The 50,030-nt window shown below is 71.3% G+C and carries 42 protein-coding genes and 1 tRNA gene (1 of these 43 only partly in view); 11 read left to right on the forward strand and 32 right to left on the reverse strand.

The annotated features are described in order from the left end of the window. Positions 1-3,114, reverse strand: partial view of a GH92 family glycosyl hydrolase gene (locus tag RKE38_RS15185; RefSeq protein ID WP_316008304.1) — the 5' portion only. It extends 1,947 nt beyond the left edge of the window; 3,114 of the gene's 5,061 nt are visible here — the first part of the coding sequence; it begins with the start codon at positions 3,112-3,114; the stop codon falls past the left edge of the window. A gap of 225 nt (positions 3,115-3,339) precedes the next feature. On the opposite strand from RKE38_RS15185, the gene RKE38_RS15190 reads away from it, so the two are divergent. After that, complete coding sequence (locus tag RKE38_RS15190; RefSeq protein WP_316008305.1) at positions 3,340-4,383, forward strand: LacI family DNA-binding transcriptional regulator; 1,044 nt, start codon at positions 3,340-3,342, stop codon at positions 4,381-4,383. Between the two features lie 189 nt (positions 4,384-4,572). Here RKE38_RS15190 and RKE38_RS15195 read toward each other — a convergent pair whose 3' ends face one another. The 6 genes from RKE38_RS15195 to RKE38_RS15220 form a co-directional block, all read right to left on the reverse strand. Continuing rightward, complete coding sequence (locus RKE38_RS15195) at positions 4,573-5,538, reverse strand: acetylxylan esterase (RefSeq protein ID WP_316008306.1); 966 nt, start codon at positions 5,536-5,538, stop codon at positions 4,573-4,575. A gap of 4 nt (positions 5,539-5,542) precedes the next feature. Continuing rightward, positions 5,543-6,451, reverse strand: coding sequence for a carbohydrate ABC transporter permease (locus RKE38_RS15200; protein WP_316008307.1), 909 nt, complete (start codon positions 6,449-6,451; stop codon positions 5,543-5,545). After that, positions 6,441-7,295: a sugar ABC transporter permease gene (locus tag RKE38_RS15205; protein ID WP_316008308.1), complete on the reverse strand. Its 855-nt coding sequence runs from the start codon at positions 7,293-7,295 to the stop codon at positions 6,441-6,443. Before RKE38_RS15205 ends, RKE38_RS15200 begins: the two co-directional genes overlap by 11 nt. 125 nt (positions 7,296-7,420) lie before the next feature. Further along, positions 7,421-8,728, reverse strand: coding sequence for a sugar ABC transporter substrate-binding protein (locus RKE38_RS15210; RefSeq protein ID WP_316008309.1), 1,308 nt, complete (start codon positions 8,726-8,728; stop codon positions 7,421-7,423). Between the two features lie 47 nt (positions 8,729-8,775). After that, positions 8,776-10,383: an FAD-dependent oxidoreductase gene (locus tag RKE38_RS15215; RefSeq protein WP_316008310.1), complete on the reverse strand. Its 1,608-nt coding sequence runs from the start codon at positions 10,381-10,383 to the stop codon at positions 8,776-8,778. Positions 10,384-10,487: 104 nt separating this feature from the next. After that, the gene (locus tag RKE38_RS15220; protein ID WP_316008311.1) at positions 10,488-11,528 is read right to left on the reverse strand and encodes a LacI family DNA-binding transcriptional regulator; all 1,041 of its coding nucleotides are present in this window, start codon (positions 11,526-11,528) and stop codon (positions 10,488-10,490) included. A 342-nt stretch (positions 11,529-11,870) separates the two neighbouring features. On the opposite strand from RKE38_RS15220, the gene RKE38_RS15225 reads away from it, so the two are divergent. The 3 genes from RKE38_RS15225 (at position 11,871) to RKE38_RS15235 (ending at position 16,468) form a co-directional block, all read left to right on the forward strand. Next, a complete protein-coding gene (locus tag RKE38_RS15225) occupies positions 11,871-14,312 on the forward strand; it encodes a polysaccharide lyase 8 family protein (RefSeq protein WP_316008312.1) in 2,442 nt (813 codons plus the stop codon). A 313-nt stretch (positions 14,313-14,625) separates the two neighbouring features. Then, positions 14,626-15,753, forward strand: coding sequence for an L-talarate/galactarate dehydratase (locus RKE38_RS15230; RefSeq protein ID WP_316008313.1), 1,128 nt, complete (start codon positions 14,626-14,628; stop codon positions 15,751-15,753). Between the two features lies 1 nt (position 15,754). Next, positions 15,755-16,468, forward strand: coding sequence for a FadR/GntR family transcriptional regulator (locus RKE38_RS15235; protein ID WP_316008314.1), 714 nt, complete (start codon positions 15,755-15,757; stop codon positions 16,466-16,468). Between the two features lie 3 nt (positions 16,469-16,471). Here the strand turns inward: RKE38_RS15235 and RKE38_RS15240 are convergent, their stop codons facing one another. The 5 genes from RKE38_RS15240 to RKE38_RS15260 all read right to left on the reverse strand — a co-directional run bounded on the left by RKE38_RS15240 (position 16,472) and on the right by RKE38_RS15260 (position 21,358). After that, on the reverse strand, positions 16,472-17,737 hold the full coding sequence (locus tag RKE38_RS15240; RefSeq protein ID WP_316008315.1) for an enolase C-terminal domain-like protein: 1,266 nt from the start codon (positions 17,735-17,737) through the stop codon (positions 16,472-16,474). Next, on the reverse strand, positions 17,734-18,129 hold the full coding sequence (locus RKE38_RS15245; protein ID WP_316008316.1) for a universal stress protein: 396 nt from the start codon (positions 18,127-18,129) through the stop codon (positions 17,734-17,736). The genes RKE38_RS15240 and RKE38_RS15245 overlap by 4 nt, the downstream gene beginning before the upstream one ends. After that, entirely contained in the window at positions 18,126-19,700 is a 1,575-nt protein-coding gene (locus RKE38_RS15250; RefSeq protein WP_316008317.1) for a tripartite tricarboxylate transporter permease, read from the reverse strand. Before RKE38_RS15250 ends, RKE38_RS15245 begins: the two co-directional genes overlap by 4 nt. A gap of 10 nt (positions 19,701-19,710) precedes the next feature. Then, positions 19,711-20,253, reverse strand: a complete 543-nt coding sequence (locus RKE38_RS15255; protein ID WP_316008318.1) for a tripartite tricarboxylate transporter TctB family protein — start codon at positions 20,251-20,253, stop codon at positions 19,711-19,713. A gap of 85 nt (positions 20,254-20,338) precedes the next feature. Further along, the gene (locus RKE38_RS15260) at positions 20,339-21,358 is read right to left on the reverse strand and encodes a tripartite tricarboxylate transporter substrate binding protein (protein WP_316008319.1); all 1,020 of its coding nucleotides are present in this window, start codon (positions 21,356-21,358) and stop codon (positions 20,339-20,341) included. Between the two features lie 136 nt (positions 21,359-21,494). Between RKE38_RS15260 and RKE38_RS15265 the strand changes: the two genes are divergently transcribed. The 4 genes from RKE38_RS15265 to RKE38_RS15280 all read left to right on the forward strand — a co-directional run bounded on the left by RKE38_RS15265 (position 21,495) and on the right by RKE38_RS15280 (position 26,427). Next, the gene (locus RKE38_RS15265) at positions 21,495-22,433 is read left to right on the forward strand and encodes a LysR family transcriptional regulator (protein ID WP_316008320.1); all 939 of its coding nucleotides are present in this window, start codon (positions 21,495-21,497) and stop codon (positions 22,431-22,433) included. A gap of 139 nt (positions 22,434-22,572) precedes the next feature. Then, positions 22,573-23,484 carry a 5-dehydro-4-deoxyglucarate dehydratase gene (gene kdgD, locus RKE38_RS15270; protein WP_316008321.1) on the forward strand — a complete coding sequence of 304 codons (912 nt, stop codon included), beginning with the start codon at positions 22,573-22,575 and terminating at the stop codon, positions 23,482-23,484. A 14-nt stretch (positions 23,485-23,498) separates the two neighbouring features. Next, entirely contained in the window at positions 23,499-25,091 is a 1,593-nt protein-coding gene (locus RKE38_RS15275; protein ID WP_316008322.1) for an aldehyde dehydrogenase (NADP(+)), read from the forward strand. Positions 25,092-25,104: 13 nt separating this feature from the next. Next, positions 25,105-26,427 (forward strand): enolase C-terminal domain-like protein, encoded by a 1,323-nt coding sequence (locus RKE38_RS15280; RefSeq protein WP_316008323.1) that lies wholly within the window; start codon positions 25,105-25,107, stop codon positions 26,425-26,427. Between the two features lie 219 nt (positions 26,428-26,646). Here RKE38_RS15280 and RKE38_RS15285 read toward each other — a convergent pair. Next, a tRNA-Tyr gene (locus tag RKE38_RS15285) sits at positions 26,647-26,730 on the reverse strand. A 102-nt stretch (positions 26,731-26,832) separates the two neighbouring features. On the opposite strand from RKE38_RS15285, the gene RKE38_RS15290 reads away from it, so the two are divergent. Next, entirely contained in the window at positions 26,833-27,333 is a 501-nt protein-coding gene (locus RKE38_RS15290; RefSeq protein ID WP_310153918.1) for a YajQ family cyclic di-GMP-binding protein, read from the forward strand. A gap of 111 nt (positions 27,334-27,444) precedes the next feature. On the opposite strand, the gene RKE38_RS15295 is transcribed toward RKE38_RS15290, so the two are convergent. The 5 genes from RKE38_RS15295 to pepN form a co-directional block, all read right to left on the reverse strand. Further along, the gene (locus RKE38_RS15295) at positions 27,445-29,604 is read right to left on the reverse strand and encodes a carboxypeptidase regulatory-like domain-containing protein (protein WP_316008324.1); all 2,160 of its coding nucleotides are present in this window, start codon (positions 29,602-29,604) and stop codon (positions 27,445-27,447) included. A gap of 201 nt (positions 29,605-29,805) precedes the next feature. Continuing rightward, on the reverse strand, positions 29,806-32,019 hold the full coding sequence (gene katG / locus RKE38_RS15300; protein ID WP_316008325.1) for a catalase/peroxidase HPI: 2,214 nt from the start codon (positions 32,017-32,019) through the stop codon (positions 29,806-29,808). A gap of 99 nt (positions 32,020-32,118) precedes the next feature. Beyond that, positions 32,119-32,538, reverse strand: a complete 420-nt coding sequence (locus tag RKE38_RS15305) for a Fur family transcriptional regulator (protein WP_316008326.1) — start codon at positions 32,536-32,538, stop codon at positions 32,119-32,121. 126 nt (positions 32,539-32,664) lie between these two features. Beyond that, a complete protein-coding gene (locus tag RKE38_RS15310; RefSeq protein ID WP_316008327.1) occupies positions 32,665-33,873 on the reverse strand; it encodes a serine/threonine-protein kinase in 1,209 nt (402 codons plus the stop codon). Between the two features lie 201 nt (positions 33,874-34,074). Continuing rightward, complete coding sequence (pepN, locus tag RKE38_RS15315) at positions 34,075-36,546, reverse strand: aminopeptidase N (protein WP_316008328.1); 2,472 nt, start codon at positions 36,544-36,546, stop codon at positions 34,075-34,077. A gap of 109 nt (positions 36,547-36,655) precedes the next feature. Between pepN and RKE38_RS15320 the strand changes: the two genes are divergently transcribed. Then, positions 36,656-37,525: an SGNH/GDSL hydrolase family protein gene (locus RKE38_RS15320; protein ID WP_316008329.1), complete on the forward strand. Its 870-nt coding sequence runs from the start codon at positions 36,656-36,658 to the stop codon at positions 37,523-37,525. Between the two features lie 94 nt (positions 37,526-37,619). Here RKE38_RS15320 and RKE38_RS15325 read toward each other — a convergent pair whose 3' ends face one another. From RKE38_RS15325 to RKE38_RS15380, 12 genes are all read right to left on the reverse strand, one after another. Beyond that, positions 37,620-37,823, reverse strand: a complete 204-nt coding sequence (locus RKE38_RS15325) for a cold-shock protein (RefSeq protein WP_316008330.1) — start codon at positions 37,821-37,823, stop codon at positions 37,620-37,622. A gap of 332 nt (positions 37,824-38,155) precedes the next feature. Beyond that, positions 38,156-39,043 (reverse strand): zinc metalloprotease HtpX, encoded by an 888-nt coding sequence (gene htpX / locus RKE38_RS15330; protein WP_316008331.1) that lies wholly within the window; start codon positions 39,041-39,043, stop codon positions 38,156-38,158. A gap of 50 nt (positions 39,044-39,093) precedes the next feature. After that, entirely contained in the window at positions 39,094-40,584 is a 1,491-nt protein-coding gene (locus RKE38_RS15335; protein ID WP_316008332.1) for an NADH-quinone oxidoreductase subunit N, read from the reverse strand. Further along, complete coding sequence (locus RKE38_RS15340; protein WP_316008333.1) at positions 40,581-42,056, reverse strand: NADH-quinone oxidoreductase subunit M; 1,476 nt, start codon at positions 42,054-42,056, stop codon at positions 40,581-40,583. The genes RKE38_RS15335 and RKE38_RS15340 overlap by 4 nt, the downstream gene beginning before the upstream one ends. Further along, the gene (locus RKE38_RS15345) at positions 42,050-43,888 is read right to left on the reverse strand and encodes an NADH-quinone oxidoreductase subunit L (RefSeq protein ID WP_316008334.1); all 1,839 of its coding nucleotides are present in this window, start codon (positions 43,886-43,888) and stop codon (positions 42,050-42,052) included. The genes RKE38_RS15340 and RKE38_RS15345 overlap by 7 nt, the downstream gene beginning before the upstream one ends. Further along, positions 43,885-44,184 (reverse strand): NADH-quinone oxidoreductase subunit NuoK, encoded by a 300-nt coding sequence (nuoK, locus tag RKE38_RS15350; RefSeq protein WP_316008335.1) that lies wholly within the window; start codon positions 44,182-44,184, stop codon positions 43,885-43,887. Before nuoK ends, RKE38_RS15345 begins: the two co-directional genes overlap by 4 nt. Next, a complete protein-coding gene (locus tag RKE38_RS15355; RefSeq protein ID WP_316008336.1) occupies positions 44,181-44,759 on the reverse strand; it encodes an NADH-quinone oxidoreductase subunit J in 579 nt (192 codons plus the stop codon). Before RKE38_RS15355 ends, nuoK begins: the two co-directional genes overlap by 4 nt. After that, entirely contained in the window at positions 44,756-45,451 is a 696-nt protein-coding gene (locus RKE38_RS15360) for an NADH-quinone oxidoreductase subunit I (RefSeq protein WP_316008337.1), read from the reverse strand. Before RKE38_RS15360 ends, RKE38_RS15355 begins: the two co-directional genes overlap by 4 nt. Next, on the reverse strand, positions 45,448-46,404 hold the full coding sequence (locus RKE38_RS15365) for a complex I subunit 1 family protein (protein ID WP_316008338.1): 957 nt from the start codon (positions 46,402-46,404) through the stop codon (positions 45,448-45,450). Before RKE38_RS15365 ends, RKE38_RS15360 begins: the two co-directional genes overlap by 4 nt. Next, the gene (locus RKE38_RS15370) at positions 46,401-46,931 is read right to left on the reverse strand and encodes an NADH-quinone oxidoreductase subunit C (RefSeq protein WP_410055469.1); all 531 of its coding nucleotides are present in this window, start codon (positions 46,929-46,931) and stop codon (positions 46,401-46,403) included. The genes RKE38_RS15365 and RKE38_RS15370 overlap by 4 nt, the downstream gene beginning before the upstream one ends. Then, entirely contained in the window at positions 46,928-47,524 is a 597-nt protein-coding gene (locus RKE38_RS15375; protein ID WP_316008339.1) for an NADH-quinone oxidoreductase subunit B family protein, read from the reverse strand. Before RKE38_RS15375 ends, RKE38_RS15370 begins: the two co-directional genes overlap by 4 nt. Beyond that, on the reverse strand, positions 47,524-47,883 hold the full coding sequence (locus tag RKE38_RS15380; protein WP_316008340.1) for an NADH-quinone oxidoreductase subunit A: 360 nt from the start codon (positions 47,881-47,883) through the stop codon (positions 47,524-47,526). The genes RKE38_RS15375 and RKE38_RS15380 overlap by 1 nt, the downstream gene beginning before the upstream one ends. Positions 47,884-47,949: 66 nt before the next feature. Here RKE38_RS15380 and RKE38_RS15385 point away from each other — a divergent pair, with 66 nt between their 5' ends. Continuing rightward, positions 47,950-48,597 carry an LON peptidase substrate-binding domain-containing protein gene (locus RKE38_RS15385; RefSeq protein WP_316008341.1) on the forward strand — a complete coding sequence of 216 codons (648 nt, stop codon included), beginning with the start codon at positions 47,950-47,952 and terminating at the stop codon, positions 48,595-48,597. A 15-nt stretch (positions 48,598-48,612) separates the two neighbouring features. Here the strand turns inward: RKE38_RS15385 and RKE38_RS15390 are convergent, their stop codons facing one another. Continuing rightward, on the reverse strand, positions 48,613-49,155 hold the full coding sequence (locus RKE38_RS15390; RefSeq protein ID WP_316008342.1) for an N-acetyltransferase: 543 nt from the start codon (positions 49,153-49,155) through the stop codon (positions 48,613-48,615). Between the two features lie 76 nt (positions 49,156-49,231). After that, positions 49,232-50,030 (reverse strand): HNH endonuclease signature motif containing protein (locus tag RKE38_RS15395; protein WP_316008343.1); only part of this gene is annotated, 799 nt, incomplete at its 5' end.

Raw genomic sequence — 50,030 nt, forward strand, 5'->3', positions numbered from 1 at the left:
GCCGATCTCGTCGCCGACGTAGAGCCGACGCAGGATCTCGCGCACCTTCTCGGCCGTCTTCCACTGCTGGCCGGTGAAGTCGTACATGTACGGGATGTGGTGGGAGACCTGGTTGCTCATGCCCAGCTGGCCCATGCGCACGTCCCGCGCCTCGATCATCTCGTGGATCGTGCCCCCGTAGGAGCCCGGCTTGGTCGCGGTCTCCGGCGTCGAGAAGAACGTGTCCAGCTTCTTCGCCAGGGCGGCCTTGCCGCCGAGCAGGTTGGCGAGGCCGTTGCCGTCCTGCGGCGCGTGGAAGGCGAAGTTCCAGCCGTCCGTCTCGGTGTAGTCCCCGCCCCAGACCTCGGGGTCGAAGCTCGAGGCGAAGTCACCGCTGGCGTCGCGGCCCTGGAAGAACCCGGTCCTGGGGTTGAAGAGGTTGACGTATGCCGTGGCGCGCTTGAGGAAGTACTCGGACTCCTCGGAGAGCTGGGCACGGCGGTCGGCGGGGACGCTCGGGTCCTTCGACAGGGCGGCCGCCTGGTTGCCGATGCCGAAGTCGTTGACGAGGCCCTCGAGCCCCCACGAGACGCTCTCACCGGTGCTGGTCGGGGTGTACCCGAGGAACGTCGACGTCGTGAGGCCCTTGCGACCGACCCCGGACGAGGCCGGCAGCACCGTGGCGTTCTTCAGGGCCGCGTCGTAGGTGCCGAGCTTGTCGGGCAGGGACACGCCGTTGAGGTACGCCTCGGCGAACGCGACGTCCGAGCTCGTGCCCGTCATGAGGTCGGCGTACCCCGGCGAGGACCAGCGGGCGACCCAGCCGCCGTCGCGGTACTGCTGCACGAAGCCGTCGACCAGCTCGGCCGCGACGTCCGGGTAGAGCAGCGCGTAGGCCGGCCACACGGTCCGGTAGGTGTCCCAGAACCCGTTGTTGACGTAGATCTTCCCCGGCTTCACGACCGCGTTGGTGGTCGTCGCCGTCGCGGTCCCGGACTTGGGGGTCACCGGGCTGGCGTACTCGTACTTCGGGGAGTCTGCGGTGCCGGTGTTCTCGAACTGGCTGTTGGGGTAGAGGTTCAGCCGGTACAGGTTCGAGTACAGGGTGCGCAGGTCGGAGTCGGATGCCCCCTCGACCGTGACCACGCCGAGGCGCTTCTCCCACGCGGCGCGCGCTGTGTCCTGCACGTCGGTGAAGCTGCGGCCCTGGAGCTCGAGGGCGAGGTTCTTCTTCGCCTGGTCCAGGGAGATGAACGACGTGGAGAGCCGGAGCTCGACGGTGTGGTCGCCCGTGGTGTCGAAGGTGGCGTAGCGGGTGCCGGTGTGCCCGTTCGGCGCGGTGCCGGTCGCTGTCGCGGCACGGTCGAACACGCCATAGACGAACATCCGGCTGCGGCCGACGGACAGGCCGCTGCCGTTGTCGACCCAGCCCGTCATGGTGCCGGTGGCGGGGTCGACGGTGAACGTGCCGTTGTTGTCGATCGTGTCGACCACGAGGCTGCCGGTCGGCGCGGAGTCCGGGAACGTGAACCGGTAGGCGCCGCCGTGGTCCGCAGGCGTGGTCTCGGCCGTGATGCCGCCGTCCAGCTCGACCCGGTAGTACTCGGGGCGCGCGACCTCGGTGGCGTGGTCGAAGGCGAGCCCGCGGCCGGACGCACTGCCCGTCGGGACGCCCTGGGCGACGGACGGCATCACCGACAGCTGGTTGCGGTCCCCCATCCACGGTGACGGCTCGTGCGAGACGCCGAGACCCTGCAGCACCGGTCGGTTGTCCGCGTTGTTGCTGCCCTGGTAGGCGTACTCCCACGACTGGCTGTTCGCGTTGGTGAGGGGCGTGAAGAACGTGAAGCCGTTGGGGACGGCGCTGATCGGCAGGTTGTTGCCCCGCGAGAACGACCCTGAGGCGTTGGTGCCGCGCCGGACGTCGACGAAGTTCGTCGGGCTCGAGTGGTCGGGCGTCGCCGGGGACGGGTCGATCCGGATGTCGTCGACCCAGCCGCCGAACTTCGTGCCGGTCTTGGCGCCCCCGGTGTTGTCGTAGCCGAGCAGGATGGCGTCGACGGTCTTGCCCCGGGCCACGGTGCCGAGGTCGACGCTGACCGCGTTCCACTGCGCGGCATACAGGATCTTGCCCTCGCCCTGCCCGCTCGGCGACGCCTTGGTGTGGTGGCTGTCGGTGGCGGCGAGGTCGGACAGATAGGTGCCGTCGGTGAATCGCAGGTCAACCGCGGCGTAGGTCGACGGGTACGTCAGGTCGCCCTTCACCATGTCGGGGATGATCGTGTAGCTCAGCCGCGAGCTGTCACCGACGGGGATGTCGACGTCGTAGAGCCGGTTCCAGGCGTAGCCGCGGCCGTCTGCGGTGTGCCGGCCCGCGTAGTGCAGGGCACGGATCCCGGTCCAGCCGACCAGCGACTTGATGTTGTAGCCCGAGCGCGGCCCCTGCCCCACCTCGGTGACCATCGGCGAGGCGACGGGGGTGGTCGTCGTCGGGTCCTCGTTCAGGCCCCAGTCGGCGAGCTGCACGATGCTGCCGCCGTGGTTGGCCGTGACGTCGAGCCGGTAGTAGGTGTAGCTGCCGGGCGTCGCGATCGTGAAGGTCTTGGTCTGGAAGCGCTCGGTGAAGTCCAGCCCGGTCCGGCGGTCGACGTCGGTCCAGGTCGACCCGTCGGTCGAGCCCTGGACCGTGACGTCCCTGGGGTCGCGCTCGGGGGCGTCGTTCGCCGAGGTGAGCGAGTAGGTGACGGCCCGCTTGGCGCCGGAGAGCTGGTAGCGCACCCAACCGGTCGCGGCGAAGACCAGCCACTTGGTGTCGGGGTTGTCGTCGGTGAGGTTGGCGGCCACCTCGCCGGGGGCGTTCTCCCCGCTCGCGGTGATGCCGACGACGGCCCCCAGCAGGCTGCCGTCGGCACCTTGGCTGCCGGTGACGTTCGCCTGGCGGGGTCCGTCCGGACCCGCCTCGACCGTGGAGGCCGCGGGTTGCGGCTGGCCCTGCTCGAAGGAGCTGTAGAACGCCCCTCCCGCGCCGCCGGGGGCCGCGGCCCGGGCCGTCGAGCCGCTGGGGGTCGGCGTGGGCGCGGCCGCCGCGCCCGTCGCGGACGCCCAGCCGAGGGCGACGGCGAGGACGCCGGTCATGAGGGTTCTGGAAAGGGCGACGCTCGCGCGCATGGGTCCTCCGGCCACGTCATCGTGTCCGCCACGACACCGTGGCAGTGGGGGCATCCTTTTGCCCGACTTGCGGGGAGGGCAATGGTCCGGGCCGCCCTTGTCCGCACCGGACAGACAACTGGACAAACCATGACGCTTCGCCGGCCTGCACCCTGTTGCCCTGCTGCGGTGGCGTCTGGTGGGATGCGACGGGTGATCGGGTTGTCTGGCCACCGGACGACCGCCGGGCCGACGATGGCCGACGTGGCGGCCGAGGCGCACGTGTCGGTCAAGACCGTCTCGCGGGTGGTCAACCACGAGCCCGGGGTACGGCCGGAGACGCAGGCCCGGGTCAAGGCGGTCATCGACCGCATCGGCTTCGCCCGCCGCGGCGACGCGCGCGTGCTCATGGCGCGCACGCAGACCATCGGCCTGGTCATCGAGGACCTCGCCAACCCCTTCTACTCCCTGCTGAGCGCGGCCGTGGAGCGCGAGGCGCGGATCCACCGCCACCAGCTCATCACGGCCTCGGCCGAGGGGTCGCCGATCCGCCAGCGGGAGGTCCTCGACGGCCTCGTCGCCCGTCGGGTCGACGGCATCGTCCTCGTGCCCGCCGACGAGGACGCCTCGACCGGCCCGGCGCTGCGGCGGGCCGGCATACCGGTCGTCTACGTCGACCGCCCGGTGCGCGACGCGGACGCCGACATCGTCGTGAGCGACAACGCCGGCGGGATCCGCAGCGCCGTCGAGCACCTCGTGGCCCGGGGTCACCGGAACATCGGGTTCCTCGGCGACGTACCGGAGTTCTGGACCGCGCGGCGACGGCGGGACGCGTTCGCCGAGGTCCACGGCGGACTCGACCTCCCCGGCACTCCCCGGGTGGTCATGGGCCCGCACTCCGTGCAGTCCCTGTCGAGGGTCCTCGCCGCCTGGTGTGGCACCCGTGAACCGGTGACGGCCGTCGTCACCGGCAACAACCGCGTCACCGTCACCGTGCTGCACGCGCTCCAGCACTCCGAGCTCTCGCTCGCCCTCGTCGGCTACGACGACTTCGAGCTCGCCGACCTGGTCGTCCCGTCGGTCACCGTGATCCACCAGGACCCGGCTGCCTTGGGACAGAAGGCCGCCCAGCAGCTCTTCGCCCGGCTGCTCGGGGACGAGTCACCACCGGAGACGGTGGTGATGCCCACCCGCCTCATCGTGCGGTCGTCGAGCGCAGTGCCCGGCCGGACCGCCACCGGCGTGCTGCGTCACTGACCGCGTCGTCCACGGAGCCCGACCCTCACCCCACCGCGTCGGGGAAAGCCGTGGGGCGCGGCATCGCGCCGGGCAAACGACTGGGCCCCGACCGGCACACCTCCTGGTCGGGGCCCTCGTCGGCACTGGGGGGAACGAAGGATTCGCATCTTCGATGCCTTCGCGACGGATCCACAGCACCCGTGGGAGTCAGCCCAGGACCTGGTCGAGCCACTCCAGCTGGATCGACTCGTGGTGGGCGCCGCCGCCCTCGTGCTCGTTGAAGGGGTACTCGACGATGCGCTTGTCACCGGCCCAGGCGTTGTAGGCCGCGTAGACGGTGGATGGCGGGCAGGTCTGGTCCATCAGCCCCACCGAGAAGAGGGCGGGCATGTGTGCCCGGGCCGCATGGTGCGCGCCATCGACGTAGGAGAGGGTGCGCAGAACGGAAGCGGAGCGATCTCGGTGCGTGGCGAGGTATCGCACGACTTCGTCATAGGGGGGCCGGACCGCGAGCTGGAGCGCGCGCGGGAAGTCGCAGAGGAACGGGACGTCGACCAGGGCGCCGGCAACCCCGGCGCCGAGGGCGGCCGCGGCGATCGCCAGTCCGCCGCCCTGGCTCATCCCGGCGACGACCACCCGGGAGGCGTCGACTAGGTCGAGCTCCCTGGCGGCGTCGACCGCGCGCACGGCGTCGGCCACGAGTCGACGGTAGTAGTAGCTCGAGAACTCCTCGATCCCGCGCGTCATCACGCCGGCGACGGCCGGTCCAGAGCCGTCGGGGTCCTCGGTGACACCGTGGCTCCACGCCGCGCCCTGCCCCCTCGTGTCCATGAGGAGGTGGGCGTATCCCGCCGTCGACCAGAGCAGGCGCTCGTGGCCCAGCCCCCTGCCACCGCCGTAACCGACGAACTCGACGACGCACGGAAGTGGCCCTGCGTTGCCCCGCGGGGCTCTTAGCCAGGCCCCTATCGGCTGGCCCGCGAAGCCCGGGAACCGCACGTCCCACGTGTCGACCAGGGAAAGGCCCGTCTTGACCGGGTGCATGGTGACCCCGCGGTCGGTCGCCCGCGAGTCGGCAACGGTTGCGGCCCACTGCTCGTCGAAGTCGTCTGGCTCCGTGCTTTGCGTCCTGTGCTCGCGCAGGAGAGCCGGCGGAAGGTCGGTGTAGGCCACGAGCTCAGCCTTTCAGACCGGTCTGGGCCAACCCCTCGACGAACTGTCGTTGCGCGACCACGAACACGATCAGCACTGGGATGACGGTGGTCGCGGAGGCCGCCAGTTGGATGTTCCAGAGCTGGGTGCCATAGGCATCCGTGTACTGCGTCAGGGCAAGAGGGAGCGTGTACTTGTCCTTGCTGGTCAGGTACACGAGGGGCTCGAGGAAGTAGTTCCACGTGTTCATGAAGGTGAAGATCGCCACGGCTGACAGGGCTGGGCGGGCCAGGGGCAGCGCGATCCTTCGAAACACCCCGAACGGCCCGAGACCGTCCAGGCGGCCGGCCTCCTCGAGCTCGTCGGGAAGGGCGAGGAAGAACTGGCGCATGACGAACGCGCCAAGGACGCTGGGTGCCCCGAAGATGGGGATGACGATGAGCGGCCAGTGGGTGTCGATGAGGTGCAGCCGGTCCATCAACTTGAAGAGGGGGATGATGGTCACCTCGCTCGGGACGAGCAGGCCTGTGAGGACGACGAGGAACAGCCAGTTTGCGCCCGGCAGCCTGAGGCGGGCGAAGGCGTAACCACTCAGCGACGCCACGACCATCGTGCCCAGCGTCACCAGGACGGCGATGTAGAGGCTGTTCACGTACTGGTGTGCGAGCGGGTAGTCGACGAAGGCGCGGCGGTAGTTGTCCCACTGAGGGTTCGTGGGGAAGAGCTTGGGCGGGTATGCGAGGACCTCGTTGGCCGGTAGCAGCGAGCTGGTCACCATCCACCAGGTCGGGAACACCAGGGGGACAGCCAGGACGACCATGACGCCGTAGAGCCACCACGCGCGGCGACGCCGGCGCCGGCTGGTGGGCTGTGGCCCTGTCGGGGAATCGGCGTTGGCTCCCGGTCCCGTGCGGGCGATGGTGTCAGCGCTCATGGACAACCCACTTCTTGCGCAGCTGCCACTGCACGGTCGTCAGGACGAGGATGAGGAGGAACAGGATGACGGCAATGGCGCTGCCGTAGCCGAAGTCCCGGTTCTGGAAAGCCTGCTGGTAGAAGTAGTAGACGAGCACGTTCGTGCTGTTGCTGGGTCCACCGCGAGTCAGGATCTGGATCTGGGCGAACACCTGCAGCGAGCCGGCCATGGTGATGATCGCGGCGAGCAGGGTCGTCGGGCTGATCAGCGGAAGGGTGATCGACACGAACCGGCGCGCGGGCCCGGCACCGTCCACCTCGGCCGCTTCGAGGAGCGTTCGAGGCACGCCCTGCAGGGCCGCGAGGAAGAGCACCATGTTCAGGCCCACGTTCTTCAGGACCTGCACCACGATGACAGACAGCATCGCCGTCGTCTCGCCACGCAGCCAGTTCGGTCCCTCCACTCCGACAGCCCGTAGGAGCGAGTTGATCCCGCCGTTGTCCTGCAGGAGGAAGTTCCAGGTGATGGTCCAGGCAACGAGCGAGACCACCACCGGGGAGAAGAAGAGGGTGCGAAAGAGGGTCGTCCCGCGGAGCTGCTGGTTGAGCAGGACCGCCAGCAGGAGTGCCAGCGCCAGGTTGAGGACCACGAGCCCGAGGCTGAAGACGGCGGTCGCGGCGAGCACCCGGCCCGTGACGGGGTCCGAGGCCAGGGCTCGGTAGTTGTCGCCTCCGACGAACTCGGAGGTGCCGGCCAGCAGGTTGTCCTTGCGAAACGACGACCAGACGACGTCTGCCAACGGGTAGAGGACCAGGGCAAGGAACCCGAGCAGCTGTGGCGCCAGGAAGAGGTATCCCGTCACCCGCTCCCTACGGCGCCAGCTCGCCGACGGACGAGGACGCCGCGGCATCTGTGCGTCGTGGTGCCGGCCCGCGGCCGGGGCGTCGGTGCTCCCCCGGCCGCGAACCCGCATGCTGGTTGTCGAGGTCACTTGAGGTCGCTGCCGATGGCCTTGCAGACGCCGCTGAGGACCGTGGGCACGTCTGCGCCGGGCTTCCACATCGGGTCCAGCGCTGACTGGACCTTGCTGGTGATCTTGTTCGAGTCAGTGTGGGAGGGCAAGACCGTCCCGGTCTTGATGCCGTCGATGACGACGTTCTCCAGCTGCTCCTTGGTGAACATCGGGTTCGCCTTCGCCAGCGTGTCTGCGGTCAGCAGGCTCTGCCGCGGCGGGGGGAAGTACGCAGCGAGGTTTGCGGAGTTCTCGCGGTTGGTGAAGAAGGCGAGGAAGTCCGCGGCCTGCTTGGCGTTCTTCCCCTTGCCGATCACTCCGATGCCTGCTTGTCCAATGACCTGGGCGTTGCCGTCAGGGCCGGACGGGAGCGGCACGATGCCCCAGTCGAAGGGATGGTCCTTCAACAGGCTGGCCCGGCTGATCTGGGTGATCGTCATCCCCGACTCGCCGGCGAAGAAGTCAGCCGTGGTGCCGGGAGCCGGAAGCGCCTTGTCCTCGAAGATCGCCTTGTGGAGGAAGGTCATTGCCTGCGTCATCTGCGGACTGTCGAAGCCGCAGCTCTTGCCGTCGTCGGACCAGGCGCGCGCCCCGAACCCTCGGTAGACGCTGGCCAGCACGTTCCAGTTCTTGTAGTCCCAGTCCCGCACCACGAGCCCCTGCTTGCCCGTGGAGGCGGCCACCTTGGCGGCCGTCCGCTCCGCCTGGTCCCAGGTCCACGCGCCCTTGCCCAGCATGTCGTCCGGCATGGAGGTCACGCCGGCCTTCTTGAGCAGGGTCTTGTTGTAGAAGACACCCATCGGTGACGTGGAGAAGGGGTAGGCGTACAGCTTGTCGCCGTTCGTCCACAGCCTGGTCGCCGAGGGCACGAGGTCATTGAGCTGGTAGCCGTCGGTCTTCGACAGGGTGGGCTTGAGATCGGCCAGCGCGCCCGAGGAGACGAAGTCGGGGGCGTCCCGCTCGAGGATCCACGCCAGGTCCGGCGGGTTGCTGCCGGCGATCTGGGTGGTCACTGACGTCGTGTACCCCTCGAAGGGGACAGGGTCGAAGGTGACCTTCTTCACCTGAGGGTGCTTCGCCATGTACTCCTTCGCGATGGAGTCGAAGAGCGCGAGCTGGGTCTTGTCCGCGGTCCAGACCGTCATCCGCAAGGAGACGTCGCCGCCTCCGTTTGCACTGGCGGCGTCACTCCCGCCGGAGCTGCAGCCGCTGGCCAGCGTCGCCAGGGCGAGGACGGCCGCACCAGTCGCAAGGCGCGCCCGACGGCGTTGTGGGGTGCTCATGGTTTCCTCCATGGAATCAGTTGGGTGTCGCCGTGTGAAGAAGTCGTTCAGTAGGGGCCGACCGAGGGCCAGGCACGCTCGACGCCACGCGCGTCCAGCAGCGCCTGGTAACTCGCCAGATGTCCCGCGTCCTCGTGCACCGCGGTGGGCGTCAGGCCAGTTGCCACGCAGTGAGCCGCAAGCGCGCCCACCGCTTCGCCGATGTTCCACTCGATGGGGTGCAAGCGGTACGCGCCGTTCGTGATGTGCGTCGTCCCGATGTTCTTGCCTGCAGGCAGGACGTTGCCTCCGCCGGCCGGGAGGAGCGCCCCCAGTGGGATCTGGAAGGGGCAGGACGGCACGTCGAGGTAGTTGTCGCCACTGGTCGATGGGTGCAGGTCGATGCGGTACATGCCGATGCCCACCGAGTCGGCATAGGTCACCGCTCCATGACCACCTCGCACTGAGTAGGACAGGTCCTGCTCCACCACGGTGGTGACGGCCCGGATGCGGCGGGACTCACGGAAGTACGGCTGCTGGGCGAGCCCGTCGGCGGTGCCGGTGATGTCCGGCCGCAGGCGCAACCCGGGGAAGCCCGTTCCGCCGTCCGGGCGGGGAGCCTCCGTCTGCATCCAGTAGAGGGCCGAGAGCGCCAGGTCGCGCGCGCCCTCCAGGTGCTTTGCCGCGGCATCCTTGCTCACCTCGAAGACCGGACCGTCGAGATAGTCGATCATCGGCCAGTTCACCAATGTCACGTCGCTGTCGAAGGCTCCCGGTTTGAACTGGCCTCGTGCCACGATGCGTCGGAACCGCCACAGGTCGTCGGTGCCCGGCTCCTTGCTCTGGTCTGCCACGACCGCCAGTGGGTCGTCGTCCGGGTTCGGTGCCAGCCACCCGTGGGAGGGCTCCAGCGTGCGGGGGTTGGGCCAGCTGAACCCCAGGAGCGGGCCGGGCCAGAAGTCCGGACGCTGCGCCCTCCAGTAGTCGTAGGTGTCCGGGCGGTCGATGGTGTGGTCTCCGTCGACATGGTCCATGGCGAAGCACCATGAGACGGCCTGCATGTTCAACGGGTCCGCCGTGTCCGGAGCGCTGGGTTCCCCGGTCTCCTCCGTGGACTCGGCGCCGGTGACGTAGGGAACTCGGGCCAGGGGAAGCAGCTCCCCCGTCTCGGTCGCGTCGAGGACGTACGTCGCCTCCACGGACCGGTCGGTCGTTGCGTCGTCTGCCGTGTGCGCGAGGGCGAGCGAGGCGGCTCTTGCACCGTCGCTCTCGACGCCGACCACGACGTACGGAGCAAGGACGTGCAGCCGACCCGCAGCCCGGGCAGGTGCCAGCAGGGCCTCGATCGCGCTCACCGCGACGCGCGGCTCATGGCAGAGGCGGCTGACAAGTCCTGCTCCCGGGTTGAGCTCCCGAGCGAGAAGGGCCTCGCGGGTGAGGGGGTAGTGCCGGCGGTAGTAGCCGCGGATCTCCTCGCGCAAGCGGCGGTACGAGGCGGTGACACCGAACTGCTCGACCCAGGGATGCTCGTCCGGAGGCACGGCCTGGGCCGTGAGCTGACCACCGAGCCACGTCCCGTCGGTCACGAGGGCAACCCGGGCCCCACCATCGGTGGCTGCCAGGGCAGCGGCCACCCCACCGAGGCCACCCCCGACTATCGCAATGTCGACCCGCACACTTTCCTCCTGCCGATAATTCGTATTAGCAGAGGGAATCAGACCGCCTCGGGCATGTCAATGGGTTGCCGCCAAAGAGCGGCCCAGGCCTTTCGAAGTCCTGCTCAGCCGCGCGAGACGTCACCGATCGTCGATCCTTCGACGAGCTCGCACGGGAGGAGCACCTGGGCGGGCGACCGCCTGCCGGTGCTCTCGAGCAGGTCGACCAGCGTCCGCACGGACCGCCGGCCCATCTCTCGGCGCGGGATCCGGAACATCGACCAGTCGCGTTGCTCGGTGGCGGCCGCCGCCTCGGCGAACTGCGCCTGGGACGGGTCCGGGTCGCCGAGGACGCCCAGAGAGATGTCCCCGGGGACAGCGAGACGCCGCGCCGCAGCCCGCACCTCGAGCGCCTGCGCCATGGCTGCAGTCTCGACGAGCACTCCCGTCACCCCCGCTTCGAGCAGCTCGTCGAGGACCTCGTCCGCTTGACGTTCCGCTGCCACCACGATCGGCTGCTTGCGGTGACGTCGTGCGGCTTTGAGGTACCCGGCGAGCCGGTCCGCGGTTCCCTCGAGGTCCCCTGACAGGGCAACGAGCCCGATGCGCCGGTGGCCGTGCGACCACATCCGCTCGAAGAGCTCAGCAGTCGCAGTGACGTAGTCGGCGCTGACGTAGCTCACCTTTCCGGCTTCGGACTCGCGCCTGCCGATGAAGACGAAGGGAAACCTCTCCTCGAGCAGGCGCGCAAGCTCCTCACGGTCGGTGTGCCGTCCCAGCAGGATGGAACCGTCGGCGATGCCGAGCCGGTTCGAGCCATGCTCGTAGACGTGGCGTCTCCCGTCGCGCCGTCCGTTGCTGGTGAACAGGAGCAGGTCGTAGCCCAGCGCCTCGGCCTCGGCCTCGATCCCTCCGAGGAAGGGGAGGTAGAAGTCCCCGGAGCCCGAGGGGAACACCGACTCGTAGGTGAACACACCAAGGATGCGGTTCGCCTTGCCCCGCAGCCGACGCCCGAGAAGGTCGACGGTGTACCCCGTCGCCTTGAGCGCCTCCTCGACACGGCGCCGGGTCTCGGGCGTGACGCGAACCGAGTCCGACCCGTTCACCACCAGCGAGACGATGGCCTGCGACACGCCGGCCAGACGGGCGACCTCCGCCTGCGTCACGCGCCCTGATCCCGACACCACAAGCGCTCACTCTACCCACGGGGAGGCACGGCCCCCGCACAGTGCGCGCGACTTCGGCCTTCGCAGGCCCTTGCGGTAATACGAATTAGCGGCAACACTCCTCCGCATCGCTCGCGCGACGACGCCGGGTCCGTCCGGGGGTCGGCCGTCCGCGCAGGAAGGGAGACCCAGATGACGGACACTCCACGCGCCAGAGGCGGCGCGGCCTTCGCGGCCATGGCACTTCGGAGGCGGCGGCCTGATGCGGCGGCGTCCCCCACGGTGGACGGTCGTGGACGGCCTGAGCTCGCCGACACACAGGTGCCGACCACACGGCAGGCCATGCCCCTCTCCCTCTCGCGCCGGACACTGATGGCCGGCGCGGTCGCCGCCGCGGCCCTCTGCGCGACGGACGCGGTCACGGCGCCGTGGACGGCACCGGCACGTGCCGCCACGACCGACGACTTCGACATGTTCCGCCTGCAGTGGCTGGCCACCATGGTCAGGGACTACGACCCGACGGACGCCGTTCTCGTGAGGTACGTGCAGAACACGGCCGCCGTGGCGAGCGAGTTCTGGCGCGGGGCGAAACCGCTCATCACCTCCAGCACGCGCTCGTACCTGTGGGAGGACCTCTACGACCCCACGGTCAGCCGGCAGTCGGCCCTCATGACGAGCACGATCGTCCGGCTGCGCCAGCTTGCCCTGGGCCTGAAGACACCCGGCTCGTCCTTGGCGGACGACCCCCAGCTCAAGGCCGACCTGCTCTCGGCGATCGACTGGTTCCTGGTCAACAGCTACAACACCGTGAACCGCACCGGCAACTGGTGGGACTGGCAGATCGGCACCCCGCAGGCGCTCAACGACTTCTGCGTGCTGATGTACGACGACCTGTCGACCGAGCAGATCGCCACCGCAATGGCGGCCATCAAGCACTACGAGCCCGATCCCGCGATCACGGGCGGCAGCACCTCCACCGGGGCGAACCGGAACTGGGCCTGCGCTGTCACGATGCTGCGCGGCGCGCTCAGCCGGGACCAGTCGACCATCGACAGCGCACGGCTGAAGCTCGAGACGATCTTCCCCTACGCGACCTCGGGCGATGGCATGTACCCTGACGGCGGTTTCGTCCAGCACGTCTACTACGCGTACACAGCTGGTTACGGTGTGTCGCTGCTGCAGGTACTGAGCTCCATGATGGTGTCCGCCGTCGGCACTCCGTGGGCGTTCTCCACGGCACAGACCGCCGAGGTCTTCGACTGGACCCAGAACAACTTCGCGCCGTGGATCTATGGCGGCGGCTTCATGGACATGCTTCACGGCCGCGGCATCTCGCGCTTCTACGAGACCGATCGCCGGATCGGCCGGCTCACGCTCGGGGTGCTGCTGCAGCTCGCGGGAGCGTTCCCCGCTGACGACGCGCGCCTGCTCCGCTCACAGCTCAAGGGCTGGCTGACCGCCTACAACTCGTACACCTTCGCTGGCCGCACGCCCGGCGAGAGGCAGCCGGACTTCTTCACGTACGACCCGGTTCCCATCCAGCAGGTGGCCCTCCCCTCGGTCGTGCTCGGGCGGCAGCTCGTGCAGGACGACAGCATCCCAGCGGCGCCGGAGTCCACCCGTACGGTGGTCGCGACCTCGATGGCGCGCGCCGTCCACCGCCGCCCTGGGTTCGCGATGGGCTTTGCCATGGAGACCAAGGCGATCCGCCCCTACGAGTCCGCCAACGGCGAGAACCGCATGGGGTGGTACCAAGGTGAGGGTGCCGTCTACCTGTACCTGCCGAACCAGCTCGGACACTGGGCGAACGAGTGGTGGCCCACCGCGAACAAGTGTCGCATTCCGGGCACCACCGTCGTCCAGAAGCAGCCCGTGCTCGGCACGCCTCAGCGTTCGACTGTCACGAACACGTGGGCGGGCGGCGCGCTCCTCGACGGGAACGCAGCGGTCGGTATGGGTCTCCAGTTCAAGACCCAGCCCCTGAGAGCCCGCAAGTCCTGGTTGTGCCTCGAGGACGCCATCGTGTGCCTCGGCGCGGGTGTCACGAGCACCGACGGGAACCGGATCGAGACGATCATCGAGCAGCGCAACATCGGGCCGAACGGCAGGACGGTCCCCGTGCTCGACGGCGCGCAGTTCACGAGGGTCGGCAGCACGCCGACGTCGTTCACGCCCAGCTGGGCGTACATCCCGAACACCAGTGGCTACCTGTTCCCGGTCCCCGGCACCCGGATCCAGGCGATCCGCGAAGACCGCACCGGGCGCTGGACCGACATGGACAATCGCGGGACCTACGAGGACGAGACGGCGTACAGCCGGCGGTTCATCACCTTCTGGTTCGACCACGGCATCGACCCCCAGAACGACAGCTACGCGTACATCCAGCTTCCCGGTGCCACGCAGGAGGAGGTCGAGGTGGCCGCGCAGACGATGGCCGACGTCACCATCGTCGCGAACACCGCCCTCGTGCAAGCGGCAAGCCGCGGCGGCGTCACGATGGCCAACTTCTGGGGCGCGAGTGCGCCCGTCACCAACGGCATCTCCGTCGACGCGCCGGTCTCCGTCGTCGTGAGCCGCAGGGCCGGCGAGCTGGCGATCGCCGTCAGCGACCCGACGCAGCGCCTCACCGGCGACGTGACCGTCACGGTGCAGGGGTCCGCGAACCGCCTGGTCTCGGTCGACCCCGGGGTCAGCGTGCTTCAGACCAAGTCGCGTGTCCGTATACGCGTCGCGGTGAACGGCGCCGCGGGGAAGACCTTCGTGGCGCGCTTCAGCAGATCATGAACGCATCCTCAGGGGCACCACGAGTCCAGACCCCCACCGGGCCCGCTGGGTGACGTCCGGGCCCCCTAGGCGAGAAGGGCCTCCGGCCGGCGTTTACGCTGGCCAGAGGCCCTTCTGTGCACTCGCGGCGGGTGAAGGATTCGAACCTTCGAAGCTTTCGCGACGGATTTACAGCCTGTCGTATGCCGCGCGCTCACCAGCGGGAACGCGGCTCACACACGCCTCGCCGGGAAGGTTTCTTGCGCACACTTGTCGTACAACTAATGTATTCGTAGGATAACTCGCGTCTCGCTTCCTGACGAAGGGCCTGTTCATGACCGCCGACCGAATCCGCCACGTCGCCCTCTCGTCCGTGGTCCTGCAGTTGCCCACGCCCATCAGCGACGCCAAGGTGCTGACTGGACGGCAGAAGCCCATGACCGAGGTGGTCCTGCTGTTCGCCGAGATCGCCACCGAGCAGGGTCACTCCGGCACCGGTTTCAGCTACAGCAAGCGCGCCGGCGGCCCAGCACAGTTCGCGCACGCCAAGGAGGTGGCCGACGGGCTCCTCGGTGAGGACCCCAACGACATCGCCAAGGTCTACGACAAGCTGCTCTGGGCCGGCGCGTCGATCGGGCGCTCCGGCGTTGCCACTCAGGCGCTGGCCGCGATCGACATCGCGCTCTGGGACCTCAAGGCCCGGCGGGCGGACCTGCCCCTCTCCAAGCTCATCGGCTCGCACCGGGACTCCGTGCGCACGTACAACACATCGGGGGGCTTCCTGCACGCGTCCATCGAGGAGGTGAAGGAGCGGGCCTCGCAGTCGGTGGCGGCCGGGATCGGCGGCATCAAGATCAAGGTGGGACAACCGGACACCAGGCGCGACTTGCAGCGCCTCACCGCCGTCCGGGAGCACCTCGGCGACGGCGTGCCGCTCATGGTCGACGCGAACCAGCAGTGGGACCGGGCCACCGCGCTGCGCTTCGGCCGGGCGGTGGAGGACCTCGGACTCGTGTGGATCGAGGAGCCGCTGGACGCATACGACGCCGAGGGCCACGCCCAGCTGGCGGCCGCCCTGGACACCCCGATCGCGACGGGGGAGATGCTATCGAGCGTCGCCGAGCACGTCCGGCTGATCGAGGCCCGTGCTGCCGACATCATCCAGCCGGACGCCCCGCGGGTCGGCGGCATCACGCCGTTCCTGCGCCTTGCCGCCCTGGCCGACCACGCGGGCCTCCAGCTGGCGCCGCACTTCGCCATGGAGATCCACCTGCACCTCGCCGCGTGCTACCCGCGCGAGCCGTGGGTGGAGCACTTCGAGTGGCTCGACCCGCTCTTCAACGAGCGCCTCGAGACCCGTGACGGGCGCATGGTCGTCCCCGACAGGCCGGGACTCGGATTCACCCTGAGCGAGCAGGTGAAGGCCTGGACCATCGACTCCTTCGAGACCGGGAGGTCGTGAGGTGGGCGACCGGCCCATCGACCGCGACGGCGGTCGCGGTCTCGCCCACGAGCTCGTCGAACGGCTCAAGGAGCGGATCCTGGCCGGGGAGATTGAGCCGGGCCAGAAGCTGCCGACCGAGGCGTCGCTGGTGGCCGAGTTCGGCGTGAGCCGCACGGTCGTCCGGGAGGCCATCTCGAGGCTGCAGGCGGCCGGGCTCGTGGAGACGTTCCAGGGCCGCGGCTCCTTCGTGCTGGCCCTGCCCGAGACCGGGCGGTTCGAGGTGGGGGCCGACCGGGTGCGAACCCACCGGGACGTGGTCGACATGATCGACTTCCGGATCGGGGTCGAGGGGGAGGCGGCCGGCCTGGCCGCCGAGCGGCGTACCGACGTGCAGCTCAAGGCCCTCGAGCGCGCCCTGCGCGACCTCGGCCGGGCCGGCGAGCGCGGGAACGGCGCGGTGGAGGCGGACTACGAGTTCCACCTGCGCGTCGCCGCGGCCTCGGGCAACCGCTTCTACCCCGAGCTGCTGGCCTCCCTGGGTCCGATGATGATCATGCTCCCGCGCACCCGCCTGGAGCCCGAGTACACCGTCTCGGACGCGACCCACCTGACCCGGGTCGCACTCGAGCACGAGAACATCTACCTCGCCGTCGCGCGCGGCGATGGCGCAGCCGCGCGGGCGGCGATGCGGCTGCACCTGGCCAACTCGCGTGCACGGCTCCTGCCGGGGTGAGTGTCACCATCGGGCCGTGTTCACCTGGAAACCCGGATGCACCGATTGCATGTATGCCGTGTCCTCACGCCGGCGGATGCCGCACGAGAGGTACTGCTCGTGCAGGCGCCCAAGCGCCTCGTGGTCGAGGTCGACCCCCAGGCCGGGGCCAGTCGGCACTGCCACCGAGCCGTCGACGAAGTCGAGGACGCCTCCCCGGACGACGTCCTCGGTCTTCCAGGGGTAGTGGGTGTCGCAGGCGTACGTGAGGTTGGGCGTGGCAGCGGCGAGATGGGTCATCGCCGCCAGGCTCACGCCCAGATGGCTGTTGGAGTGCATCGACAGGCCCATGCCGAACGTGTCGCAGATCCCTGCGAGCAGCCGCGAGCGGTGCAGCCCGCCCCACAGGTGGTGGTCGGACAGGACAACCCCCACCGCGCCCGCTCGCACCGCAGGCGCGACGTGCTCGAAGGCGATCACGCACATGTTCGTGGCCAGGGGCAGTGCGGTCCTGCCCGCCACGGCAGCCATCCCGTCGATACCGGGCGTGGGGTCCTCGAGGTACTCGAGGAGGTCCGCCAGCTCGGCTGCGACCTTGATCGAGGTGTCGACGGTCCAGGCGCCGTTGGGGTCGATGCGCAGCCTGTGGTCCGGGAACGCCTCGCGCAGCGCTCGCATCGCCTCGACCTCGTCGGCCGGGGGCAGCACCCCGCCCTTGAGCTTGATGGCCTCGAACCCGTAGTCGCCCACCATCCGCTGGGCTTGGGTGACCAGCTGGTCGGGCGTCAGCGCCTCGCCCCAGTCGTCCTCGTCGTGGCCGGGATGTCCGGGCCACTTGTAGAACAGGTAGGCACTGAACGGGACACGCTCCCGCACCGCGCCCCCGAGCAGGTCGCTGACCGGTCGCCCGGCCTCCCGACCCTGGATGTCCAGGCAGGCCACCTCGAACGGCGAGTACACGGTCGCGACGGCTGAGCCCAGCTCGAGCATGCCTCCGAAGCTGGCACCACCACCGCCGGTGCTCCCACCCAGCGCATCGACGGTCACCCGCCACAATCCGTTCAGGTCGTGTACGTCGACGCCCACGACGGCTCGCGCCACCGCCGCCAACCGCGCCAGGTGGGTCTCGTCGGCATACGTCTCCCCGAGCCCGACCGAGCCGGAGTCCGTGTGCACCTGCACGATCGCGCGCAGCGCGTACGGCTGGTGCACACCGACGACGTTGAGCAGCGGCGGGTCGGCGAAGGCGACCGGTGTGACGACCACCGAGCTGATCCGCGAGCGCGTCACCGCGGCGCCTTGACGGTCAGTACCGGCAGTCCGGACTCCAGGAGGATGCGTTGGGCGGTGCTGCCGAGGATGAGCTTGCCGACCGGCGTGCGGTGCCGCAGCCCGATGACGAGCAGGGACGCGTCGACCTCCCGGGCGAGGGCATCCAACGTGTCGGCCAACGACTCCCCGTGCAGCGGTTGGCGCACGTCGAGGTCGACCCCTGCCTCTGCGGCACGGGTCCGCAGCGACCGGACGTGGTCGCCGTCGACCATGTCGTCGTCAACGGGTGCGCCGCGGCGGGGCGAGTTCACGACGACGAGGCGCTCTCCACGCAGGGTTGCCTCGGCGATGCCGGTCTCGAGCGCGGCGTGGCCCTCTGGTGTGTCGACGTAGCCGACGAGGATGCTCATTTCGCCTCCGTGCTCTGGTGCTCCCTGGTGACTTGGGAGCTCTGCTGGGTGCCCGCCGGTCCGGCGTCCGTGACGACGGGGGCGGCGTCGCCGCGCCGCAGCCGGACGGCCCGGCGCAGGAGGGGGAAGACCGCCACGACGACGATGGCGGCGAAGATGGTCCCGGAGATGGGCCGGGTGAGGAAGCCGGTGGGGTTGCCTCCGAAGATCAGCAGCGACTGCCGGGCGGAGGACTCGATGAGCGTGCCGAGCACGAAGGCCAGGACCATCGGGCCGGGGTCGAAGCCGAACTTCTTCATCAGGTAGCCCAGGACGCCGAACACGATGACGAGGTAGACGTCGAACACCGAGTTGTTGACGGTGTAGACGCCGAGCATCGTGATGAGCGCGGTGATGGGGGCGAGGATCGCGGGGCGCACGCGCAGGATGCGGACGAAGACGCCCACCAGCGGGATGCTCATGATGAGCAGCAGGATGTTCCCGATGTACATCGAGTTGATGACGCCCCAGAAGATGTCGGGGTGCTGGTCGACGAGCTGGGGTCCGGGCTGCACGCCCTGGATCAGCAGGGCGCCGAACATCAGCGCCATGGTGGCGTTGGCCGGGATGCCGAGTGTCAGCAACGGGATGAACGACGACGTCGCGGCGGCGTTGTTGGCCGTCTCCGGGGCGGCGACACCCTCGATGGCCCCGCGCCCGAAGCGCTCCGGACGGGGTGCGCGACGCTTCTCCACGGCATACGCCACGAGCGAGGAGAGCACGGCACCGCCGCCGGGCAGGATGCCGAGGGCGAAGCCGATGCCGGAGCCGCGGGTGATGGCGCCCTTGGACTGGTTGAGGTCCTGCCGGGTGGGCCAGACCTTGGTGACTTTCGCCGGGGCGTGGACCTTCTTGTGGTTCTCCTCGAGGTTGTAGAGGATCTCGCCCAGCCCGAACAGGCCCATGGCGATCGGCACGAAGTCGATGCCGTCGGCCAGGTTGAGGTTGCCGAAGGTGAAGCGCTCCGCGCCGGTGAAGGTGTCGCGCCCGACCGTGGCGATGAGGAGTCCGACCGCCGCGGCGATGATGGCCTTGAGCTTGCCGCCGTTGCCGACGGTCGACACCAGGAGCACACCGAGGAGGCCGAGGGCGGCGTACTCCGGCGGCCCGAAGTCCAGCGCGTAGCCGGCGACGATCGGGGCGAGCACCGACAAGCCGATGATGGAGACGGTGCCGCCGATGAACGAGCCAATGGCTGCGATGCCGAGCGCGGCGCCCGCCCTTCCCTGTTTGGCCATGGCGAACCCGTCGAAGACGGTGACGACCGAGCTGGCCTCGCCCGGCAGCCGCAGCAGCACCGACGTGATCGTGCCGCCGTACTGGGCGCCGTAGAAGATGCCGGCCAGCATGATGATGGCCGAGACGGGCTCGATGCCGTACGTGATCGGCAGCAGGATCGCGATGGTGGCTGCCGGACCGAGGCCCGGCAGGACACCGATGAGCATGCCGATGACCACGCCGATGAGGCAGTAGAGCAGGTTCGTCGGCTGCAGGACGATGCCGAAGCCGTGGAGCAGTGGTGTGAAGTCCATGGGGGCCCTGTCAGATCAGGCGGGGGAGGGGAATGGACAGCGCCAGGACGAACAGGCCGTACATGGATGCGACGGTGGCGACGCTGACGATCGCGGTCATGCGCCAGGACTCACCGCCGAGGAACCGCAGCCAGACGGCCATGAGGACCAGGGAAGGCACCTCGAAGCCGACGACCGGCAGCAGCATGGCCAGCGCCACGAGGCTCGCCACCCCGAGAGCCGTCAGGGCACTCGAGCGGGTGAACTGCTCGGTGTCCTCCGCTGACCGGCCGAAGACCAGCTGGGCGAGGGACATCGCCGTCACGGCGACCGACACCGCGAAGGGCCACAACCCCGGGCCGGGCTGCGTCAGGCTCCCCAGGCCGTAGCCCAGGGAGAGGACGACCCCGGCGACGCCGAGTGCCAGAGTGGCCACCCCGGCGCCGACCTGGGCCAGCGGACCCGCGTGGGGTGGGCGCTCGTCCTCCAGTTCCTGGGCGAGCTCGGCCTTGAGCTCCTCGAGGATGTCGCCCTCCCCCGTGGACGGTGGTACGGCAGAACTGGTGGTGCTCATCCCTGGCTCCTCGTCGAGTGGGTGGGATCGGCGGCGCCGGCACGGGGAGGCGTGCTCTCCCCGTGCCGGCGGGGTCGGGGTCCGATCAGCTGTTGGAAGCCAGCGAGATGCCGAACTTCTTGAGCTTGTCGGTGTTGGACTGCAGGTCCGCCTTCAACATGTTCGCGACCTCGTCGCCCGGGACCTCGAGCGGCGTGAGGTTGTTCTCCTCGTTGAACTTCTTGTAGTCGGCGGTCGCGTAGGTCTTCTTGGCGGCCTCGATGAGCTTGTCCTTGACGGCCTGCGGGGTGCCCTTCGGGGTCGTGATGAACCGGTACTGGGACACCTGGACGTCGAAGCCCTGCTCCTTGGCGGTGGGGACGTCCGGCAGGAAGGGCACGCGCTCGGCGGAGAAGACGGCCAAGGGCACGAGCTTGCCCGCCTTGATGTTCTCGATGGCCTCGCCGACCTGCATGGTGGACACGTCCACCTGCGCGCCCAGCAGCGCCGTCAGGTTCGGGGCTCCTCCGTCGAACGGGACTGCGGTCGCCTTGATCCCTGCGGTGGCGAAAGTGAGGGCCGAGTTCAGCTGTGCACCCGTGCCGACGCCGGTGGTGCCGTAGCGGATCGTCTTGCCGGACGCCTTCATGTCCGCGATGGACTTCCAGCCCGTCTTGGGGTTGGTGGCCATGACGTAGTCGTCGCGGGAGACGCCGTAGACGATGTCGAAGTCGTCGGCCTTCACCGCCTCGTCCGCCGAGACGGCCAGGGGCGTGATGGCGAACAAGGACGCGTTCTGGACCGAGATCGAGTAGCCGTCGGGCTTCTGGGTCTTCAGCTCCTTGGCCACCAGGGCACCGTTGGCGCCGGGCTTGTTGACGACGGGCATCGCGACGCCGAGCGCCTCACCCATGCCCTTGGAGAGGGCCCGGCTGATGAGGTCGCTGCTGCCGCCGGCGGAGGCGCCCACGGTCATCTCGATGCTCTTGGTGGGGTAGTCGCTGCCGCCGGAGGCGTTGCCTCCGCCAGAGCCGGTCTTGACACCGCTGCACGCGGTCAGGGCGAGGGCGAGGGCCGCGGCGCCGACCAGGGAGGCGACGCGGGTCCTCGAACGAACGTTCTTCATTGAAGGTCTCCTCGAGCTGTGGCACCCGGGTGGTGCCTCGTGGGTGTCAGTGCTGACCCCGTGGCGCCCGACCTTACGAACGCCCTCAATGCCTGTCCAAACCCAATGACGCATTGACTGATACCCTCACGGACTCATGATGACGCTGGACCAGGTGCGCGCCTTCGTCGCAGTGGCCGAGGAGCTCCACTTCGGGCGTGCGGCTGAGCGCCTGCGCATGACCCAGCCTCCACTGAGCCGGCAGATCCAGAAGCTCGAGCGCACCGTCGGGGCGACGCTGCTCGACCGGGACAACCGCCGCGTGTCGCTGACCGAGGCAGGCAGGGCCTTCCTCAACGAGTCGTACCGCCTGTTGGCGCTCGTCGACAGCGCGGGCGATGTCGCCCGTCGCGTGGACCGGGGCGCCACAGGGACCCTGCGCCTGGGATTCACGGCGGTTTCGGCCATCGGCGTGCTCGGACCACTGCTGGCAGAGCTCGACCGCGGACTTCCGGGCATCGACGTCATCCTGCACGAGCGCGTGACGGCCGCCCAGGCCGAGGGGATCCGGCGCGGAGAGCTGGACCTCGGTCTGGCCCGGCCCCCCTTCGACACTCAGGACTTCGAGTCCCGCGTGGTCTTCAGGGAGGCCTTGTGTGCCGCCGTGCCGGTCGACCACCCCTTGGCCACCCTCGACCGGCCGCTGACTGCGGGGGACTTCGAACGCGTTCCCGTCATCAGCTACAACCCGGTGCAGTCGCGCTATTTCCATGAGCTCAGCGTCCGCTTTCTCACCAATGCCCACCCGCGAGTGGAACAGGAAGTGCACCAGATCCTCACGGCGGTGCTTCTGGTCGCCGCCGGCCGCGGCTGTGCCCTCGTGCCCGCGTCGGCCCGCATGCTCGGCGTCCGGGACGTCGCGTACAAAGAGCTCGTCGACGGTGGCGGCGACCCCGACGGTAGTGAGAGGCCCGGCCACCCGGTGGAGCTGCACGCCATCTGGGCACGGGGACGGCGGAGCCCGATGTTGCGCCAGGTGCTCGCGCAGATCGCGCGCATGTCGCTCGAGGGCAGCCCCTCCGCACTCACTCGGTGATGCGCTGGGAGCATCACGGGATACATCTTTCGTCTTGGACAGGTATCCACGCCGCTCCCTAGCCTGAGGCGACCTCATTGGCCCCGCAGGCCGAGCGCCCCTCGGGGAGCTGCGCCGCACCGTCGCAAAGGATGTTCCCGTGCCCCTGGCCCCCGACGACCTCGCCCACCAGCTCGGCACGGGACTGCTGTCCTTCCCGGTCACCCACTTCACGGCTGACCTGCAGTTCGACGAGACGGCATACCGCGAGCACCTCTCGTGGCTGAGCGGCTACGAGGTTGCCGGCCTCTTCGCCGCCGGCGGCACGGGCGAGGGTTTCTCCCTGCGCACCGAGGAGATCGACACGGTCGTGCGGGTGGCCGTCGACGAGGTGGGTGGCCGGGTGCCTGTCCTGGCTCCCGCCACGGGCGGCACTGCCGTAGCGGTGGCCCAGGCGAAGGCTGCCGAAGCCGCCGGCGCGGACGGCATCCTGCTCTTCCCGCCGTACCTCACCGAGGCGGGGCAGCGGGGACTCGTCGAGCACATCACGGCCGTCTGCAACGCCACCAACCTCGGCGTCATCGCCTACAGCCGCGCGAACGCCATCCTCGGAGACCTCGCCGTCGCAGAGGCTGCGGAACGCAACCCGAACCTCATCGGCCTCAAGGACGGCGTGGGCAACGTCGAGGAGATGACGCGGACCTACGCGCGCGTCGGTGACCGCCTGCTCTACGTCGGGGGGCTGCCCACGGCCGAGACCTTCGCCCTGCCGCTCCTGCAGCTCGGTGTCACCACGTACTCCTCGGCCATCTTCAACTTCGTGCCCGAGTTCGCGGTCGGGTTCTACCAGGACGTCCGCCGCCAGGACCGCGAAGCGGTCTACCGCAAGCTCAACGACTTCATCCTCCCCTACCTGGACATCCGAGACCGCGAGCGCGGGTATGCCGTGTCCATCATCAAGGGCGGTCTCAACGTGGTCGGTCGCCCGGCCGGCCCGGTGCGGCCGCCGCTGCAGGACCTCACCGAGCAGGACCTCAGCGACCTCACCATCCTCGTGGACAAGATCCGCTGAAACGGAGAAACCGCATGACCACCCTCACCGGACACTCGCTGATCGCCGGCTCCCCCGTGGTCGGCCACCTCAAGGGCGCGGCGGGCCTCGACGCGGCAACGGGCCAGCCGCTCGAGCCGGAGTACAGCTCCCTCGACGAGCAGCAGCTCCAGGCTGCGACCCAGGCCGCCGCCGAGGCGTTCGACGAGTACCGCGCGACCTCCCCCGCCGTACGCGCCGTCTTTCTGGAGCGGGTCGCCGAGGAGATCGAGGCGGACGCGGCGGCCATCATCGACCGCGCCGTCGCCGAGTCTGGCCTTCCCACCGCCCGCCTGACCGGCGAGCTGGCCCGCACCACCGGTCAGCTCACGATGTTCGCCGACGTGGTGCGCCTCGGCGACCACCTCGAGGCCCGTATCGACCCGGCGCTGCCCGTGCGCACACCGCTGCCCCGAGCGGACATCCGACAGCGCCAGGTGCCGCTGGGGCCGGTGGCCGTCTTCGGGGCGAGCAACTTCCCCCTGGCGTTCTCGGTCGCGGGCGGCGACACCGCGTCGGCGCTGGCCGCAGGGTGCCCGGTCGTCGTGAAGGCACACAACGCGCACCCGGGCACCAGCGAGCTGGTCGGCGCAGCGGTGGCGCGAGCCGTCGCCTCGTGCGGGCTCCCCGCCGGCCTCTTCTCGCTCGTCTTCGGGCAGGGCAACGAGATCGGCCAGGCCCTCGTGCGCGACCCCCGGATCAAGGCCGTCGGCTTCACCGGCTCACGAGCGGGAGGCCTGGCGCTCGTCGCAGCGGCCGCGGAGCGTCGCGAGCCCATCCCCGTGTTCGCCGAGATGAGCTCCGTCAACCCCGTCGTCGTGCTGCCCGGCAGCATCGGTGAGGGCCGTGCGGATGCCTTGGCCGCGGCATACGTCGGCTCGCTCGTCCTGGGATCGGGCCAGTTCTGCACGAACCCCGGGATCACGTTCGTGCCGGCAGGACCGGACGGGGACGCGTTCCTGGCGGCAGCGGCGACAGCGGTCCGCGAGACCAGTGGGCAGACGATGCTCACCACGGGCATCGCGGAGGCGTACGACACCGGCGTCGAGGCGCTGCGCTCGACGTCCGGAGTCACCGTCGAGGCCGAGGGTCGTCGGGGAGAGGTGACCAACGCGCCAGCGCCGCTGCTCGCCTCGACCACCACCCAGGTCCTGCGGGAGGAGCCCGCCGTCACCGAGGAGGTCTTCGGGGCAGCCGGTCTCGTGGTCCGCTGGAGCGACCCCACGGAGCTGGTCGAGTCGGTCGGCCGCCTCGAGGGACAGCTGACCATCACGGTGCACGCGGCGCCCAGCGACGAGGCGGAGGCCCGACGTCTCCTGCCCCTGCTGGAGACCAAGGCCGGAAGGATCCTGTTCAACGGCTGGCCGACCGGTGTCGAAGTCGGGCACGCCATGGTGCACGGCGGACCGTTCCCTGCCACCAGCGACTCCCGCTCCACCTCCGTGGGCTCCCTCGCCATCTACCGGTTCCAGCGGCCAGTCGCCTACCAGGACGTACCGGCCGCGCTCCTGCCGCCGGCCATCCGTGACGACAACCCCTGGGGCGTCGCCCAGCGCATCGACGGCCGCCTGAACCCCACCTGGAACTGACAGGATCCCCACCATGTCTTCGACCATCGCCACCGTCGAGGTGGTGCCCGTCGCCGGCCACGACAGCATGCTGCTCAACCTCAGCGGCGCCCACGGCCCCTTCTTCACCCGCAACATCGTCATCGTCACCGACAGTGACGGCCGGGTCGGGCTGGGCGAGGTACCCGGTGGGGAAAGGATCGCCGGCACCGTCCGCGAGGCCGCAGAGCTGCTGCAGGGCAAGGAGGTCGCACGTTACCGGCAGCTGCTGCGGAGCGTCTCGGCAACCTACGCCGACCGCGACTCCGGCGGCAGGGGCATCCAGACCTTCGACCTGCGGACGACGGTGCACGCCGTGACCGGCCTCGAGTCTGCGCTGCTCGACCTCATGGGACAGCAGCTCGGTGTCCCGGTCGCGGAGCTTCTCGGGGACGGACAACAGCGCTCGCACGTCCCGATGCTCGGGTACCTCTTCTACGTCGGCGATGCGGGACGCACCGACCTGCCTTACGTGGTCGACGACACTGCTGGCGACGGTTGGTCCCAGCTGCGTCGCCGCGAGGCGATGACGCCGGAGTCGGTCGTGGCCCTGGCCGAGGCGGCTCAGGAGCGTTACGGATTCAACGACTTCAAGCTCAAGGGTGGCGTGCTCGCCGGGGAGGAGGAGGTCGCGGCCGTCACGGCCCTGGCACAACGGTTCCCCGACGCCCGGATCACGCTGGACCCCAACGGGGGTTGGCTCCTCGACGAGGCCGTGCGCCTGTGCAGCAGCCTGGGCGACGTGCTCGCGTATGCCGAGGACCCGGTGGGTGCGGAAGGGCGCTTCTCAGGTCGGGAGACGATGGTGGAGTTCAAGCGGGCCACCGGACTGCGCACCGCCACCAACATGATCGCCACGGACTGGCGCGAGATGGCCCACGCCGTCCGGACCGACGCGGTCGACATTCCGCTCGCCGACCCGCACTTCTGGACCATGTCCGGCTCCGTCCGGGTCGCGCAGCTGTGCAACGACTTCGGCCTCACCTGGGGGTCGCACTCGAACAACCACTTCGACATCTCCCTCGCCATGTTCACGCACGTGGGCGCGGCAGCCCCCGGCGAGATCACGGCCCTCGACACGCACTGGATCTGGCAGGACGGCCAGGCCCTCACGACTGATCCGCTACAGATCAAGGACGGGGCGATCGAGGTGCCGTCCTCCCCCGGCCTCGGCGTCCAGCTCGACCGTGACGCCCTGGCCGCGGCGAACGAGCTCTACCTCGAGCACGGCCTCGGAGCGCGCGACGACGCCATCGCCATGCAGTACCTCGTCGAGGACTGGACCTTCGACGCCAAGCGCCCCTGCCTCGTGCGCTGAAGCCATCAGGCGCTGCTGCGCTGGGTCTGATGGCTGCCGAGCGTCGGCCGATGACCCGCCGCGCGCGGGCGGTGGCCACGGTGCCGACGGAGTGTCGCGATTCCGCGGGTCAGGGGCGTGCGATTTCGCCGCAGTCCTTGCGGCGCACCTCCCCGTGCCCGGCAAGGAGAAAGGGCCTCCGGCCGGCGTTTCCGCTGGCCAGAGGCCCTTCTGTGCACGTGGTGGCGGGTGAAGGATTCGAACCTTCGAAGCTTTCGCGACGGATTTACAGTCCGCTCCCATTGGCCGCTCGGGCAACCCGCCTGGTGCGCGTGGAAGGATAGCAAGGACCACCACGATTGCCGAAACCGGCGCCGACGTGGGCCGCCCGCACGGGGCCGCCGGCGCCACAGGAAGGACCCACCCATGGCCGACAGCTCGTTCGACATCGTCAGCAAGATCGACCACCAGGAGGTCGCCAACGCCCTCAACAGCGCCTCGCGCGAGGTCGCCACGCGGTACGACTTCAAGAACGTCGGCGCCTCGATCGAGGCCAGCGGCCAGGACAAGGTGATCATCAAGGCCAACACCGAGGAGCGCGCCAACGCCGTCCTCGACGTGTTCCAGACCTGGCTGGTCAAGCGCAAGGTCTCGCTCAAGCACCTCGACGTCCCCGAGCGCGGACCGCAGCTCTCCGGCAAGGAGTACCGCCTCGAGCTGGGCCTCAAGGAGGGCATCAGCCAGGAGAACGCCAAGAAGATCAACAAGATCATCCGCGACGAGGGGCCCAAGTCGGTCAAGTCGCAGATCCAGGGCGACGAGCTGCGGGTCACCAGCAAGTCCCGCGACGACCTCCAGGCGGTGCAGGCGCTCCTCAAGGGCAAGGACGACCTCGACGTCGCCCTCACCTTCACCAACTACCGCTGAGGCCTGCGGGGTCGCGCCCGCGGGAGCACCCTTGCGGCGCGACGGCGCCCGCGGGCACAGGTATGCCGCGTGGTCACGGTGACCACGCGGCATACCTGTGTGCGGGCCGGGTCAGGGCAGGTGCACCGTCACCTGTGCCTGCTCCCCCACCCCGAGCGGGACGGCCGTGGCGTGCGCGCGGTCGGTCGCCCCGTCGTACCACCACGACTGCCCTGTCTCGGGATCCATCAGCTGGAGCGTGAAGCTGCCGGCCGGCAGCGCGCTCGTCGTGAAGTCCGGACCGCCGTAGACGTCGAAGTCGCCGATGTACGACCCGTCCGCGGCGAAGACCATGCCCACGAGGTAGCGGTCGACCGGGCTGCCGTCCGGCTGGAGCACCGTGCCCGAGATCTTCGAGGCGGGCGCCAGCTGGGCGTCGAACCGCACGTCCTTGAGGGCCTTGACCTTGAACGACTGGGCGGTCGCTGCCGTGGTCGCGTCGCCGGACCACTCGGGCGCGAGGTCGCCGGAGTAGTTCTCCGTGTAGACGAACGCGGTGTACGTCCCCGGGGGAACCCCGTGCACGGTGTACCGACCGTCGGAGCCGGTCTTGGCGGACCAGCGGCCCTCACCCGGACCGGCGCGGCCCGGGAAGCCGGCGCCCACGTTGACCCAGGCGTCGGCCACGGGCTGCCCGTCGGGGCCGGTGATGGTGCCGCTGACCGTGCCGCCCGGCATCATCTGCACGTTGCGGACCGAGGTCGTCGCCCCCGCCTTCACCGTGATCAGGTCGGCGGTCGCCTGCGAGGTCGCCTTGAACGCCCACGTGAGGGAGTAGGCGGACTCCTGGGTCACCTGCTGGACGGCGAGGGTGACTGATCCTGCAGGCAGCCCGCGCACGGTCCAGCGACCGTCGGCGCCGCTGCACCCGGACACCGAGCCGCGGACCCAGCCACCGGTGCGGCCGAGGTAGGCGTTGGGGCAGACGTCGGACAGGACGGCGCCGGTCTTCGCGTCCACGGCGAGCCCGGTGAGGGTGGCGCCCGTGGCCAGGGAGGCGTCGACCGTGGCGGGCGTGCCGCGTGCCACGGAGAACTCGGCAGCCTGCCCGACGACCCGGGTGTCGCCGGAGAACTCCGAGACGTACCGCCCCTGCGGGTCGGTGAACTCGGCGATGTAGTCGCCCGGCTGGCTGACGTCGACAGAGTAGGCGCCGGTGTCGTCGACGCACCCCTCTCCGGCCCACTGGAGGTTGTCGACGTCGGACCCGGGCGCGTACACGGTGACGCAGGCGCCGCCGACCGGCTGGCCCGTGGCGTCGCTGCGGACCGTGCCCTGCACCTTCGCGGCAGGCAGGAACTGGTCGTCGACCTGCACGGTGTCGCCCGCGGCGACCGTGAAGTGGTCGGCGGCGTCCGGCGTCGTCTGGCCGAACGCCCACTGGCTGGCGGGCCAATCGGTGAACTGCACGGTGTACTCACCCGGCCGGACCAGGGCGCTCCAGTGGCCGCTGTCGTCGGTCTGGGCGAACGCCTCGGTGCGGGCGTTCTCGCCCGTGGTCGAGACGTCCACCTGCGCCCACTGTGCCGGCTGGCCATCGACGCGAGTCAGCGTGCCCTGCAGGTGGCCGCCGAGCGCCAGGCCCACGTCCACGGTGGCCGGCGCGGTGACCGCCTGGGCGTCCTCGAACGAGGCAGCGTCCTGGGCCCACTCGCCGACGTGCTGGTCGTCGTAGGCGCTGACCTCGACCTTGTACCCGGCACCGGCGACCAGCTGCCCGACCGACCAGGTGCCGTCGTCGCCCGCGCACGTCGACCCGACGAAGTCGAGCGCCTCCGTGTAGACCGTGACGCAGCCCGGGAGAGGGTTGCCGGTGTCGTCCGCGGTGATGGTCCCGCCGATCTGCGCGTCGCCCACCTCCCGGGAGTACGCGAGGGCGGTGTCGACGGTCGCCGGCGCGGTCACCGGCGTGGCCTCGTCGAAGGACGCGCCACCCCCGCTCCACTGCGTGGCGTAGACCGAGTCCTGTCCGTAGACCTCGACCTTGTAGGCCGTCCCGGACTCGACGCCGTCGACGACCCAGTGCCCGGTGTCGTCGCTGCAGCCCCCACCGACCCAGGTGTAGGCCAGGTCGTACACGTTGGCGCAGCCGGCGACCGGGTCCCCGGTGGCTGCGGACGTGATGGTGCCGTCGAGCTGTGATGGTTCCGCGTGCGCGGGAGCGGCGAGGACACCGGTGGCCAGCACGGCCGCCGCGACGATCCCCCCGACCCGCGAAAGTCGTGCGCGCATCTGCGCCGTCCTCCCCTGGGCGTGAATGAAGCGAGCGCAACCTAGCAGCGCGCGGCGGGGCCGTGGGGCTTCCTTGGCACAGTCCTTACCCGTCGCCCTCCCGAGGCTCTGGGGAGGGGCCCCGACGCGCGTATGCCGCGTGGTCGCGACGACCACGCGGCATACGGGCGCGTGCGGCCGGGCTCGCGCCCGGCGGTGGGGTCAGCGCAGGTCGAAGCGGTCGAGCTCCATGACCTTGGCCCACGCGGCGGCGAAGTCGTCGACGAACTTCTGCTGGGCGTCGGCGCCGGCGTAGACCTCGGCGATGGCCCGCAGCTGCGAGTTCGAGCCGAAGACCAGGTCGACCGGGGTGGCGGTCCACTTCGTCTCACCGGTGGCGACGTCGGTGAGCTCATAGACGTTCTCGTCGGTCTGCGAGGTCTTCCACTCGGTGCCCGGCGCGAGGAGGTTGACGAGCACGTCGTTCGTCAGTGCCCCGGCGCGGTCGGTGAGGACACCGTGCGCCGCGTCCCCGGCGGAGACACCGAGCGCACGAAGGCCGGCGACGAGCACCGTCATCTCCGGCGCCGTCAGCTGCAGCATGTAGGCGCGGTCGAGCAGGAGCGTCTCCAGCGGCAGCTTCTCGCCCTCGCGCACGTAGTTGCGGAAGCCGTCGGCCCGCGGCTCGAGCACCGAGAAGGACTCGACGTCCGTCTGCTCCTGGGTGGCGTCGGTGCGACCCGGCGTGAACCGGACGCTGACCTCGTGGCCGCCCACGCGGGCCGCCTGCTCCACGGCGGCCACGCCACCGAGGACGATGAGGTCGGCGAGCGAGATGCGCTTGCCCCCGGTCTGCTTGTCGTTGAACTCGCGCTGGACCTTCTCGAGCGCCTCGAGCGCGCGGGCGAGCTGCTCGGGGTTGTTGGCCTCCCAGCTGCGCTGCGGCTCCAGGCGGATGCGGGCGCCGTTGGCACCACCGCGCTTGTCGGTGCCGCGGAAGCTGGATGCCGAGGCCCACGCCGTGGCGGCGAGCTGGGTGACGGTCAGGCCCGAGTCGAGCAGCGCGGTCTTGAGCTCCTCGACGTCCGAGGCGTCGACGAGATCGTGGTCGACGGCCGGGACCGGGTCCTGCCACACCTGGGCCTCCGGGACCCACGGCCCGAGGAAGCGCGAGACCGGGCCCATGTCGCGGTGGAGCAGCTTGTACCAGGCCTTGGCGAACGCGAGCCGGAACTCGTCGGGGTTCTCGTGGAACCGTCGGGAGATGGGCTCGTAGGCCGGGTCCACGCGCAGAGCGAGGTCGGTGGTGAGCATCGTCGGGCGGTGCTTCTTCGCCGGGTCGAACGCGTCGGGGGTGATCTCGTCGGCGTCCTTGGCGACCCACTGCCACGCGCCGGCCGGGCTCTTGGTGAGCTCCCACTCATGGCCGAAGAGCCGGTCGAAGAAGCCCGTGCCCGCGCCCCACTGGGTCGGCGTCGCACTCCAGGTCACCTCGAGGCCACTGGTGATCGTGTCGCCGGCCTTGCCGGAGCCGTAGGTGTTCTTCCAGCCCAGGCCCTGGTGGTCGATGGGGCAGCCCTCGGGCTCGCGGCCGACGTACTCGGCCGAGGCCGCGCCGTGGGTCTTGCCGAACGAGTGGCCGCCGGCGATCAGGGCCACGGTCTCCTCGTCGTTCATCGCCATCCGGCGGAACGTCTCGCGGATGTCGCGCGCGGCCTTCAGCGGGTCGGGCTCGCCGTTGGGGCCCTCCGGGTTGACGTAGATCAGGCCCATCTGGACCGCACCGAGCGGGTTGGAGAGCTCGCGCTCACCGCTGTAGCGCTCGTCGCCCAGCCACGTGTCCTCGGGTCCCCAGTAGATCTCCTCGGGCTCGAAGACGTCCTCGCGCCCGAAGCCGAAGCCGAACGTCTCGAAGCCCATCGACTCGAGCGCGACGTTGCCGGCGAGGACGAGCAGGTCCGCCCACGAGATCGCCGAGCCGTACTTCTGCTTGATCGGCCACAGCAGGCGACGGGCCTTGTCGAGGTTGGCGTTGTCGGGCCAGCTGTTGAGGGGGGCGAAGCGCTGTGCGCCCTGGCCGCCGCCACCACGGCCGTCCTCGATCCGGTAGGTGCCGGCGGAGTGCCAGCTCATCCGGATGAACAGGCCGCCGTAGTGGCCGAAGTCGGCCGGCCACCAGTCCTGGGAGTCCGTCATGAGGGCGGTGAGGTCGGCCTTCAGCGCCTCGACGTCCAGGCCGGCGAAGGCCTGCTTGTAGTCGAACGACCCACCCAGCGGGTTCGAGGCGGTGCTGTGCTGGTGCAGCACCCGCAGGTCGAGCTGGTTGGGCCACCAGTCCTGGTTGGTGTGCGGCCGGTGCCCCTTGGGCTCGGGCGCGGGGATCGCCGGGTTCTCGCTCTCGCTGCCGTGCTGCTGCGTGGCGGACTGCTCGCTCACTCGGGGTACCTCTCTCGTCGATCTCTTCGGTGGGTCGGTGGGTCGGTGGGTCGGTGGGTCGGTGTGACGGTCGGGTATGCCGGGGGGCGGCTGCGCGCCTCAGGCGGCGCACTCAGGGCACAGGCCCCAGTAGGTCACCTCGGCCTCGTCGATCGTGAAGCCGTGGTCGTCGGAGGCGTCGAGGCAGGGCGTGTGGCCGACCGCGCAGTCGACGTCGGCGATCGTCCCGCAGGAGCGGCAGACGACGTGGTGGTGGTTGTCCCCGACGCGGGACTCGTAGCGGGCCACCGAGCCGGACGGCTGGATGCGGCGCAGCAGCCCGGCAGCGGTGAGCGCGCGCAGGACGTCGTAGACGGCCTGGGTGGAGACCTGCCCGAGCTCCTCGCGGACGGCCCCGACGATGACGTCGGTCTCCGCGTGGGGGTTGTCGTGCACGGCGGACAGCACCGCCAGCCGCGGGCGCGTCACGCGCAGGGATGCGGTGCGCAGGGCGCGCTCGGCATCGGTGCGGGACTGCATACCGGCACCCTCGCGCACTTTCTGGAACGAGTCAAGAAAACAGTCGGCACCGTCTCCATGACGAGACGGTGCCGCCGAGGTGAGCGGCGACACCGTCTGGACGACCGAGGCCGGTCAGGCGTGGCCTCAGCCGGGGATCGTGGCGTCCGGGTCGGCTGACGCCGGGCCGTTGACCAGGCCCTCGACGTGGCCGGGGTCGACGACGTTGACGACGTCCACGGCCGCGGCCATGTCCGCACCTGCGACCGGCTCGACGACGTCCGGGTGCGGCACGTCCGGCGCGCCGGCGCCGTGGCCCACGGCGCCGGCCCCGGCGAGCACCGCTCCTGCCGAGTGCCGACCGGACGACCGGCCGAGCGGGAGGTCCACCCACGAGGTCGGGGCCTCGCCCGCAACCGGGGTCGGCCGCGGGTCGCTGTGGCGGGGCGACGACATCGCCTGGGTCACGGGGACCACGTCGGGCGTCTCCACCTGCTCGTCGAGCTCCGCGGCCAGGCCGAGGGCCAGGCCGGTGATCTCGTCGTCGGCCATCCCGAGCTCGACCGCGACGGCGCGCGCGTTCTCGGGCCGGTCGGCCGGGTTCTTGGCGAGCAGCCGCCAGACGAGGTCGGCGAGGTCGTCCGGCACGCCCTCCGGCAGCGGCGGCGGGGGCTCGGTGACGTGGCTGAGGGCGGTCGCGATCGGCGTGCCCTTGTCGAACGGCCTACGGCCCGAGAGCATCTCGTGCGCCACGACGCCGAGGGCGTACAGGTCGCTCGCGCCGGTGGCTGCCTTGCCCAGCGCCTGCTCGGGGCTGATGTAGTCGGGCGTGCCGAGCATCTCGCCGTGGCGGGTGTGACCCGCCGCGTCGAGCGCGCGGGCGATGCCGAAGTCGGTGATCTTGGCGATGCCGTCGGGGCGCATCATGATGTTCGCCGGCTTGACGTCCCGGTGGACGACGCGCGCCTCGTGGGCGACGCCGAGGGCCATCGCGACCTGGCCGATGATCGAGCGCACGACGAGCGGGGACTGCGCCCCCTCGCGCCGCAGCAGCGTCGAGAGGGGCTCACCGGGGACGAGCTCCATGACAAGGTAGGCCAGGCCGTCCTCCTCGCCGTAGTCGAAGAGGGTGACGATGTTGGCGTGCATGAGGGACGCCGAGTGCACGGCCTCGTCACGGAACCGGAGGGCGAAGAGCTCCTCGTGGCCGGTGTCGGGGCGCATCACCTTGACGGCGACCTCACGCTGGAGCACCTGGTCCACCGCGGCCCACACGTCGGCCATGCCACCCGAGGCGATCCGCGAGCCGAGCTCGTAGCGCCCGCCGAGGACGTAGCCCTCGTGCAACCTGTTCATGCGCGCACCACCTGGGTGACACCTCCGTCGACGAGGCGCGCGTCGACTGACATCACGGGGGGACCTCGTAGGACCACAGCGTACCTCCGCCCGGACCCGTTCGCTTGCCATCCGAGAGGGCCGCGCACCGCGATGACCTGCAGCAACACCCGCCACAGGGGTTTCGGAGCGCAACCACCGGGCCGGCGCCGGGCGACCCCGTCAGGCGTACCGGGCGCGCGAGCGCAGCGCCTCCCCGAGCTCGGACCGTGCGTCGACCATGCTCCGGCGCACGGCGACCGAGACGTCGTCGCGCGCGAGCGCCGAGTCCACGAGCTCCACGGTCGCAGGCTCGACGAGCACCCACGGGAACGACAGCGTCGCCACCCGCGCGAGCGCGTCCTCCCCCACCCACGCGCTCATGGCGGGCACGTCGGCGACGTAGCGCGCGGCATACGGCCGCAGCACGTCGTCCTGCGACGCCTGCCAGAACCCCTGCGCCAGCGCGTTGAGCTCGTAGTTGGACCGCTCACGGTTGGCGGTGAGCTCGCCCCACGCCCAGGCCTTGGACTCGGCGTCCGGCCTCGCCGCGAGGGCCTGCAGCGCGGCCAGCCGCCCCTGCAGGGTGTCGTCGCCCGACCGCACCGACTCCACGAAGTCCCCGTCGACGAGACCGCGGGCGGCGAGGTTGCGCACGGCGAGCCAGCCGAAGTCCGAGTCTCCCTCGAGGCCGGCCGGGCGGTCGCGACCCTCGGCCCACGCGCGCAGGCGGGGCTCGTCGTCGGTGGTGCGCGCGAGGTAGCGGGCGGCGACGAGGGCGCGCGTGGAGCCGGGCGTCGCCGCGTCGAGCACCCGCGCCGCTGCGACGGCGACGGTCCGCGTGGCGTCCTCGCGCTCCTCCGGCTGCAGGAAGGCCGGGACGACCTTGCCGACCAGGTTGAGGGCGACGCGGTTGAGCACCGACTCGTTCGGCTCGTGCGGCCAGGCGCGACCGAAGGTGTCGATGACGACGCGCGGGTCGAGCGTGCCCAGGCAGACGCCGTCGAGCAGCGCGACCCACGTGACGGCTCGCGCCTGCGCGTCCGGGACCGCCGCGAGCCGCTCGGGCACGAGTCCCGCGCTCGCCGGGTCGAGCGTCACCGTCGCCCAGGTCAGGTCGGCCGCGTTGGGGAGCACGAGGACGTCGTCGGGCAGGTCGCGCAGCGCGTCCACCTCGGTGCGGTCCTGCGTCACGGTGACCCCGACCCGGAAGGCCTCCGCGCCCTCGGTGAAGCCGGCGACGTCGAACGTGTGCGGACGGTCGGCCGGGAACCGCTCGGGCACCACGCGCTCGACGACGCCGGTGGCGCGGTCCACCGTGAGGACGTCGACGCCGGCGGTCAGCAGCCAGGCCTTCACCCAGGCCTGCAGGTCGGTGCCGGCCGCCCGCTCGATGGACCCGATGAAGTCCGCGAGGGTGCCGTTGCCGTAGGAGTGCTCGCGCAGGTATGCCGAGACGCCGGCCACGAAGGCGTCGTCGCCGATGTGCTCGATGAGCTGGCGCAGGACGGCCGCGCCCTTGGCGTAGGAGATGCCGTCGAAGTCCTGCAGCGCGGCGGCCGCGTCGAGCGCCGCCCCGCCGGCGACCGGGTGCGTGGAGGGGGTGCGCTCCGCGGCATACCCCCACACCTTGCGGGCCATGGTGGAGTCGACCCACGCGTCGGTGAACTCGGTGGCGGCCACGCAGCTGCGGTGCGCCATGTACTCGGCGAACGACTCGTTGAGCCACAGGTCGTCCCACCACTGCATCGTCACGAGGTCGCCGAACCACATGTGCGCCATCTCGTGCGTGACGGTGTTCGAGCGCGCGAGCACCTCGTCGTGCGTCGCCGCCCCGCGGAACATCATCGTGTCGCGGAACGTGACGCAGCCCGGGTTCTCCATGGCGCCGGCGTTGAACTCGGGGACGAACACCTGGTGGTACTCCCCGAACGGGTACCGGATGCCGAACAGCGAGTGGTAGTAGTCGAACCCCTGCCGCGTCACCTCGAGGATCTGCGGGGCCTCCCGATCGAGCGCGTCGGCGAGCGAGGCGCGGGCGTGGATGCCGAGCGGTATGCCGTCGTGCTCGGCGCGCACGGACGCGTAGGGCCCGGCGCAGACGGTGACGAAGTAGGTCGCCAGCGGCTTGGTCTCGGCAAGCTCCCACTGCCCCGGCCCGGTGCTGGTGGCCGCGCCGTTGCCGATGACGGTCCAGTCCTGCGGGGCCTTCACGGTGATGGCGTAGGGCGCCTTGAGGTCGGGCTGGTCGAAGCAGGCGAAGACCCGCGGCGCGGCGTCGAGGAACAGGTGGCCGTAGACGTACGGCCGGTCGTCGGCGGGGTCGACCGCCCGGTGCAGGCCCTGGCCGTCGCGGCTGTAGGCCATGACCGCCTCGCACTCGAGGACGTTCTCGGCCGCCAGGCCGTTCAGCGCGACGCGGCCGTCGTCGAGGGTGGCGACGTCGACGGGCTCGCCGTTGAGGACGAGCGAGTGCAGCTCCACGGCCTTGACGTCGACGAAGGTCGAGGCGCCGGGGGTGGCGCAGGAGAAGGAGATCCGCGTGCGGGAGTGGAACGTCTCCGGCCCGCGGTCGAGGTCGAGGTCGACCTCCATCCGCTCGACGGTGAGCAGCTCGGAACGCAGGCGGGCCTCGGCGCGGGTCAACGACGGCATACGGCGATCCAACCATCCCGCCGGCGAGGGGGTTGTCTCGCGGGGTGATCTGGGGAACCATCCCTACCCGTAGGTAACCTACCCGAGGTAACAACAAGGGAGTTGTTCCATGCGCCGTCCCCTGCACCGCGTCGCCGCCACCCTCGCCGGGCTGGCCCTCGCCGCCACCGCCGTCGCCGTCGCCACCCCGGCCAGCGCGGCCGGCGTCGACTACGTCGCCCTCGGCGACAGCTACTCGGCCGGGTCGGGCGTCTGGCCGCCCGACCCGACGGCGCCACCCGTGTGCCTGCGCTCGAGCAGCAACTACCCGCACGTCATCGCGACGACGACCGGCGCCTCGCTCACCGACGTCACGTGCGGCGCCGCGGAGACCAAGGACTTCCGGTCAGCCCAGTACCCGGGGGTCGCGCCCCAGCTCGACGCGCTCGGGCCGGGCACCGACCTGGTCACCCTCACCATCGGCGGCAACGACAACAACACGTTCATCGGCGCCATCGTCGCCTGCGGGAGCGCCGGCACGGCGACCCTCGGCTACGGCAGCCCGTGCAAGGACCTGTACGGCAGCAGCTTCGACGACGCCATCGACGCCAAGACCTACCCGGCCGTCCGGCAGGCCCTGGCCGACGTCCACGCCAAGGCGCCGAACGCCCGCGTCGCGGTCCTCGGCTACCCCTGGATCGTGCCGAGCTCGTTCGTCGCGAGCTGCTACGCGAAGATGCCGATCGCCCGGGGCGACATCCCGTACCTGCGGGCGCTCCAGGCGCACCTCAACGCTGTCATCGCGAAGGCCGCCAGCGAGACGGGCACGACGTTCGTCGACTTCGGGACGGCGTCGGACGGCCACGACGCCTGCACCCCGATCGGCACGCGGTGGGTCGAGCCGGTGCTGTTCGGCACCAACACCGTGCCGGTCCACCCGAACGCCCTCGGCGAGTCCGCCATGGCGAACCGCACGATGTCGGTGCTGCACCTGCGCTGAGGAGTCGGTGCTGCACCTGCGCCGACCCCCGGACGGCCGAAGCCCCCGACCAGGACTGGTCGGGGGCTTCGGTGGTCTCACCGGGTGCGGGAGCTCAGATGACGCGGACCTTCTCGGCCTGCGGACCCTTGGGGCCCTGCGTGATGTCGAACTCGACGCGCTGGGCGTCCTCGAGCGAGCGGTAGCCGCTGGAGTCGATCGCGCTGTAGTGGACGAAGACGTCGGGGCCGCCGCCGTCCTGCTCGATGAAGCCGAAGCCCTTCTCAGCGTTGAACCACTTGACTGTTCCCTGTGCCATGGGATCTCTCGTTTCTGTCGGCCGAGGTGGTCGCGGTCGCGAGCCACCAGCTGCGCACACCACCACGACACGGAACGGACCGCTCAAAGCAAAGGGCCCGCACACCGGCGGGCCCACTCAGACGAGGAACTGCAACTGCAACTGCGGACAAGCAGTCCGCCTCCGCGACCCTCTCCACGACACGGCAAAACGGCGGTTGCTCGGCTTCCCGCGGGACGACAACCCGCGGTTTGCCGAGCAACCGCCGTTTCGCGGAAGAGGGCCGCCGCCGCAGAGGTGTGCCGCGCGGAGGACTCGGCCGCGCGGCACACCTCGGTGCAGGAAGAGCAGGGTCAGCGCTGGCGGAAGCCGTACGCCATCTGCTCGAGCCGGGCGATGCGCTCGGCCATCGGGGGGTGGGTCGAGAACAGCCGCGAGACGTCCTGCGGCCGGAACGGGTTGGCGATCATCATGTGGCTGCTGTTCTGCAGGGCCGGGGTCGGCTGCAGCGGCGCCTGGGCCACGCCGGCCTCCAGCTTGCGCAGCGCCGACGCGAGGGCCAGCGGGTCGCCGGTCAGCTTGGCGCCGTCCTCGTCCGCGTCGTACTCACGGGTGCGGCTGATCGCCATCTGGATGAACATCGCCGCGATCGGCGCGAGCAGCGCCATGGCCAGCAGCACCAGCGGGTTCGGGCGGTCCTCGTCGCTGCTGCCGCCGCCGAACATGCTGGCGAACATCAGCATCTGCGCGACCGAGGTGATGACGCCGGCGATGGCCGCCGCGACCGAGCCGGTGAGAATGTCGCGGTTGTAGACGTGCATCAGCTCGTGGCCGAGGACCCCGCGCAGCTCACGCTCGTCGAGCATGCCGAGGATGCCCTCGGTGCAGCAGACAGCGGCGTTCTCGGGGTTGCGGCCGGTGGCGAATGCGTTCGGCGCCTGGGTGGGGCTGACGAACAGCCGCGGCATCGGCTGGCCGGCGGCCGTCGACAGCTCTCGCACGATCCGGTACATCGCCGGCGCCTGGGCCTCGCTGACGGGGTACGCATGCATGGCACGGATCGCCAGTTTGTCGGAGTTCCAGTAGCCGTAGATGGTCGTGCCGACACCGATGAGGGCGAAGATCCACAGGAACGACATGCTGCGGGTCGAGGCGGAGATGATGCCGCCGATCGCCAGGAGCAGGGCGAAGATCGCGCCGAACAGCGCAGCGGTCTTCAGCCCGTTGAAGTGGTTGTGCATGTCCGGTCAACGCCGTGTGGTGCCGCCGCGTTCCCAGCGGACACCCAGCCTCAGTCGAGCAGCCCGAGCACCAGCTGCGGCGCGACGCTGGTCGCCACGAGGAGGGCGCCCGAGAGCAGAAGGGCGGCCAGCGCGGGGCGCGGGACGCGCCGCACGACGGCGGCGCTCGGACCCGACTCCGGGTCCCGCAGGAGCACCCCGAACCAGCGCAGGTAGACCGCGACCCCGATGACGGCGTTGACCACCGCGACCAGGGCCAAGACCCATTGCTCGCCCCCGACGACGGGTCGCAGCGCGACGACCTTGGCCACCAGCCCGACGATGCCGGGCGGGAGCCCGGCCAGCGACAGCAGCGCGAGCCCCAGCGCGCCGCCGAGGACCGGGTGCGAGCGCAGCAGGCCGGTGTATGCCGAGAGCGTGCGGCGGTCGAGCGCGACACCACGCGCCGGCGGCGCCGTCGACACGACGTGGACGACGGTGAAGGCGACGAGCGTCGCGACGACGTACGCCACGAGGTAGCCGGCTGACGCTGCAGCCGACCCCCGGGAGAGAGCCGACAGGGGCAGCACCACCCAGCCGGCCTGCGCCACGGTGGACCACGCGAGCAGCCGCACCGGGTCGTCCTGGACGAGCGCGAGGACGTTGCCCAGGGTCATGGAGGCGGCGGCGACCACGCCGATCGCGGCGAGGACGGGACCGCCCGCCTCCGCGACCGGACCGAGGACCACGACCAGCGCGGCGAGGGCTGCGACCTTGGAGGTGGCGGCGAGGAAGGCCGCGACGGGCTCGCTGCCGCCGGTGTAGGCCTGGGGCGTCCACACGTGGAACGGCACGAGGGAGAGCTTGAAGCCGAGCCCGGCGAGGAGCAGCAGCACGCCGAGCAGCAGCACCACCCGCCGGTGCGGGTCGGCCAGCGCCTCGGCCGCGGCACCCCGGGTGAAGACGGCCTCGCCCGTCGCGACGAGCCACAGGGCCACGCCGAGGACCACGACCGCAAAGGACACCAGCGAGGTGGTCAGCAGCGCGAGGGCGCCCCGCCCGGCCGCGTCGGTGCCGCGGAGGGCGACCAGGGCGACCACCGGCAGGGTGGCGAGCTCGAGGCAGACCAGCCACGACCCGAGGTCGTGGGCAGCGGCCACGCCTGAGGCGCCCGCCGTCGCGGTGAGGACGAGGCAGACCTGCACCGCGGGGCCGCCCCGCAGCCCGTCGGGACGCGGGGGCCCGGGCCAGGCGAGCAGCAGGACCACGAACGCCGACACGAGGGCCGCGAGCTGCAGGGCGCTGGCGACCGGCCCGGCCTCGTAGAGGCAGGTGCCCGCGACGGCCGGGACGCAGAGCGTCCGCAGGGGTGCGGCGCCGGTCTGCAGGGCACCCGGCACGGTGAGCGCCACCCCCGCCGCGAGGGCGAGGAGCCCGAGACCGGCGTGGACCCGGGCGGCCCGGGGCGAGACCGCGTCGACGACGAGCACCAGCACCGCCCCCAGCGCCGGTGCGAGCACCGGCCCGAGGACCCACCAGTCGATCGAGACGAGGGTGGTCATCGGGCCGCCCCCACGAGGGTGGCGACGGCCGGGCTGGTCAGGGCGAGCAGCGGACCCGGCAGGACGCCGAGCAGCACGGTGGCCAGCCCGAGCACGGCGATGACGTCCCACTCGCTGTCGCGGCTGTCCTCGATGAACGGCTCGCGGCGCTCCCCCGCCCAGACGGTGCGGGCGACCCGCAGGGCGTAGGCCGCGGCCAGCACCGTCCCCAGCGCGGCGACGACGGCCAGTCCGCGGAACAGCCCGGTGGGCCGGTCGTCGGCCGGCGACCACGCGGCATACACGGAGAGGAACTCGCCCCAGAACCCGGCGAGCCCGGGCAGCCCCAGGGACGCGGCGAGCCCGAGGACGAGCGCGAAGCCGAGCCGCGGCGCGACCTCGCGGACGGCAGCGCGGGCGGTGCGCAGGTCGGCGTCGCCCCAGCGCTCCTTGAGGCCGCCGACGACGACGAAGAGCAGCGCCGAGATGACGCCGTGGGCGATGTTCGCGAAGAGGGCGGCCTGCAGCCCGGTGCGGGTGCCGCTGGCCAGGCCGAGGACGACGAAGCCCATGTGCGCCACGGACGAGTACGCGATGAGCCGTTTGAGGTCGCGCTCGACGAGGCAGGCGAGGCCTCCCCACAGGATGCCGACCGCGCCGAGCACGGCCAGCACCGGCGCGACCCGCGAGAACCCCTCGGGCACCGAGGCGATCGGCAGGCGCACCAGGCCGTACGTGCCCATCTTGAGCAGCACCGCCGCGAGCAGCACCGACCCGGCCGTGGGGGCCGTCGTGTGCGCGGAGGGCAGCCAGGTGTGGAGCGGGAAGACCGGCACCTTGACGGCGAGCCCGGCGACGAGCAGCGCGGCGACGAGGGTCTGGGTGCCGACGGGTATGCCGGTGCGCCCACCCTGGGCGAGGACGTCGAGGTCGGCGGTCCCCGCCTTGGCGACGAGCGCGAGGATCCCGACGAGCATCAGGGTGGACCCGAACGCGGTGTAGAGGACGAAGCGGCCGCCGGCGTCGGCTCGGGCCCGCGCGTCGTGGGGGTCGCCGTACCGGGTGATGAGGACCCACATCGGGACGAGCACCAGCTCGAAGGCCACGAAGAACAGCACGGCGTCGCGGGCGTAGAACGTCGCGAGCGCACCGAACTCGACCAGCAGCAGGCAGGCGTGGAAGGCGCCGGTCGTCCCCCCGGTGGGCGGCCGGTCGAGGGTGTGCAGCACGACGCCGACCCCGAGCAGCGCGGTCATCAGCAACAGGGGTGCGCTGATGCCGTCGACCGCGAGCTGCCAGCGCAGCCCGAGCGAGGGGACCCACGCCCTGTCGACGGTGGGGCGCACGATGACGGCCACGATGACGGCGCCGAGGGTGACGACGCTGGCGGCGGTGGCCACGCCGTTCGCGGCCCGGTGGCCGAGGCGCCGCCCGGCGGTGAGAAGCCAGACCGCCACCGCGGCCGGCACCACGAGGCTGACGAGGATCACCACAGCGCCACCCCCGCGAGGGCGACGGCGACGACCCCGGCCACGACCCAGGCCAGCCCGGAGGCGGCGCGCTCGCGGTCGTGCACCCGCTGGCCACCACGGCCGGACCAGCGGGCGGCGACCGCGGCGCCGCGCACGTAGGCGTCGACGACGTCCCGGTCGAGGACGACGACGAGCCGCGCCAGCGCCAGCACGGGGGTGGCGACGGCGGCGACGTAGAGCCGGTCGACGCCGAGGCCGCGGTCGAACAGCGGGCGGCGGGCGCCGACGAGCCTGGTGGCGGGGTCGGGGTCGTCGACGAGCGGGACCGAGCGCACCGCGAGCGCAGCGCCCACGATGAGCAGGACGCTGAGCAGCGCCACGAGCCACCCGATGTGTCCGCGCAGGTCGAGCAGCGGCGTCAGGACGACCAGGCCCCCGACCACCGACAGCACCGCCAGGACGGTGACCGCCGTGCGCACCGGCCGCGTGGCCGTGTCGGTCTCGTGCCGGGTGACGTCGGTGGTGGCGAGGTCGTCGAGGACGAGCCACGCGCGCATGCAGTAGGCGGCGGTCAGCGGCACGGTGACGATGCCGGCGAGGAGCACCAGCCAGGCACGGGCGTCCCCGGCCGACACGCCGGCCTCGGCCGCGCCGAGCACGTGCTCCTTGGACACGAAGCCCACGAGCGGGGGCACCCCGGCGAGCGAGAGCAGGCCGACGAACATGGCCGGGCGGATCACGAGGTGGCCGCGCAGGCTGCCGCGCAGCGCGGTCGCGGCGGTCCCGCCGACGGTCACGCTGAGCCACCCGATCGCGAGGAAGAGCAGCGCCTTGAAGAACGCGTGCGAGTACAGGTGCAGCACCCCGGCGCCCGGACCCTCGTCGGCCGGGCCCACCGCGAGCGCGGAGAGCATGAGCGCCACCTGCGAGAGGGTCGAGTAGGCGAGCAGGCGCTTGAGGTCGGACTGCCCGAAGGCCAGCACCGCGGCGTACACCATCGTCACGGCGGTGCTCACCGCGAGCAGCCACCGCGCCCCGTCACTGGCCACGAGGACGTCGAAGAGCTGCGCGAGGACGAACGTGCCCGCGGCGACCATGGTCGCCGCGTGGATGAGCGCGGACGCGGGCGTCGGGCCCTCCATCGCGTCGGGCAGCCAGTCGTGGAACGGCACCATGCCGGACTTGCCGAGCACGCCCACGACGAGGAGGGCGATGCCGACCTTCGACAGCGTCCCGGGCGCCCCCGCGAGCACCTCCTGGTATGCCGTGGTGCCGGCGTCCGTGGCGAGCAGCACCACCCCGAGCACGAACCCGACGTCGGCCAGGCGGGTGACGAGGAACGCCTTGAGCGCGGCGCGGCGCGCGGACTCCTTGCGGCTCCAGTGGCCGATGAGGAGGTAGGAGCACCAGCCCATGACCTCCCACCCGACCAGGGTCAGGACCAGGTCGGCGGACTGGACGGTGAGCAGCATCCCCGCGCAGAACAGCGACACGGTGGCGGCGAAGGTGCCGTAGCGGTCGTCGTCGCGCAGGTACCAGCCGGCGAACGCCTGCACCGCCCAGCCGACCACCGCGACCACGACGGCGACGAGGGCGGGGGCGTCGGTCGCCTGCAGCTGCAACGGGATCCGCAGCTCGCCGGCCTCGAGCGAGGGCAGCAGGTGCAGCGCCTGCACCGGACCGGCCGAGTGGACGGCGACCAGCTCGACGAGGGCAACGAGGAGCGTGAGCAGGGAGCCGACGGTGGCGACGGCCCGGGCGGTGCGCGGTCGCGGCCGGCGTGCGACCAGCAGGCCCACCAGCGCGGCGGCGGCGGGGACGAGGACGACCAGTCGGGCCGCGGCGCCGCTCACGGGCGGTCCGCCTCGAGGTCGACGTCACCGCGCAGGCGGAAGACGGCCAGCACGACGGCGAGCGCCACGCAGACCTCGGCCGCGGCGATGGTGATCACGAAGAGGGTCAGGACCGACCCGGCGTTCCAGCGCTCGTCGCCGGAGGCCGACACGGAGACGAGCAGCACGGTGGCGGCGTTGAGGACGAGCTCGACGCCGATGAGGACGAGGACGGCGTTGCGGCGGGCCAGGATGCCGTAGGTGCCCAGACCCGCGAGGACGGCGGCGAGCAGGTACGGGCCGGCGAGGTGGATCATGCCCGCTCCCCCGCGTCGACTGCCGTGTCGGCCGGCTGGTCGACCGGCTCGTCGGCGGCCACGACCGGCGTCTCGGGCTCGGGGGCGACCATCCGCGAGACGGCCAGCGCGCCGACGAGGGCGACGAGCAGCAGCAGCGAGAGCAGCTCGAACGGCCACACCCAGGTGCCGAACACCTGTCCCGCCAGCCGGTCGCTCGGCGTCTCGACCCGCGGGCGGGCCGGCCCCGCGAGCGGGAGCAGCGCCGCGCCGAGCAGGGCGGTGACGGCCGCCCCCAGGACCGCCGCGAGGGCCCGGTGCAGCCGGCTGGTCGACACCTCGCGGTTCGGGCCGATCGGCGCCCGGGTCAGCATGAGCGCGAAGAGGACGAGCACCACGATGGCGCCGACGTAGACGAGCAGCTGCACCAGCGCGACGAACTCGGCACCCAGCACGAGGTAGCACCCCGCGACCGAGCCGAGGCAGACGACGAGCCACAGGGCGGCGTGCACGACGTGCCGGGTGGTCACGGCGAGCAGCCCGCTGGCGGCGGCGAGGACGCCGACGGCGGCGAACGCGACGTCGAGACCGGTCATGCCTGGTCCCCGCCCGCCTCGTCCGGGGTGGGCGGCGTGGCCTGCGCCTCGGCAGCCGCAGCCTCGCGGGGCGTCGCGCCGGTCGCACCCGAGGGCGACTCGTCGCCGACCCGCGCCGGGCGCACGCGGGCGGGCCGCTCGCGGGGCACGAGACGCGATCCGCCGCGGGCCGGCTTCTGGCTGGCCGCGACCTCGGCGGGCTCGGCCGAGTGCTCGTCGAGGGCGGGCGGCGGGGGCACGGTCGGCATCCACTGCCCGAGCCGGTCCTTCTCGTGCAGCAGGTCGCGGATGTCGAGCTCGGAGTACTCGAACTCCGGGCTCCAGTGCAGCGCGTCGAACGGGCAGACCTCGATGCAGATGCCGCAGTACATGCAGAGGCTGAAGTCGATCGCGAACCGGTCGAGGACGTTGCGCTGCCGCTCGCGACCACCGGGCGTCGCCGCCGGGATCGTCTCCTTGTGCGAGTCGATGTAGATGCACCAGTCGGGGCACTCGCGCGCGCAGAGCATGCACGACGTGCAGTTCTCCTCGAGCAGCGCGATGACCCCGCGCGAGCGCGGCGGCAGGCTCGGCGCGACGTCCGGGTACTCCGCGGTGTGCGACGGCGTCGCGAGCGTACGCGCCGTCGTGGCGAGCCCCTTGAGGATGCCGGGTATGCCGGTGCCCCCGGACTTGCGTGCGGGTGAGCTCATGAGGTGACCACCACCCAGACACCGGTGATCGCGAGCTGGGCGAGGGCGAGCGGCACGAGCACCAGCCAGGCCAGCCGCTGGAGCTGGTCCTCGCGCAGCCGCGGCCAGGCGACCCGCAACCAGATGACCACCACGGCGACGACGAGCCCCTTGAGCATCGTCCACAGCCAGCCGAGCTGGTCGGAGAACAGCCCGTGCCAGCCGCCGAGGTAGAGCACCGCGAACAGCAGTGACATGACGACGATCCCGGCGTACTCGGCCAGCAGGAAGAACGCGAACCGCAGCCCCGTGTACTCGGTGTACGCCCCGAACACGATCTCGGAGTCGGCCACCGGCATGTCGAACGGCGGCCGCTGCAGCTCGGCCACGGCGGCGACGAGGAACACGACGGCACCGGGCAGCTGCCACAGCAGCCACGCAGGCCGCCAGGCGTCGGCGATGCCGCCGAGCGACAGGGACCCGGCCGCCAGGCAGACCGAGGCGACGGCGAGCACCATCGGCAGCTCGTAGGACAGCAGCTGCGCGGCGGCCCGCATCCCACCGAGCAGGGAGTACTTGTTGGCGCTGGCCCACCCGGCCATGAGGGTGCCGAGGATCCCGACCGCCGTGACCGCGAGGACGAAGACGGCGGACGCGGGGACGTCGGCCGCGACGACCGACGGCGACAGCGGGATGACGGCCAGCGCGACGAGGTAGGGGACGAGCGCGACGGCCGGGGCGAACCGGAAGACGCGGCGGTCGGCGGCAGCCGGGGTGATGTCCTCCTTCTGGACGAACTTCACCCCGTCGGCGACCAGCTGGGCCCACCCGTGGAAGCCCCCGGCATACATCGGGCCGAGCCGGCCCTGCATGTGCGCCATCACCTTGTGCTCGGCCTGGCCCACGAGCAGCGGCAGCACGAGGAAGGCGGCGAGCACGCCGACCGCCCGCAGCACCACCTCGACGGCGGTCACCGCGGCCCCCACTCGGGGTCGGGGACGCCGGGGGCGCTGACGCGCCGGCGGCCCGTCGGCCGGGCGTGCTCGGACTCGCCGGGCTCCTTGGCGCCCGGCCACGCCTTGGAGGCGCGCGCGGCCAGGACGAAGGACTTGCGCAGGGGGGTCCCCTCGAAGCCGTCGGGCAGGAGCAGCGGCCGCAGGCCGAGGCCGGTGCCGTCGTCGAAGCCGTCGAAGTCGAGGCCGAACATCTCGTGCGTCTCGCGCTCGTGCCAGGCCGCGCCCTGGAAGACCGGCGTCAGGCTGGCGAGCGCCGCCCCCTCGGCCACTCGCGTGCGCAGGAGCCGCCGGCGCAGGGCCCTGGGCGTGGCGGTGTCGAGCAGGTGGCACACGACGTCGAACCCGGGGTCCTCGGGCGCGTCGGTCTGGTCGACGGCCGTGAGCCAGTCGAAGAAGGTGTAGCCCTCGTCACGGGCGGCTGCCGCGGCGACCGCCCACTCGGCCGCGGGCACCTCGACCCGGTCGACGGCGGCGGGGTCGCTCACGGCCCCTCCCCCGCCGGACGGGCCGGGGGCGCGACGAGGCCGCGCGTCACCTCACCCGCCGCCGCCGTGCGGTGCCGGGCGTACTTGGCGCGGATCCCCTTGGTGGACAACGACTCCTGGCCGATCTGCTCCTGCAGCCGCAGGATCCCCTGGAGCAGGGCCTCGGGCCGTGGCGGGCAGCCGGGGACGTAGACGTCCACCGGCAGGATCGTGTCGACGCCCTTGGTCACGCTGTAGGAGTCCCAGTACGGGCCACCGGAGTTGGAGCAGGCGCCGAAGGAGATGACGTACTTCGGCTCGGGCATCTGGTCGTAGAGCCGCCGGACGGCAGGCGCCATCTTGTCCGTCACCGTCCCGCTGACGACCATGAGGTCGGCCTGCCGCGGCCCGGGCGCGAACGGGATGACGCCGAGGCGGATGAAGTCGTGCCGGGCCATCGAGGCGGCGATGAACTCGATCGCGCAGCACGCGAGCCCGAAGTTGAACACCCAGAGCGAGTAGCGCCGGCCCCAGTTGAGGACGACCTTGACGGGCGTGGGTGCGACGTCCTGGGCCGCGCCGACCCGGGGCAGCGGTAGGTCGACCGGCGCCATCAGAGCCACCTCAGCAGGCCGCGCCGGGCCGCGTGCACCAGACCGACGAGCAGGACGCCGATGAAGACGGCGATCTCCACGAGCGACGCCGCCCCCAGGTGCGAGGAGCGGACGACCAGGGCCCACGGGAACAGGTAGACGGCGTCGACCGCGAAGATGACGTAGAGGAAGGCGTAGACGAAGTAGCGCACCTGGGTCTGGGCCCAGCCCTGGCCGACCGGGTCGACGCCGGACTCGTACGTCGTGAGCTTCGCGCGCGTCGGTGCCTTCGGGGCCAGCAGCGCCCGGGCCGACATCGCTGCCACGAAGAGCAGCAGGCCCACCACGACCACGGCGGCGACGACGACGTAGGGCGACACGCTGGCAGCCTAGTAGCCCGTCGCCCACGGGTGTCGGTGCCGACCACTGGCGCCTACCGTGTACCCATGCCGCGGCTCCCGCTGTTCCCGCTCGGCACGGTGCTGGTGCCCGGTGCCGAGCTCCCCCTGCAGGTCTTCGAGCCGCGGTACATCGCCATGCTCCAGGACCTCGTCGCCGGCGCCGACCAGCCGGACTTCGGCGTGGTCGCCATCCGGCACGGACACGAGGTGGGTGCAGACGCCGCCCGCGACCTGCACGAGATCGGCTGCGTGGCCCGGGTGAGCGGCGCCGCCGCGGTCGGGGACGGCCGGTTCCTCGTCCTGGGCGAGGGGCGTCGCCGCTTCCACCTGGACCGGGTCGCGACGGAGGCAGGCACGGCATACCTCACCGGCGAGGTCTCGTGGCTCGGCGAGGAGACCGGGGACCCGGTCGAGGCGGCTGACCTGGCGCAGTCGGTGCGCGACGCCCTCGACGACTACGCGAGGGCCCTCGGCGCGCAGGAGGCGCCGTGGCCCGACGACCCCACCGAGCTGTCGTACGCCGTGGGTTCGGCCGCGCTGCTGGGGCTGAGCGAACGCCAGCAGCTGCTCGCCGCCCCGGACACGTGCGCGCGGTTGCGCCTCGGTCTCCGCATGGTGCGCCGGGAGACGACGCTGAGCCGCGGCCTGGGCCTGGCCCCTCGCGAGCCCGAGGGCGGCTACAACCCCAACTGACCCCGGCGCGCCCGCTCAGTCGACCCGCTCGAACGGGTCCGCGTAGCGGAAGGCACCGCGCACGCCCTCACCCCACGCGGTGAGCGGCCGGAGCAGGAAGAACCGCGGTCCCCAGTCGTGCGGCGGCGTGACCCCGTGCTCCACCGCCGGCCCGAACCCGAACCGCGGGTAGTACTCGGGGTGCCCGAGCAGCACCACCCCGCGCACGTCGAGGGCGTCGGCAGCCCCGAGCGCGGCGTGCACGAGGGCCGAGCCGACGCCGGTGCGCTGGTGCTCGGGCAGGACGCCGAGCGGCCCGAGCGCCACGAGCTCACCGGCGCGGCCGTCGACCGTGGCCGCGCTCATGGCGATGTGCCCGACGACGGCGCCGTCCCGCTCGGCGACGAAGGTCATGGCGTTGAGGAGGTGCCCCTCGGCGCGGAGCTCGTCGACGAGCCGCGCCTCGGTCGTGCCGTCGCTCGCCGGCCGGCCGTCCTCCGTGGGCCCGTGCGCGAAGGCGTCGCGGTGCAGCGCGTGGACGACGGCGTGGTCGGCGGCGGTCTCACGGCGCAGGAACATGGCTGGAGGGTATGCCGCCGGGGCCGGCGCCTGCCCGCCGTTTTCCGCCGGGGTGGTCGGTGAGCGCGGCTGGAGCTCAGCGGGTTCGGAGTGGTGTGTCGGGGAGGATTTCGAGGTCCTGCCAGCGCACGGCTTCGCCGGTCGGGGGCTGGTAGGCGTCGAGGGGTATGGGTGGGTCGCCGCCAGGCGGGGGCCGGGTGTCGACGGGCCGCGGTGGTCGGACGCGTAGGCCGTACCGGTTCGTGGCGACGAGGCCGTCGGGCCTGGTCGGGTCGCCGGTGAGGGTGAAGTCGCCGCGGTCGAGGGCGTCGTGGTGGTGGGGGCACAGGCTGACCTGGTTGTCCTCGTCGGTGGTGCCGCCGTCGGCCCAGGCGTGCAGGTGGTGGACCTCGACGAACCGGGTCGCCCCGCACCCGGGGAACCGGCACCCGCGGTCGCGGTCCTCGACCAGCCGTCGCGTGCGTTCGGGGAGGATCCGCATGCCGCGGCCGACGGAGACCGGGCGGCCCTCGGTCTCCCACACCGGCTGGACGACCCCGTCGCTGACGAACCGCCCCAACAGCCGCAACGGGATCGCGTGACCACCGTTGACCCAGGCCCCGTCTGTGGACAGGTGCAGGTACACCCGGTAGTGCGACGCGCGGCTGGTCGAGGTGACCGACGCCAGTGAGCGGTTCGCCAGCTCCTCGAGCGCATCGGCATACGTCGGCAACCCCGCACGGTTCCCCATCGGCTGCTCGGGGACACGGTCGAGTGGAGTTGCCGACTCTCCGCCCTCGTTCGACGCGCTGCCACGGCTGGCGGTGAAGAGCGCGTCCTTGGCCTCCTTGATCGCCTGCTCGACCAGCGCTCCCACCGTGGCCGGGGCGGAGTAC

Source organism: Phycicoccus sp. M110.8 (assembly GCF_032464895.1).
In the GTDB taxonomy this organism is placed as follows: Bacteria; Actinomycetota; Actinomycetes; order Actinomycetales; family Dermatophilaceae; genus Pedococcus.

Bases quoted from the DNA above. Each gene is read 5' to 3' on its own strand.
- RKE38_RS15200 (WP_316008307.1), bottom strand. From the start codon at position 6,451: ATGAGCGCTGACACCATCGCCCGCACGGGACCGGGAGCCAACGCCGAT.
- RKE38_RS15210 (WP_316008309.1), bottom strand. From the start codon at position 8,728: ATGAGCACCCCACAACGCCGTCGGGCGCGCCTTGCGACTGGTGCGGCC.
- RKE38_RS15225 (WP_316008312.1), top strand. From the start codon at position 11,871: ATGCCCCTCTCCCTCTCGCGCCGGACACTGATGGCCGGCGCGGTCGCC.
- RKE38_RS15230 (WP_316008313.1), top strand. From the start codon at position 14,626: ATGACCGCCGACCGAATCCGCCACGTCGCCCTCTCGTCCGTGGTCCTG.
- RKE38_RS15245 (WP_316008316.1), bottom strand. From the start codon at position 18,129: ATGAGCATCCTCGTCGGCTACGTCGACACACCAGAGGGCCACGCCGCG.
- RKE38_RS15250 (WP_316008317.1), bottom strand. From the start codon at position 19,700: ATGGACTTCACACCACTGCTCCACGGCTTCGGCATCGTCCTGCAGCCG.
- RKE38_RS15255 (WP_316008318.1), bottom strand. From the start codon at position 20,253: ATGAGCACCACCAGTTCTGCCGTACCACCGTCCACGGGGGAGGGCGAC.
- RKE38_RS15260 (WP_316008319.1), bottom strand. From the start codon at position 21,358: ATGAAGAACGTTCGTTCGAGGACCCGCGTCGCCTCCCTGGTCGGCGCC.
- RKE38_RS15265 (WP_316008320.1), top strand. From the start codon at position 21,495: ATGATGACGCTGGACCAGGTGCGCGCCTTCGTCGCAGTGGCCGAGGAG.
- RKE38_RS15275 (WP_316008322.1), top strand. From the start codon at position 23,499: ATGACCACCCTCACCGGACACTCGCTGATCGCCGGCTCCCCCGTGGTC.
- RKE38_RS15280 (WP_316008323.1), top strand. From the start codon at position 25,105: ATGTCTTCGACCATCGCCACCGTCGAGGTGGTGCCCGTCGCCGGCCAC.
- RKE38_RS15290 (WP_310153918.1), top strand. From the start codon at position 26,833: ATGGCCGACAGCTCGTTCGACATCGTCAGCAAGATCGACCACCAGGAG.
- RKE38_RS15295 (WP_316008324.1), bottom strand. From the start codon at position 29,604: ATGCGCGCACGACTTTCGCGGGTCGGGGGGATCGTCGCGGCGGCCGTG.
- RKE38_RS15305 (WP_316008326.1), bottom strand. From the start codon at position 32,538: ATGCAGTCCCGCACCGATGCCGAGCGCGCCCTGCGCACCGCATCCCTG.
- RKE38_RS15310 (WP_316008327.1), bottom strand. From the start codon at position 33,873: ATGAACAGGTTGCACGAGGGCTACGTCCTCGGCGGGCGCTACGAGCTC.
- pepN (WP_316008328.1), bottom strand. From the start codon at position 36,546: ATGCCGTCGTTGACCCGCGCCGAGGCCCGCCTGCGTTCCGAGCTGCTC.
- RKE38_RS15320 (WP_316008329.1), top strand. From the start codon at position 36,656: ATGCGCCGTCCCCTGCACCGCGTCGCCGCCACCCTCGCCGGGCTGGCC.
- RKE38_RS15325 (WP_316008330.1), bottom strand. From the start codon at position 37,823: ATGGCACAGGGAACAGTCAAGTGGTTCAACGCTGAGAAGGGCTTCGGC.
- htpX (WP_316008331.1), bottom strand. From the start codon at position 39,043: ATGCACAACCACTTCAACGGGCTGAAGACCGCTGCGCTGTTCGGCGCG.
- RKE38_RS15335 (WP_316008332.1), bottom strand. From the start codon at position 40,584: ATGACCACCCTCGTCTCGATCGACTGGTGGGTCCTCGGGCCGGTGCTC.
- nuoK (WP_316008335.1), bottom strand. From the start codon at position 44,184: ATGATCCACCTCGCCGGCCCGTACCTGCTCGCCGCCGTCCTCGCGGGT.
- RKE38_RS15355 (WP_316008336.1), bottom strand. From the start codon at position 44,759: ATGACCGGTCTCGACGTCGCGTTCGCCGCCGTCGGCGTCCTCGCCGCC.
- RKE38_RS15360 (WP_316008337.1), bottom strand. From the start codon at position 45,451: ATGAGCTCACCCGCACGCAAGTCCGGGGGCACCGGCATACCCGGCATC.
- RKE38_RS15375 (WP_316008339.1), bottom strand. From the start codon at position 47,524: ATGGCGCCGGTCGACCTACCGCTGCCCCGGGTCGGCGCGGCCCAGGAC.
- RKE38_RS15385 (WP_316008341.1), top strand. From the start codon at position 47,950: ATGCCGCGGCTCCCGCTGTTCCCGCTCGGCACGGTGCTGGTGCCCGGT.
- RKE38_RS15390 (WP_316008342.1), bottom strand. From the start codon at position 49,155: ATGTTCCTGCGCCGTGAGACCGCCGCCGACCACGCCGTCGTCCACGCG.